This window comes from Archangium minus, from assembly GCF_044360475.1.
Lineage (GTDB): Bacteria > Myxococcota > Myxococcia > Myxococcales > Myxococcaceae > Archangium > Archangium minus.
In genome coordinates this window covers 54,181-111,495 of the sequence record NZ_CP043494.1, presented here as the reverse complement: position 1 = coordinate 111,495, position 57,315 = coordinate 54,181, and the positions used below count along the sequence as shown (strand labels likewise).

The following is a 57,315-nucleotide window of genomic DNA, read 5'->3' as shown; positions in this document are numbered from 1 at the left end:
CAGTTCCTGCCATCCAGCGAGTACTGGCCGAACATGTTCACCTCGCCTGGCGAGACGATGGTCTCGGTGTCCCTGATCTCCATCTTGCCCATGGGGCCGCTCGACTCACCGGTCCAGATGATACCGTCCGTGGACCCAGACACGGCGTGACCGCCCAGGTTGTCAACGATGACGTTCACCCACTTGCTCGATGATGGGTCGAACGTGCGGTACGAGTTGAAGTTGTACTTGTACTTGCCGGACGACACCACGAACTCGGTTTGCAGCCATGCCTTGTCGAGGCCGAGGCTGACGTTGAGGGTAACCGTGCTTGGGCTAGCCGCTCCATCGGCCCCGTAGATCGATCCGCTACAACGCCACGTCCCTGCCAGGGCCTTGGCGGCGTCAGCCAGCGCGGACGCCGCAGTGATGGCGGGCTCGGCCTTGGGTGTCGTGGCTTTCGCGGCGGTGGTGGGCGCCTTCAGAAACTTGCCTCCGCATCCGAAAAACACAGGTGAGCAGGCGATGGCGGCGAGCAAGAAGGCGGACGGACGGATGAACATGCTTGACTCCGGGGGGGATGGTTATGCAACAAGGTTGCATCTACTACCGTCTCTCGCCCTGCGGGAAGGGCGCCGCTTGCGCCCGGGTCGGCGGATCTTTCGGTCCTCTTGGGCGGAACGAACGCGAGGCCCCTCCGCCAGAAGGCCACGAGGGTGCTCACCATCCACACACCGACCAGCGCGAGCCCCTGCCCGTCCGAAGGCCGCCCAGGGCCGCTGACGGCGCATCCGCCCGGGTCCTGCTCAACGCCCTCCGCCAGGCCGGAGTTCTCTTCCAGCCAACGGTGGTAGGCGGGGATGAGCGTGTAGATGCCCCCGTCTCCGCAATCGGCGCCGCTGGGTGAATGGAGCGCGCGGGCACTGATGCCGAGCAGATGCGGCACTCCGTCGACCATCAGGAGCGCGGGTCCACCCGAGTCACCGGAGCAGCTGTCTGGTGAACCGGGAGCACCCGCCGAGAACTCCGTCGCATTCCGCTGCTGGAAGGGTGTCTCAGCGAAGTACAACGTGCCAGAAAAGCGACCCCGTTCGTCTCGCGCGCCGTACCCGGCGATCACCACGGGCGTGCCAGGGAGCAGGAGGACGTCCAGCGCCTCGGGCGGAAGCAGTGGAACCACGGGCACCGTCTGCACGGGAGTCTCGAGCAGCAGGAGCGCGATGTCCTCCGCCCGGTCGAGGTCTCCGGCGTTGAACGTGCCGGGCACTGGGAAGCGCGGGTGCCGGATGACCTTCCGGATACGAAAGAGCTGCGCGGGCGTCGCATCCCTCACATCGAGCGCACCCGCCAACACCTGGAGATTGGCGGGCCCGAGCTCGGCGGCGATCTGCCCGGTGGCACCGTCCTGCAACACGACACAGTGAGCTGCGGTGACGACAGTCGTCGGGGAGATGAGGACCCCCGAGCACTCCTGGACGCCATCGCTGTCCAGCACGGCGACGGTGCCGAAGAGACGGTCGGCCGTCGCGGGTCTTCCGTCCTTGATCGCCTGGGAACGCTGCTGGATGACAAAACTCGTGGAGGGGACGTCCGAGCACCCCGTGCCGCCACCGAGGAGCAGACTCGCAAGAACGATCGAGCACTTCTTCATGGGCCTGTGGATGTCCCCTCTCCCTCTGGGAGAGGGCTAGGGTGAGGGTATTTCCCTAAAGTGCGTCACCGTGCGAAGCGGGGCGAGGAGCACGGAGCTGAATACCCTCACCCCCCGCCCTCTCCCAGAGGGAGAGGGAGCATGCGCAACTCGTTACTGGCACTCAGCGACGTCGGAGCAGGACTGCTTCGACAGCCTGAAGCCATCCACAATCGGGATATGGGCGAAGATCGCCGCGCACTTCGTGGCCGCCCAGATACCCGCCGTCTTGAACTCGTTGCAGTGCCACTTCTCCGAGAAGGACAGGGTACCGCGGCAGCACCACGTCGCCGCCCGCTGGGAGGAGTCCGTGGACTGATCAACCCGCTCGGCGACCGAGAGCCAGTTCGAGCGCAGCTCGGTGAGCCGGGCATCGAGGGTTCCGCTCGAGTGCTGCTTCTCCATCAGGCGGAAGGTGGGCTCATAGGACTCGAAGTAGAGCTCGATCACCTCCGACCCAACCGCGAGCAGCTCCCCGGAAGAGGCCCGCTGATCAATGAGCGCGAGCAGGTTCTGAAGCTCGCTCCGCTGCCGGACAACCTGCGCCTGCGACCAGACCTCGTCCCATTCGGCCGAGAGCGCACCGGAGGCCTGCCGCAGCTCCAGCTCCGCGCCAATGTCCTCCACGGTCCGCAGCAGCAGGGCCGGCGTGACGACCTGCGAGGACTCGGGCGGCGGCGCGATCGTCTCGTGGTTCTGCTCGGGGGTGTCGCTCGTTCCGCAAGCGGCGGTGAACATCGTGAACACAATGGACAGGGCAATGGCGTACTTCTTCATGTTGAACCTCCTGTGACGGGGAAATCTCCGAGCTCGGGCAAAGAGGTAGCACGCGAGGCGTGACTGGAAGATGACTGGGAGTCGCTGGCAATCACAGTCTTGATTCCCTGTTCTTGAAAGCTTGAGAAATCCTTCACGTGTACTGGCTTTGCTCCGAGTGAGCCTCGCCCTGTTTCTTGACTCGCGAGGGTCCGCCCTCACAGTGCGGCGCGTGTCACGGCGAGGATGGAGGGTTGAAGTCAGTGCCGCGGCTGCCCTGTTCCTGGCGGCCTGCGTCTCTGTGAGAGGGCGGCCCGCGGAGGGCCCGCTCAACGAGGCCCAGATCTATCTGCGGGCCTGGGCCGAGGGCGACTATGCCGCCCTGAGGCACGTGGTGGCCGATCCACCGGCCAACCTCGAGGAGCAACACCAGCGCTTCCGAGAGGACCTGCGCATCCTCTCGTCCCGCTTTGAGCTCGGCCGCGTCCATCACGAAGAGGACAGCGCCGTGGTCACCTTCCGCGCCATCCACGTGCTGCGCGGACTGGGCGAGTGGGAGGTGAACAGCGCGCTGCGCTTCGTGCGCCGCGAGGGACTCTGGTGGGTGCGCTGGACGCCAGCGGTGCTGCACCCCGAGGCCCGCGAGGGTGACCGCTTCTCCCGCACGAGGACTCGCTCGGAGCGAGCGGAGATCCTGGATGGAAAGGGCCAGCCCCTCACCCATCTAGGCGAGGTCATCACCATTGGCGTCGAGCCCCGACGCATTCAAAATCGCGCCGCCGTCGCCTCGGCGCTCCAGTCGCAGCTGGGTGTGGATCCAGTGCGGCTGCAGAAGGTGCTGAACGCGCCGGGCGTAGCGCCCGATCACTTCCTGCCCATCATCGACGTGCGACCCGAGCGCTACCAGCTGGTGCGCCCGGCGTTGGCACCCGTGCCTGGCATCTTCTTCCGCCGCAAGAAGAACGTCCGGCTCTCCCCGGCCGAGGGCTTCGCAGCGCACACCTTGGGCCGCGTGGGAGAGGTGACAGCCGAGCTGCTCGCGCAGTTGGGCCCGACCTATCAGCCGGGAGACCTCGTGGGGGTGTCTGGGCTGGAGCTGGCGTATGAGCCGCAGCTCGCGGGAAGCCCCTCGGGCGAGGTGCGCCTCACCCACCCGTCCGGCGAGGCGCGCGTCCTCCATCGCTTCGAGGGGACGCCGGGCACGCCGCTGCGCACCACGCTGCTCCCGGAGGTGCAATCCGCCGCGGAGATGGCGCTCGAGGGAGTGGCTCAGCCCGCGTCGATCGTCGCGGTGGACACCGCCACGGGCGCTATTCTGGCCATCGTCAGCAGACCGCTCGAGCAGCCCTTGCACCGGGCGCTCACCGGCCGCTACCCGCCCGGCTCGACGTTCAAGGTTGTCACGTCGGAAGCACTGCTCGCCAAGGGACTGGGCGCGGATGCCCCGGTGTCATGCCCCCCCGCGGTGGCCGTAGGCGGTAAGCAGTTCCGCAACTTCGAGGGCGAGGCGTTTGGGAATACCCGCCTGCGCACGGTCTTCGCCCACTCGTGCAACACCGCCTTCGTGATGCTGGCCGCCAGCCTTGAACCAGACGCGCTCGGAGCCGCGGCCCGCCGCTTCGGATTCAACGTGGAGTACCAGGTGGGCCTCCCGTCTCCCGGTGCCTCGTTTCCCGAACCCCGGGACGAGACGGAGCGGGCCGCAGCCGCCATCGGACAGGGACGCGTGCTGGCCACGCCGTTGCACATGGCCTCGGTTGCCGCGGCCGCCGAGTCGGGCAGGTGGCGCGCGCCCTACCTCGTGGCCAACATCGAGGAGCATCCGAGCGCCTCGCTCTCGCCTGGCACCCGTTCGCCCCTGCACGCGCTGATGCGCGCTGTCGTCACCGAGGGCTCGGGCCGAGCGGCTGCAAGCATACCGGGGCTCGCTGGCAAGACAGGCACCGCCGAATTCGGGAGCGGCACCCCGCTGCCCACGCATGCCTGGTTCATCGGCTTTCACAAGGGCGTTGGCTTCGCCGTCCTGGTGGAGGGCGGAGGAGTGGGCGGTCGCGTCGCCGTGCCCATCGCCGCGAGGTTCGCCGCGGCCTTGTGACGTATCCTTCTCGCCCATGCGCGCTCTCTTGATCGGGTCTGGCTCGCGTGGCGACTTCCAGCCGATGCTCGCACTCGCGGTGGCGATGCGGCGGGCTGGCCACACGGTGACACTGCTCGGCTCTCCCGTCTTCCAGGCGGAGGCCGAAGCCTTCGGTATCTCCTTCGGGCCGTGCGGTCACGACGTGCGGGAGATCCTCGCCAAGACGCGCGAGCAGACGCGCACCCCACTCGGCTTCGTCAGAACGCTCAACTCGATGCTCGAGAGTGAGTTCGAGCTGCAGCTGACTCACATCGAGCCGCGAGTCCAGGGCGTGGACCTGGTCGTAGGCGGAGGCGCGGTCATGGCAGCGCACCTGCTCGCGGACGCGGCGCGAGTGCCGTACCGCTACATCGGGTACACGCCACAGATCCTCCCCTCCTCGTACCACCCGATGATGATGGTGCCGATCACCCGGTCGCCACGCTGGCTGAATCGGCTCCTCTGGAGGGTCTCGGGGGGTTTCTACAACCGCCAGATGGACAAGCGTTACAACGCACATCGGACGCGGCGTGGCCTCCCCCGTGACGAGGACATCTTCAGCTCCATCTTCCCCCGCGAGAAGACGCTGCTCGCCTGCGATCCGGAGTTGCTCCCAGCGCCGCCCGACCTCGCGGATATCCCTCAGGTGGGCTCCTTCGCGCTGCCCGATGACCGGCCGCTCCCGCCCGACCTCGAGGCGTTCCTGAGCGCTGGGCCCCCGCCCATCTACGTGGGCTTCGGGAGCATGCCGGACGACGATCCCCAAAGAACCACACAGCGGGTCCGAGAGGCCGCGCAGAAGGCCGGTGTGCGGCTCCTGCTGTCCTCGGGGTGGTCGGGCCTCGGTGGCGGCGAGGACCTCGGGCCCTCAGCGCACGGAGTGGGCCCCGTGTCACACGGGCTGCTCTTCCCGCGGCTTGCGGGCTCGGTGCACCACGGAGGGGCCGGAACCACCGCGGCATCGGCGCGCGCGGGCATCCCCCAGCTCCTGGTGCCGCACGCGTTCGATCAATTCATGTTCGCTCGCCAGGTCCACAAGCTCGGCCTGGGCCCGCAGCCGATTCCCAAGGGAGCTCTGACCGTGGATCGGCTCGCCGAGGGACTGCGCGAGCTCGCCAACAACGGACCGATGCGAGAGAAGGCCCGCGCCACTGGGGAGAGCATCCGGAGCCGGGATCCCTTGCGAGCCGCTGTCTCCTGGCTCGAAGGAGCCCTCACCAGACACAAGGGAGCAACGGCCCGCTCGGCATGACCGCTGTGGAGTACGAAGACCGTCCGATAGCGCGCCGTCGTCCGTAGGTCTTCATGCATGGCGACCCACATCTCGACGGTGGGTGCGAACATCTCGGGCAGGATGCGGACGAGACCCGAGCGTTGGGCAAGCGCGACATGACAAGCGCCAATGCCACAACCCGCTCGGATCGCCGCGAGCTGAGCCAGGTCGTTATCCGAGCGGAACGTGAACTGCTCGCGCGTGAGCGGTTGGCCGCCCAGTTGGAGCGTGCGCGTACCCGGAACGCCCACGTCGAATCCAACGAACGCATGCTCATCCAGCTCGGACGTTGATTGCCGCCGAGCAGCAACATGCCGAGCTCGGCAGCGCGCTGGCCCGGTTCCGCCAGGCGGTCGCGGACGGGAAGCTCCTCTGGCACGAAGGGAAGCCCGACCAGAAACCCATACGTCTCACCGATGTCCTGGGGCTGGCCCTGCCCTACGCGATGAAGGCCCGCCACGCCGAGCTCGCCCAGGCGCTCACGCAGGTGGTGGACGGAACCGGCGCTGATCGAGCAGCTGGAGCCTGGGGGAGATGTGACGGTGGAGCTCGGCGGATCGCTTCCGGGGCACGCCACCTACTGTCCCCTCCTCGCGAACCGCGGCACTCATCCCGGGTGCCACCTTCATCCTTATCGACGGTGGCCACTCCCCCTTCAAGGAAGGGGGTACCTGTCTGGCCAACGTGGTGGACCGCTTCGCCCGAGGCGAGCGCACCTTCAAGCTGGACTGCTTCCGCACCGGAGGCGGAAACGGCACCTGATCACGGCGGGTACGGTCTCAGTCAGGTGATGACATGCCCATCGCCGCTCGCCCACGCGTTCGCGCCATGAGGTGAGGCGTGGGCGAGACAGGAGGCGCGCTCGTGAAGGACTGCTCGCCAGAGCGAAAGCGATCCATGTAGTGGACATTGGCCACTCCCACGCGGAAATAGCTCACCGTTTGCAGCAGGCTCTGCGCCTGCGCCGCCATCTCTTCGGCGGTGCCCGACAGCTCCTCGGCCGACGTCGCGTTCCGCTGCGTCACCTCGTTCAGCTCGTTCATCGCCTTGTTGATCTGACCGACGCTCGACGACTGCTCGCTCGAGGTGGCGGCAACGTCCTTCACCAGCTGCGACGTCGTACCGATCGCCGGGACGAGCTCACTCAGCCGTTGGCTCGACTTCTCGGCGATCTTCACGCTGTCCGACGCGACCGTGACGATCTGCTTCGCGGCGCTCTGGCTTCCCTCCGCGAGCTTGCGGACCTCGGACGCAACGACCGCGAACCCCTTTCCTTGCACGCCCGCCCGCGCGGCTTCGATGGCGGCATTCAGCGCGAGGAGGTTCGTCTGATAGGCAATCTCCTCGATGACGGAGATGCGCGAGGCGATCTGCTTCATCGCACCCACCGTCTCGGCCACCGCCCGGCTGCTCTCCTCCGCCTCGACCGCTCCCTTGTACGCGATCGCCTCCACCTGGCGGCTGCTGTCGGCGTTCTTGATGATGGATGCGCTCATGGACTCGAGGCTGGTCGTCATCTCCTCGAAGGTGGCGGCCTGCTCGCTCGTGCTACTCGCGAGAGACTGGGACGTCGTCGATACCTGCGATGCGGCCGATGAGAGCGCCACCGCGCTGTTGCGGACCTCGCCAATCACCTGCGCCAGCCGGTCGCGCATGGAGCGGAACGCATCGGAGAGAATGCCGATCTCATCCTCGGAGCGGTGGTTCAGTTCGACGGTCAGATCGCCGCTTGCGATGCGGGTGGCGACGGAGGAGATCGTCTCGAGCGGCTTCGTGACACGGCGGATCACGATGAGGACGGCGACGCCGAGCGCGAGGAGCGAGAGCGCTCCGAGAGCGAGCGTGAACTCTCTCAGCTCGCGAGCCGGCGCGAGCACCTTGTCGAGGGGGGCGAAGATGGCGAGCGCCCAGGGCGTCACGGTCTCACCGACGCGGAGCGGAACCACCACCTCGATCGTCCCGGTGCCGAGCACCTCCGAGTGGACCCGCCCGGTGAGCGCGCTGACGCTTGAGAGAGCGGTCTTCACCAGATCCTCGGCGGGAGAGGTGCCGAGTTGCTTCCCACGTCGCTCCGCGGACGGGTGCGCAACGAACGTGCCGTTGTTCGAGACAAGCACCGCGTACCCTGTCTCGAAGGGGGTGATCTCCGAGACCTGCTTCTGGATCTGATCGAGTGAGAGATCAACACCGACGACACCGACGACCTTGCCATTGAGAAGGATCGGCACGGACACACTCGTCATCAGGACCGGCTTGCCCGCCACGGTGTAGACGTAGGGATTGATGATCGTCTCTTTTCCGCTCCTGCGCGCGAGGAGGTAGTAGTCACCCGCGCCTTCCTTCTCGTAGTCGGCCAGTGGCTCCAGCGTGATGTGTCCACCGCCACGGTTCCAATACGGGATGTAGCGTCCGGTGGCGTCCGAGCCCGGCGTGTTCACGTATTTTGCGTCGAGTCCGTCGAACGCATTCGGCTCCCATCCCGTCCAGAGGCCAAGGAGCTTGGGGTTCTCCTCGAGAACCTTCTGGAGCGACATGTCGGCGAGCCGGCGATCGGCCAGACCGGCGGCCTTCTGGGCCGCGAACGCCTGCGCGAGCGTCCGGACGGGGATGATCGCGGCATCGAGCTCCGCGTTGATGATCTGCGCATGGCGCTCGGCCATCTGCATGGCGGTCTGACCCGCCTGCTCCTCGGCGACCCGCGAGGACTGGTGGTTGACGACGAGAACGAGAATACCGAGCGTGATGCTGATGACACCACAGAGGGCAACGAGGAGTTTCGCTGCCAGGCTCTTGGTGAATCGCAGGGTGGTGGGAGTTTCTTGGCTCATCCAGCTCAGAAGTAGAGCATGGGGCACGTGGTTGGCTTTGAGTGCGCCGTACAAGACAGCGCTCGGCTGGCTCCTTGCTCTTCTGGGATGCGCCACCAGTAGCGATTCGTCAGCCTATGGCAGCTCCTCGACCATCAGCAGATTCTGACCACGGTTCCAACCGAAGTGGTTGGAGCCACAAGTGACTCCATCTGAGCCCACCGTGGTCGACCAGATGGAGAACACGTGATTGCCGGGCGTCAGGTTCGGAATGATGCACGTCAGGTTCGCCGGGTGATGGTGATCCTGACCAACATTACCCGAAACCCACGCATGCTGGCTATTGGTGCACCCGGTGGGCTGGTAGTCGACATACAATTGGAAGAAGCCCCAGCGCCCGTTACAACCGGCAACCGCACGGAACGTATCCGAGTACGTGACCTTCACCGACTTTCCACCAGTGCTGACGTTGTGGATGATCTGCCGTGCTCCGACACCCGCCCAACCTCCAGAGATTTCCCCGCTCCCAAAGCTCATGTTCGAGTAGGTGCGCCCTGTATTCGAAACCTCCTCGACGAGGAGGAGCGGGTTGCTACGCTCCCAGCCCAGATAGGCCTCACCTGCTGAGTTCGCCGAGAGCGCAACGTCCAGCCTGTGCTGAGCTGCCGAGACGTTCGGGAGGATACAGGTCATGACGAAGGGATTGTGGAGATCACCACCGGTTCCCTGTGCATCGTACTTACCCGTGTAGCAGCTGGTGTTGATACCATCGAGCCGTACCATCACGGTGCCCCAGCCACCATTCTGGTTATACCCCACGCGGAGCGTATCCGCGAGCGTTACCTTGAGCAGAGTGGACGCGGACTGCTTCGTGAACGTGACTTCGCGCCCACTTGCCTTGACGTACGCCGTGCTCGTCGTGGTGGTCGGAGAGCCCGCTTTTGAAAATGCGTAAGGCTGTGTTCCGTCAATCTCTTCGGCGAGGAGCAGCGAACTGCCGGCCGTTCCAGCGCCGACGTAACTGGTTCCTCCGCTCGCGAACGACCACACATCGAACTCGTACAATCCCTTCGGAAGCTGATCAGTGAGGCAGACGTTTGCGAACGGCAGATGATGGTTCTGGTTCCAGCCAGATGTGTTCGAATTGTGTTGCCGAGCATCGCAACCCACCCAGCTACCGTTCATGCGCACTGAGTACCAACCGCTTCCTCCGTTGTAGTTGACACCAACCCGGAAGTTGTCGGAGACAGTGAGCTTGATTCGTGACTGATCGCTGGTCTTGTAGATCGAGACCCGGCGCGACACGGGGACCCACAGGTTGGTGATCTCACCGGAGCCGTAGCTTTCCCGGGGGTTGCTCGCCCACTTCGTCCGGAAGAGCTCGGCGGCGCTGCACACGAACTGGGTCGTCGTGACCTCGGAATCACTCAGCGTCTTGTCGCCATTCAAATCGAGGCCGCTCTTCACGGCCGTACCGCCGTACGCGCAGTTGGGACCCGAGGCTACAGGGTCGAGCCGCACGAGGGAATTCTTGCCATTCTGACCATCGGCACCGGGAAGTCCGTTGCACACGAACGTGGTATTCGTCACTTCGCTCGTGTCGAGAGTTCCGTTGGCGTTCGAGTCGAGACCACTCTTCACGGCCGTGCCGCCCAGGGAACAATTCGCACCAGGCGGTTCGACATCGAGCCTGATGAGCGAACTGGCACCGGTCATTTCCGCCAGGCTGTTGCAGACGTACTGTGTCGTCGTTACCTCGGTGCTCTCCAGCTGTGCGTTGGCGTTCACGTCGATGCCCCCGAGCACGGCCGTTCCACTCCGCGAACAGTTCATACCGGAAGGCTCGGGGAGCAGCTTCACCAGGTACGCACTCCCGCTCTTCCCGTCATCACTGTTGCAGATGTACTGCGTGCTGGAGACCTCGGTGTCGCTCTGGATTCCGTCGGCGTTCGTGTCGAGGCCGGACAGGACAACGGTCCCACCGGAAGCGCACTTCGCACCCGCGGCCTCGGGAATCAGCCTCACGAGCGACATACTGCCGTTCTGATTGCCGCCACCACTGCACACGTAGGAGGTCTGCTCCACCTCGTCGTCGTTCAGGGAGCCGTCCTCGTTATCGTCGAGGCCGGTTTGGATGGCGGTGCCACCCTGCGGGCACCTCGCTCCCGGCGGCTCCGGAACGAGCCGAACAGTCGCATTCTTGCCATTGGTGCCGTTCTGTCCGTCTACGCCTCGAACGTCCGAGGGCGAGGAACAGGCTGCGAACGCAAGAAACAGGCCGGCCACGGCGGACCGGTGCCAAATCCCATGCTGGTACATTCGAGTTTTCCCCCTAATAGCTGACTCGCGGGACAGGTCACAGCGCGATCCTTCGCGTGTCAGCGATTAGAAGAAAACTTCATCTACCCTGTCAGGGTCAAGCCACCTGCCTCGAAGTCTGATCGCCTGTTGGACCGACGCCAGAGGGTGCAGAAGAATGACATTCGTTAAACAGGAGAACAGGCTCGATTTGATTGTTATATACAATCAAATGCAAGTGTTCATTTTGATTTCTGCGATGCGGGGTGAGACGCGGGTGACGACTACCCTCACCCCCCGCCCTCTCCCAGAGGGAGAGGGAGCTACAGGAACATCGAGGGGTCGAACTCGTCCACGCGTACCGGGAGCAGGCGCGGCAGGGGTCTCTGGAATACCTTTGCATTCAGCTCGAGATCGATGATCTCCAGCCCAGCCGGGACAAGCTCGCGGAACCGCTGACTCATGTACTCGCGCAACCCGAGCAGCGCTACCTGTCGTTTCTCCTCGAGCAGCGCGCGCAGCGCGTCCGCGAAGTCGGCCCCGTCGTGGCTCGCGAGCCCCACCGCCGCCCCGCGGCGCTGCGTGCGGATCGCCTCCAGCAGCTTGAGGATGCCCAGGTCCACCACCTTCTGATCGGGCCGGCCATACAGGAGCGCTACGTCACAGCCTGCCGTCTTCAGTGCCCGCACAAAGCCGAGCATCACGTCCGGCAGTTGCTCGCCCTTGGCGTTCAGCACCACCACACAGCGCACCGGAGCCGGGAAGTGGCTCTCACAGAAGGCCACCAGTCGATCAAACTGCATACGGTCCTGGGCCTCGGGCTTTCGACCCACGACATTGGACACGGCCCAGTCGACGTTCTCGGCGTCGATGAGCACATAGGAGGCTGCGGGAGGGCGTGCGGAGAGCATGCCCGGAGAATACCCGGAACATGACCTGGCGCCCCTTCCCATGCGCCGAGCCAAGGCAGGCCTCAGCGGAAAGCTCGGAAGCGCTCACCCTCCTCCGACGGGGGCTCCTGCTGAGGAAGCGGGTGGAGCATCGAGCCTCGCGAGGGCCCCCGGTGCACGGCGGAGGGGTCTCGGCCTGCTGCGCTACCTGGAGCTGCACCTCTCCCAGCTCGTCAAGCAACGTGGTGACCGGATCAATGGCCGCGTAGAGCTCGTGCGAGATGAACGCCTCCAGTTGCTGCGCATCCTCCCGCGAGAGGATGTCCCGCAGCCGCTCCATCTCCGCGTCGGCTTTCTTCATCGTCGGGCTGATGTGCTCGACCAACCGACGCTCCTCGTGGGCACGCCGGTCCCTGAGCAACGGGGCCACAGATCCCGATTGATACCGATTGGTCCGTAGTTCAACACACGGCTTTCCGCGAAGTCAAAAACACCTCTTCTCTCCAAGACCTGGCCGTGAGGCCGCGGCGACGCACGGGCTCGAAATGTCAGGAGTGATTTGACCCGAAGTGAGCGGGCACTCCCTCTCTAGGTGTCATCAGGAGGAAGTTTCCTTGCTTAACACATCCACACTCAGACACCTGGCGTTCGGGGCCGTGTTCCTCACCACCCTGGCGGCCTGCTCTGGAGCATCCGACACCCCGTCGGGCTTCGAGGATCCAACGGCCACCACAGAAGGGCGCGTGAGCTCCACCCGGGTCGTCGGCTATTTCCCTACCTGGAGGGGTGACGTCAATACCATCCAGTACGACAAGCTCACCCACATCAACTACGCCTTCGTCCTGCCCACGGCCCAGGGAGGCCTGACGGGGGTGAGCAGTGGAGACGCCCGTCTGCGCTCGCTCGTCAACGCGGCGCACGCACGGGGCGTCAAGGTGCTCATCGCGGTGGGTGGTTGGATGGACGGCAACGACGCGCCCTTCGAGCAACTGGCTGCCAACGCGAGCACTCGCGCCACCTTCATCAACAACCTGGTGACCTTTGTGGAGCAGGCCGGGCTGGACGGCGTGGACATCGACTGGGAGTGGCCGGATCCGGGGACCTCGGCCCAGAACTTCGGGACGCTGATGCGGGAGCTGGGCACGGCGCTCCATTCCCGCGGCAAGCTGCTCACCGCGGCCGTCGTGGCCATGAACACGGACGGCATTCCCAGCTCGGCCTTCGCCGACGTGGATTTCCTCAACATCATGGCCTACGACTGGGGCTATCCGCACTCGACGTATGACCTTGCCGCCCAGTCGCTGAACTACTGGCTCGGCCGCGGGCTGCCCAAGGACAAGGCGGTGTTGGGTGTTCCCTTCTACGGCCGCTCTCCGTCAGCGGACCGTACCTATGCCGAGTTCGTCGCGCTGGACCCCCAGGCCCCCTACAAGGACCAGGTTGGCGATTTCTATTACAACGGAATCCCCACCATCCAGGCGAAGGCCAGGCTGGCGGCGCAGCAGGGCGGTGGTGTGATGATCTGGGAGATCACCCAGGACACCACGGACTCCACCTCGCTGCTGCGGGCCATCTCCCAGGCGATCGGCGGAGGCAGCGGTAACCAGGCGCCGTCCGCGAGCCTCACCTCGCCCGCGAACGGGGCGTCCTTCAGCGCCGGCAGCACCATCACCCTCACCGCCAATGCCTCGGACGCGGATGGTAACATCGCTCGGGTGGAGTTCTTCGCCGGCAGCACGAAGCTGGGCGAGGACACCTCCGCGCCGTACAGCTTCTCCTGGAGCAACGTGGCGGCCGGTAGCTACACGCTGACGGCTCGGGCCACGGACAACGGCGGCGCGAGCACCACCTCCGCGGCCATCTCCATCTCCGTCACGGGCACCGGTGGCGGCTCCTGCGCCGGAGTGCCCGCCTGGAGCCCCACCCAGGTCTTCGTGAGGGACGACAAGGCCACCTACGGCGGCAAGCTGTGGCGCGCGAAGTGGTGGACCCAGAACGAGATTCCCGGTGCCAGCGAGTGGGGTCCCTGGGAGGCGATCGGCAGCTGCTGAAGTCCGGGCGCTGAAGGGTGGATTCCATCTCGCGCGGCAGTCGAGGAGAATGCGCGCGACGCATGGCGAACACCGAGCAATCCCATGGAATGAGGTGGTGGAGGCACGCCGCACCCGTAGCTGTTTTGCTGTTGTGTATGGTGTTGCTGCGTGCCTTCGCCGTGCAGCCTCAGCTCATCGTCTCGGATTCGATGGTACCGACACTGGCCGTGGGGGATCGGCTGGTGATGGACAAGCTGAGCTATCGCTTCCACCCGCCGTGCGTGGGGGACATCGTGGTGTTCAAGCCCCCACCCGCACTCCTACGCTCGGTGCGAATACCGCCTGCCCACTCCATCAAACGGGTGATCGCCGTGTCCGGGCAGGAGGTGCAGGTGCGCGACGGGCAGGTGCTCGTCGACGGGCAGCCGCTGCGAGAGCCCTACATCTCCGACTCCCCCACCTACACGTGGGGCCCCGCCCGCGTCCCCGAGGACATGCTCTTCGTCCTGGGTGATAACCGCAATGCCAGTGCGGATTCCCATGTCTGGGGTTTCCTTCCACGGACCTACGTCAGCGGAAAGGCCTGGCTGCGCTTCTGGCCAGTGGACCGGCTCGGTACACTGTAGCCTGTGAGAACCTCTCCAGATGTGGCGAGGCCTTCCCCCCAGGTGAATCATATGAAAAGGACGCTCCGGTTATCGGTGGTGCTCGCAGGTCTGCTCCCCATGGCCAGCGGTTGTGGAGAAAGCACGGGCCTGATGGCCCCCGCCTTGGCGCCCCACGCGAAGGCACTCGACGCGGCCTCGTCCCAGTGGACGAGCAATGAGCCCATGAGCATCCCGCGTGGGGGCGGCAACACCACGGTGCTGCTGAGCTCGGGCCTGGTGCTGACGCTGGGCGGCTCGGTCTCGAGGGGGAGCTCCGCGGCGGTCGCGGAGCTGTACAACCCCTACTCGGACACCTGGACCTCCACGGGCTCCCTGAATGAGCCACGCGGGAGCCCCAGCGCCACCCGGCTCGGATCGGACCTGGTGCTGGTGGCCGGCGGACAGAACAGCGTCGGGCCCGACATCCAGACCGCGGAGTTGTACAACCCCGAGACGGGCACCTTCAGCCCTACCGGCTCGATGCTGGTGGGACGCTCCCAACACACCGCCACGCTGCTCGATTCAGGCAAGGTGCTGGTCACGGGCGGGCAGACGCGCCTGGGCTACACCCAGACCGCGGAGGTGTACGATCCCGCCGAGGGCACGTGGTCGTCCGCGGGCACGCTGAGCTCGAGCGGCTCCTTCCAGGCCGCGGTGAAGCTCTACTCCGGTGAGGTGCTGTTGACGGGAAGCACCTCCGGGGTGAACGCGGAGCTCTACAACCCCACCACGAATACCTGGAGGCTGGTGGCCCAGCTGCCGCAGCCCCGCGCGTTCCACACCGCGACGCTGCTCTACTCCGGCAAGGTGCTGGTGGCGGGCGGCAACACCGACGAAGGCGCCTCCGCGTCGACGTACCTGTACGACGCGAACAGCGACCAGTGGACGCCGGCGGCGCCCATGCACCGGGCGCGCAGGTATCACACCGCGACGCTGCTCTACTCCGGCCAGGTGCTGGTGGCGGGCCCGACCGACAGTGAGGGCGCCGAGCTGTACGATCCGGAAACCAATACGTGGACCCTGTTGGGAGGTGCCCTGGTGCCCTACACCCCGTCCGCGACCCTGCTGCACACCGGAGAGGTGCTGCTCACGGGGGACACGACCTCCCGCTACACCCCCGAGCCCACGGAGATCCCGGAGGTCCCGTAGGACCGCGGGATCGACTGCTCACCAAGGCGCTCGTACCACCCGGGGCTGTCGACACGGCGACAGCCGCCACGGCTCGACCGGAGGAAGGGCGGCATGCGTCCCGTCCTCCCGCGAGCCCCACGCTAGGATGCGGGCATGGCCGAGTGCCCCGTCGCCCCTGCTTCATCGTCCACTGCTGCCGCGCTGGAGCCCGCTGATCCGCTCCTCGCCCTCAACGAGGCCTTCCGCGGCGCCTACGCCGCTCGCCGGAAGGCCATCCTCGACAGCATGGGCCCGGTCATCGCCCAGATTGATGACCTGCTCATCCTCCGGCGTGGCGGTCAGCGCTTCGAGGGCCCCGCGCGCACGCGGCGCTACCATGAGCTCAAGGCGATCAACCACCTCCCCCTCGCGCTCCACGTGCTCCTCGCCGACCGGCGCGGTGCGCTCGACGCGCCCCTGCGGAGCCAGCTCACCGAGCTCCAGCAGCTCATCACCACGGCGGCGGCCAGCCTCGATCGCCGGGGATTCACCCCGGAGCAACTCGCGCGTCAGCGCCGCATCCTCGACGCCTCGCTCGCGCTCCTCGAGCAGGTGCTCGCCGGCAACAGCTTCGCGCCCGAGGCGCTTGCCGCCTTCACGCGTGCGCAAACCCCAGACATTCTCCGCAACTCAGAGGATGCGGCGAGGGATCAGATTGAGACCATGCACGCCACCGTCGAGGCCTGGAAGCAGCAGATGACTCCCGAGGAGCGCGCCGAGCTGCGCGCGGTGGTCTCGACCGCGCACATGTCCCGTCCCGGGAACGTGGCCATGCAATACTTCTCCGTCACCCTGGGCGAGACGTGGGAGGGTCGCTTCGACCAGGAGGACCTTCAGCCGGGCAAGCGCGTCCTGGCCGCCGAGGCGTCGTTCGACGAAGCCGCGGCCTTCGAGCTGCTCGCCACCCACGCGCTGGATAGCAGCGTGGGCACTCGCTTCTTCGGCGAGGAGATCCGCTTGGAGCGCGACCTGCTCGCGGATGGGGCGGAGCGGATCCTCGCGGAGATGTTCCACAAGGAGCCCGAGCCGCCGGCGTCGCCCGTGAAGGCGACGTAGGCCGTCCCTACAGCGTGAAGCGGCTCTCCGCGATCTTCTCGCCCTTGCGCTCGAAGACCTGGACGAGCAGCTCGGGCTCGTTCCAGGTGACGCGCGTGAAGTTGCTCTTGCCCGTATAGCCGCCGCTGCGTGTCACCACGAAGTCCGCTTGCCCATCGAGGATGCCCTGCTTCTCGAAGATGCCAAACGGCGGCACGAACATGGGCGCGTTGAACGCCGAGGACACGAGCGACAGCATGTGGAAGTCAGGCCGCGACGTGCTCCGCAGCTCGCTCCAGAAGGACACGTGCACGTCCCCCGAGAGGAACACCACGCGCTTCACTCCCTCGTCGCGCATGAACTCCAGCAGCTTCTGGCGTTGCAGCAGGAAGCCCGCCCACTTGTCCTTGCGCTCCCACTCCATGTAGCCCGACAGCTTCACGTCCGGGAAGAAGGGCACTGACGAGCCCACGAACTTCAATCCCTCTCGATCCTCCAGCAGCCATTGTTTGAAGGCCTCGAGCTGCGCCGCGCCGATGATCTCCGGCGGCGCCGACAGGTAAGAGCGCTCGGTGCGCGTGTCCATCATGAAGAAGCGCGCGGGGCCCATCTGAAAGGTGTACCAGTAGCCGTGCAAGGCATTGGTCCGCTCCGGCTGTCCCTCGCGCCTCAGCGCCGGCCCATGCACCACCTGGTAGGAGCGGTAGGCCATCATCGCCCCGAAGTAGCGGGTCTTGTTGAGAACTCGCTCCTCCTGCGAGAGCTTCGGATCGTACATGCGATCCGCGCTCCAGTTGTCACAGATCTCATGGTCGTCGAGGAGCATGTATGTCGGCACGCGCGACATGAGCGAGCGCAGCCCGGGCTTCCGGAAGCTGGTGCGGTAGTTGTCACAGTAGTCGTGCCAGGTCCGATCCATGCGACCGACATCGCCGTAGATCTGATCCCCCACCATCAGCAGCGCGTCCGTGCGCACGCCCTTGTCCATCTGCGACTGGATGGTGCGGAAGATGCGGTCTCCCCGGTCTCCCCCTTGTGTGTCCGCTCCTTCGGAGTCCGACATCGTCCCGGGATGGCGGCACGAGCCGAACACGAACGACAGCGGCCCGGAGCCCGGACGCTGCGCGGTACGGAAGGAGCCGGTGCTCGCCCGGGAGAGATCGACGCCTTGGGGCGGGAGGAGCTGGAAGGGCTCGGCATCCGCGTGGAAGAAGCCCATGCGGTAGTCATAGGCCTTTCCCGGCTCCAGCCCGCTGAAGTCCACGCTCCCCGTGAAGTCGTCCTCGGGCAGCAGCTTGAAGTAGCGCGCCTGCAGCACCGTCTTGGAGCCGGCCTCGAGGATCTGCGCGACGCCGTGACACCGTCGCGGATACCCCACCGTTCGCTGCGCGTCTCCGCGTCCCCACAGGCGCACCGTCGTGTCCGTGGTGTGTCCCACGATGGGGCCCACCGTCACCGCGCTCGCGATACTCAATGGCATCGTGTGTCCCTTTCCGAATCCCCGTGTCACCCAGCTCCCACACGTCCACTGCAGTCCGGGTGGGCAGGAGCGTCAATCATGCAGGAGGCATCTGTCATCCGTCCGTCGAAACGCTGACGCTCGCTCGCGAGTGGCATTGAATGGCTCGTCGCACCGCGTTAGCTCCCGTCCATGCGCGCGATCGTTACTCCCCGATTCGGTGGACCTGAGTCATTCGAGGTCCGCGACGTCCCCACCCCCACCGCCGGCCCTGGCCAGGTGCTCGTCCGGGTCATCGCCTCCGGCACCAATCCCGTGGACGCCAAGCTGCGTCAGGATGGGACCTGGGCCGGGCTCCAGCCTCCCGTGGTGCTCGGCTATGACGCCTCCGGTGTCATCGAGCAGGTGGGCCCCGGCGTCACCGACTTCAAGTCCGGCGACGAGGTCTTCTACACGCCGGAGATCTTCCACAACCCGCTGGGCACCTACGCCGAGCTCAACGTCGTGAGCACCGGCATCATCGCCCGCAAGCCACAGAACCTCTCGCACGAGGAGGCCGCCGCCATTCCGCTGGCCTGTGGCACCGCGTGGGACGCGCTCGTGCGGCGGTTGCAGGTGCGCGTCGGGGAGACGGTGCTCATCCATGGAGGCTCGGGCGGCGTGGGCTCGTTCGCCGTGCAGATCGCGAAGGCCATGGGCGCCCGGGTGCTCGCCACCGCTGGCGCTGGCAACCAGGAGACGCTGCGTCAGCTCGGCGCCGATCTGGCCATCGACTACCAGCGCGAGGACGTGGCCCAGGTCGTCCTGCGCGAAACGGGCGGTCAGGGCGTGGATGCTGTCTTCGACACGGTGGGAAAGAACGTCATCCCCAGCATCCCCGCGACTCGTCCCTTCGGGCGCGTCGCCACCATCCTCGGGTTCAGTGGCGATGTCTCCGCCTTCTACCCGCGCAACATCACGTTGCACGGTGTCTTCCTCACGCGTGAGCGGCGCCGGCTGGAGGAGATGACGCCCCTCATCGAGCGCAAGCAGGTCCGTCCCCTCATCGAGCGCGTCATGCCGCTCGAGCAGGTCGCCGAGGCCCACCGCCGGCTCGACTCGGGGCACGGGCGCGGGAAGCTGGTGCTCTCCGTGGCCCGGAAGTGAGGCGTCATCCCCAAGTTCTCCACAAGCGGGTACTCAGCGGCCATGTCACGCACCCTCGGGGCCTCCGGGCCCGCCGTGTCTCCTCTAGGCCTCGGGCTCGCGGCGCTCGGCCGCCCCGGGTACATCACCCTCGGCCATGCGGAGGACTTCCGGGGAGAGCGCTCCGTTGAGGCCATGGAGCGCCAAGCCCATGAGGTGCTGGAGGCCGCGTACCACTCAGGCATCCGCTACCTGGATGCCGCCCGCTCCTATGGCCAATCCGAGGCCTTCCTCGCCTCGTGGCTGAAGTCCCGCGGCCTGGGCTCCGGAGACGTCGTCGTCGGCTCCAAGTGGGGCTACACGTACACCGCTGGCTGGCGCGTGGACGCCGAGCGTCACGAGGTGAAGGACCACTCGCGCCCCACCCTCCGCCGACAGTGGAAGGAAAGCCAGACACTGCTCGGGCCCTGGTTGCGGCTGTACCAAATCCACTCCGCCACGTTTGAGAGTGGGGTGCTCGAGGACACGGGCGTCCTGGAGGAGCTCGGGCAGCTGAGGGACTCGGGCGTCCGCGTGGGGTTGACGCTCAGCGGGCCTCGACAGGCAGAGGTGCTGCGACGCGCCCTCGAGCTCCGGGTCGGCGGCTCACCCCTGTTCTCCTGCGTACAGGCCACGTGGAACGTGTTGGAGCGCTCCGTGGGCCCCGCGCTCGCCGAGGCCCATGCCGCCGGTTGGGGTGTCATCATCAAGGAGGCCGTCGCCAACGGGCGGCTCACCGCGCGCAACGAGGATCCGGCCCTGCGCCCCCTGCGCGAGGTGGCCGAGCAGCTGGGCACCACGGTGGACGCGGTGGCCATCGCGGCGGTGCTCGCGCAGCCATGGGTCTCCGTGGTGCTGAGCGGGGCCGCGACGGTGGAGCAGCTCCAGAGCAACCTGCGCGCGCTGGAGGTGAAGCTCGGAGACGAAGCGCACGAGCGGCTGCGCGCGCTCACCGAGACTCCAGAGACTTACTGGGCGAAACGTTCCGCCCTTCCGTGGAACTGAGGGCCTGTCTCTCAGGCTCCGTCAGGTGGGCAGCGGGGCGGTGAGCGTCGCGAACATCAGCTTCAGCATCGCGTCGCGTGCCACCAGCAGCCTCGTCGATCCCACCACCCACTTCACCGTCCGCCGTGAGATCTTCACCGGCTGCCGCTCCAGCACGGCCTCGTTGCCGTGCAGCTTGCGCAGCGTCATCACCGCGAGGAACAGCGGCCAGAGGCAGAACAGCCGGATGCCCTCCTCTTCCCGGGGCAATGCCATTACATACTCGAAAGCCTTGCGCAGCTCCCGGTGCGCCGCCGCCACCAGCTTGTTGTAGGCCTTCATCGCCTCGCGCCGGTTGCTGGGCTCCAACAGCGTCTCTGGCGTCAGGCCGTGCTCGGCCAACAGGGTCCTCGGCAGCCAGCAGCTCCCGCGCTCCAGGTCCTCGCGCACGTCCTTGAGGATGTTCGTCAGCTGCAAGGCATTGCCAAACGCCACCGCCCGCGGCTCCAGCACCGCCGCCCGCTGCGCGATCGTCGGTGAGTACCACTGGAACAGCCGCGTCAGCATCTCCCCCACCGTCCCCGCCACGTAGTAGCAGTACTCCAGCGTCTCCTCGAGGCTTGCCAGCCCCAGGCCTCCTCCCGAGGCGCGGCCCTTGTCCCCCATCCTCCCCATTCCTTCCGCCATCACCGCCACACAGGCCGCCACGTGCTCGCGCACCGGCGCCGCATGCACCGCCAGCGCTTCCAGCACCCGCGGCGTCCCCTCCACCAGCCGCACCTCCGCCTCCGGCGCCTGCGCGCGCAGCACCCGCACCGCCTCCTCCGTGAAGCGCCGCGCGTCCGCCTCCCAGCCCTCGGGCAACGTGCTCAGCCGCGCCAGCTCCGCCAGCAGCGCCGCGCTCGTCGGGCCGTGCGCCTCGTCCTCCAGCGTGTCGGCGATCCGGCACAGCAGGTAGGCCACCGTCACCGCCGTGTCCAACGGGCGCGGCAGCACCGGGATGTTCAACGCGAAGGTCCGCGAGACGGCGGGCAGCACCTCGCGGCAGAAGCCGACGGCGGTGGACTCGTTCTCCAAGGGCGGTCCCTTCCGAGGTCCCTGGCTCCTCGTCTTCACGGCCCCGTACTCCCAGGTGGAACGCAGTCCATCGCTCTCCGCGCGTGTCATCACGAGGCGCGGGATTACCCCAGCCGGCCCCCAGGTGCACGGAATCCCTTCATCCACTCACCGCCGGGGTGTTGCTTTCTGCTCCGTCCCCTCCTCGGGAGCCGGAGTGCGCTCCTCGGAGGCCTGCCCCACGGGCTCCAGGGCGTTCACCACATAACCGTCACTCCCCAGGGTGAAGCGCGCCCGCACCTCCTGGCCGGGCTGCAACACCTGGTGACGGTCCGGGGTGAAGCGGGTGTCCTCCGTCAGCGCGAGCGGGAAGACGGCCCCGCCGTGCCGCAGCCAGAGTTGGTCCCCCTCTACGTCCATCACCTCGCCGAAGAGCTCGCCCCGCCGCTGCTCGCCGGTGCCGGCCCTCCCCGAGCCACCCACCCCCGCCTCCGCATCCTGCTCCGGGACGGGCGTGTCATCCGTGTGCGGCGTCTGGCGGAACTCCTCGATGTTGTCCGGCATATCGTCCGGCCGCTGCTCCATCTCCTGCGCGCCCGCCGGGGCCACCAGCCCGAGCACGGCCAGCCACGCCAACGCCTTGCATGCCATGGGAGCCTCCTGTCGCTGCGTTTCCCTCTATGGAGATGGGGTGCCCGCTCCACCCCCGCCCGGCGTCTCCCCCGTGGAGGGAGCCGGAGAGAGGGCCTCGGCCGAGAGCAGGAGGGCCAGGAGGGCGCCTTCTTCGGCGGCTGCGAGTGACATGAGCTCCTCGGGAATGCGCAGCGTCACCGACGTGGGCGGGCCCCGGGTGACATCACATGTCCGCCAGCCCGAGTACCGGTTACCCGCCATGGGCAGTGAGTAGCTGCAGCCTCCCACCGAGCCGGAGATTCCCGTGGGTGTGAGCGTCAGCTCGGCCGTGTCCCCGCCAAACCAGCCTTGCACCGTCACCCCGGGTTGAGGTGCGCGCGCCACGGCCGTGAGGTCCACGGACTCGCCCGCCGCCCGGCCGGTGATGTCGCCGTCCTCGCTCCATTTCAACTCCACGGGCTGGCCCCTCAGCGTCCCGCTCAGGCCGTTTCCGACGCGGCGAAGCTGGAGGTCAGCGCCAGAGATGGATTCGGACTCGACGCGGATCTCAAGGCTGCGCTCGCCTACCTGGAGCAGGAGGGGCTCTCGGGCAGAGACAGTGACCTGGGCCGCCACGAGCGAGCCGATGCCCAGCACCAGCACCGCCGCCAGCGGAGCGAGGACACCGCGCCTCTGAAACGCGGGCTGTGTCACGCAATACCTGCCTTTCGTCGTCACCCCTCAAGCTAGGGGCGCCGACGCGAGACAGGCACGAGTGCTCCCCCGAGTGCTCCACGGGCGGGCCCATGCCTCCACGGGTGGCCTCACGGCGCCGCGTGCACCGCGTCCTCGTGGTGATCATGCCCGGGTCCTCCGAACGTACCCGGCCAGGGCTCCTTCGCCGGCTCCAGCCCCGGCAGGGTGAAGCGCTGGAAGCGCGCCCTGCTGTCCGCGAAGGGTGGATCGCACTCGCCGCACGTCGTCGCTCCGTCCATCAGCGTGAGCGTGCCTGGCCCCAGCTCGAAGAGCTGCGGCACCGTCCTCGGCGTGTAGCCCAGCTCGCACCGGAAGGCCTCGCTCCCGTCCCCGGTCCTCACTCCCACCAGTGCTGGCCGCGCACCCTCCGCCGCGAAGCCCAGCACCATCGTCCGCCGGACGCCTCCCTCTGGCCATGTGCCCAGCCGAAGCTCCTTCGACGTGAAGCTCGCCCCCGCCGGGAGCTGGTACGTCCACGCCGGCGTGAGCCCTGGCACTGCATACCCCTGGAGCCGCGGAGACGCGGGTGGCACCCCGTCCGGGTTCACCGTCGCGCCCTCGGGGCTCGGTACCAACACCTCACGCGTCGCCACCGCCCGTCCCAGCTTCAGCGGCAGCGTCCCCACCGGCTCGCCGTCTGACGTGCGCAGCGGCTCCGCTCCCCCCTCGGGTATCAGCAGCCCCCGCACCAGTCCCAGCTCTCCTCCTGGGAAGAGCAGCGTCCTCCTCCAGCGCGGCACCCCATCCGACGAGAACGCCATCACCAGCGTGGGCGCCCCAGCGCTCAACGGTGCCCCCGAGTTCACCGTCGGCGAGAACGTCACGTACAGATCTCCCGCCGTGTCTGACGCCAGCCCGAACGGGTGCGGGTGGTTGCACTCGGACAGCAGGGGATCTTCCATCGCCTGCGCCGACACCATGCCCCCCGCCGCATCCAGCACCACCAGGTAGTACAGTCGGCACAGCGTCCGCGAATCCTGGCCCACCGGATAAGCCTCGAAGAGCGCCGCCAGCCTGTCCGGCGCCATCACCGCCAGCCGCGCCAGGAAGATCGTCGAGGAGCGCTCCGCGATGTCTGGCCTCGCCCTGGCCAGATTGAACGTCCAGCGCGGCGCCCCTGTCGCCCGCTCCATCAGCGACACCTGCCCCTGCTGCGGCAGGTCCATGCACAGCAGCCGCTCGTTCCACAACATGCACCGCCGGCCCGTCACCTGCGCATGCACCGGCGAGTCCCCCGCCGCATCCAGCACCGGCTTCTCGAAGAAGCCCGCCAGCGTCACGTCTCCCGTGGGGCCCACCAGCAGATCGTGCAGCTTCCTGTCCTCGGCCGCCGCGTCGTACGTCCAGTCCGGCACCAGCGCTGTCGCCTCGGGCCGCACACACGTCGAGCCCTGGCACCTTCCCTCCCCCTGACACGGTGAGGCCGGCGCGCAGACGAAGCCGTCCGGCGGGTTGCGCTTCACGCACGCCCCCTCCACACACACCTCCGCCAGGTCGCACCCGCGCGCCTCACCACAGAAGGTGCCGTTGGGCGCCGGCCGCAGCTGGCACCCCTGCCGCGGATCGCACCAGCCCTCCTGGCACGCCCCATCCCCCGGGCACGGCGGAGCGGGCACCGCCTGGCACCCGTCCAGCGGGCTGCAGACGTCCGTGGTGCACGCATTGCCGTCGTCGCACACGCGCTCGCGGCCCTTGCAGTGGCCCTGCTGGCACACCGCGTCCAGCACGCACGCATTGCCCGGATCGCATGCCGTACCCTCCTCCAGCACCTCCTCCACGCACTGCTCCCGCACCGCGTCAAAGGTGAAGCGGCGGCAGGCCACCGGCGTGGGGCATGGCGGCACCGGCCTGCCCTCCCCGGATAGCCGGAGTGTCACCGTGCGGCCTCCCTCGTCCGTGCCCACCAGCGTGGCCGAGAAGGCTCCCGGTCCACTGGGAGTGAAGCGCACCTTCACCAAGGGTTCCTCTGAAGGCCCCACCCGCTCCGGCAGCCCCTCCACCCAGAAGGGCTCCTGGGGCGCGTTCCACGTCACCCGGATGGGAGAACGGCCCGTGCTCACCACCCGGAGCTCGCCCTGGCGCGAAACACCCACGTACGTGGCCGGAAAGGCCACCGCCTCTTGCGAGAAGCGCACCTGGCTGGAGGAGCCCACCAGCGGCGGCTGCTCCTCACGGCAGGCCCCCAGCAGGCCCGTGAGCAGCAGCACCATCAGCTGCCACCTCCCTCCCTTTGTTCCGGTTTCGCGCGTCATGCTTGACCCCCGCTCTGGCCTATAGGCCTCGCCCCTCGAAGGGAGGAGGGGTCGCCCCTCGCATCACGGGCGCTCGCGTTCACCAGCCCACCCTCTGCCACCCTGGCGTTTCTACGGTCTTGCGGAGGGGGAGTGGCTCCAACCCCTTGAAAGCACTGGGCACCATCCCGGTACGATTCTCGCAAAGCCCGGAATCATGGCTTCCATCGAATCCGCTATTTCAGAGCAATTGGCGCAGGCCTTCACCGTCTACATCCCGTGCGCGCTCCAATCGCAGATGGACCTGCTCGCAGCGGACACCCGCCACACCCTGCTGGGGGAGCTCTTCCGCCTCGCCGTCCAGGCCTGGCATGAGCGCTGTCTGCTGCCCCGCCACGGCCCCGTCACCCTCGAGTTCCTGCTGGCCGGCTGCGACGTGGGCATCGAGCTGGATGCCCCGGCTGCCCGCCTCACGCTCGTCTCGCTCATGCGTGCCCGGCACTGAGCCGCCCGGGGGCCTTATCCACAGCTCCACCTTGTCCCCAGGCCCCGCTGTTTCTTCACTGGAGTAATAGAGTATTAGATCAATCAGTGATGACAGCAGGGGGTGTGGGCTTGTGGAAAAGTCCGCAACTGCTCGGAATCACTGACGAATCCCGAGTATGCTACATGTGGGGAAGTTGGCGCTTATCCACCGCCACCCACAGGGGTTGGATCATCCCCAGGGTTATCCACAGTGGCACCCGGCTCCATCCACAGGCCGTCCACAGGGGGTGTGGGCTATGGTTCAGCCCATGTCCGCACCGGCCCGGGGGGCGCCCCAGACGTTGAATTCCACCGACCTCGACCTGCACTGGGGCGAGCGCATCGGACGGTATCAGGTGCTCGCCCAGCTGTCGGTGGGAGGCATGGCCGAGGTGTTCCTCGGCTTCACCTCGGGGCCGGGCGGGTTCCGCAAGTATGTCGCCCTCAAACGAATTCTTCCGGACGCGCGCGGCGACGAGCAGTTCGAGCAGATGTTCCTGGATGAGGCCCGCATCACCGCGGCGCTCAACCACCCGAACATCGGCCAGGTGTTCGAGCTGGGCCGGGACGGCGAGGGCCTGTTCCTGGCGATGGAGTTCATCGCGGGGCAGAACCTCAACCAGCTCGCCACGGTGTGCCGCCGCCGGGGCCTGACGCAGCCCCCGGGCCTGAGCCTGTCCGTGGTGCGCGACGTGTGCCTGGCGCTGCACTACGCGCACTGCTTCACCACGCCGGGCGGCAAGCCCTTCCCCGTCATCCACCGGGACGTGTCCCAGAAGAACGTGATGGTGACGTACGACGGGGAGGTGAAGCTGCTGGACTTCGGCATCGCCAAGGCACGCGATGGCGTGGTTCGCACCCAGGTGGGCATGGTGAAGGGCACCACCGGGTACATGTCGCCGGAGCAGGTGCGGGGCGAGCCGCTGGATGGACGCAGTGACTTGTTCGCCGCCGGGGTGATGCTCCACGAGATGCTCAGCGGCGAGCGTCTCTTCGCCGCGGAGACCGAGCGCCAGGAGATGGAGCTGATCCTCTCGGCGCCCATCCCGCCGCCGAAGGTGCAGGGGCTGCCGCCGGAGGTGTCGGCGGTGGTGCTCAAGGCGCTGGCGCGCAACCGGGAGGATCGCTACCCGAATGGCCGGGAGATGGCGCGGGCGATTGAGGCGGCGGCTGGAAAGCTGCTCTTCGACTCCGAGCAGCGCTCGGCCTTCATGCGCGAGCACTTCCAGGAGCGTATGGAGGTGACGCGCCGGCTGCTGGAGAGCGCGGACGCGGTGAAGGAGCCAACGCGGCCGGACACGGGGACGGAGTCGCGTCCAGTGGCGGAGAGGTCGGAGGCGAGGCCTCGGGTACGGCCGGAGCTGCAGCGGCTGGCCCAGGGACAGGGAGCGTGGCGGGGACCGGAGGTGGAAACGGCGGAGACGCCGGCGGCAAGAGTCACGACCACGGGGCGGGTGGTGACTCGGGAGCGGCCCGCGGCAACATCCCCGATGGAGACCCGGCCTACGGCACCTCAGGCGAGCGGAGGCGGAGGGACGGGGAAGTTCTGGGGAGTGATCGCCGTGCTGCTGGTGCTGGGGGGAAGCCTGGGCTTCGGCGCGGTGAAGCTGCTCGCGGCGATCAAAGAGCAGGAGGCCAACGGGACGCCCATTCCGGTGGGAGACATCTCTCCGATGATGCCTATCCAGCGGCCCGACCCGAAGACGAACCCGGAGCCAGGGGTGGGCACCTCCGCGGAGGCGAAGACGCAGCCTTCGGCGCAGGAGGGCGAGGCGGCCCCCACGAACAAGGACGTCCCCCAGGATGCTCGGGCGAACAAGACGGCCCAGAAGGCTCCGGCGAACAAGGACAGTGATGGTGACGATGACCGCGAGCCCGCGCGGAACGTGAAGAAGGGAGCGCTGACACTGCTCGTGCTGCCGGAGGCCGAGGTGTTCCTGAAGGGGCGCTCGTTGGGGAAGACGCCGCTGATCAAGGTGCCGATACCGGCGGGCACGCACCGGCTGATCATCAAGGGCGCGGATGGGAAGCAGCACCTGCTGTCAGTGCCCATCCAGGCGGGCAAGACAGCGCAGTTCAAGCTCGCGCTGAAGGACATCCCCGAGAAGGAATGAGACGGGACGGAGGAGCGGGGCAGCCTTCCCCGCTCCTTGCCTCACACCGGGCGGACTACTGCTTGATGCCGGAGACGGTGTTGGGGTCTGGCGTGGCCGCCGGAGCCGGGTTCTTCAACCAGCACTTGGCATAGGTCCCCTGGACGCCAGGCTTGACGTACGTGTAGGCGAGGCAGCGCGAGTCATTCGCGCACTCCGTGCGGCACAATTCCGGGTCCGCGGCGGGGAGATCCAGGCCCTTGTAATCCGAACCATAGCGATTCATCCCCGGCTCCACGGTGAGGGTGGTGGGTGGGGGCGGCTGCGTATCGTCCTTGACGCCAGAGACGCAGCAGGTACTGGTCCTGGCGACCGGGACCGAGCCCTTCAGCCAGCAACGCGCGCTGGACCCCTGGATGCCAGGCTTGACGTACGTGTAGGCGCGGCAGCGCGAGTCATTCGCGCACTCCATGCGGCACAACTCCGGGTCCGCGTTGGGGAGATCGAAAAACTTGTAGTCGCTTCCAGGGCGGTCGGTTTCGGCCTCCACCGATACCGAGCTGGCGTACGCCACCGTGGCTCCGAGAAGCAGCCCGGCGGCCCCGAGCAGCAATGCCTTCTTCTTCGTGTGTTTCATGATGCTCTTCCCCCTTGTTTGCCTGAATTGGCTTTGAGCATGCCTGGCTTTCTTCCGCGTCCAGGGCGTGCAACGCATAGCACACTCGACAGTCAGGATGTGAAACACAATATGTGGAGATTCAGCGACGATTGACTGGCTTTTCTGACGAGACGGGAACGATACACCCGCAGCGCTCCTTCGCTGGTTGCGCATGGGACAGGTGGAAACCCATCTTGTTGGTCCGATCACACACCGTTCTTGTGTCGTGGAATCGTCCGGGAGAGGATCCACTCCGGAACCTTCCATAGGGGGAAACTCATGAGCAAGCGACCGATCCGAATCATCCAGTGGGGCTGTGGCCTGACGAATCCGTCACCCCGAGGAAGCCGAGGCCGTCTTCCGTGAAGCCAAGGCCGATGTCTGCATCCTGTGCACCCGCAGCACCATGCCCGAGCTGGCGGACGACCTGCGCCTGGCCGCTCGCCACGGCGTCAACGCCATCACCATCGGCGAGGAGGCCTTCTTCCCTTGGACTACCTCGAAGGCGATCACCGAGGAGTTGGACGCCCTGGCCAAGGCCCATGACTGTACCCTCACCGGCTCGGGCTACCAGGACGTGTTCTGGGGCAACCTGATCGCCGTGCTGGCCGGGTCCACCCACCGGATTGATCGCATCCAGGGTCTGACCCAGTACAACGCCGACGACTACGGGAGCGCGCTGGCCCAGAAGCACGGCGTCGGGCTCGACTTGGACACCTTCGCCATGCGCATCGGCGCCAGCAATTCGCCCTCCTATGTATGGAATTCCAATGAGTGGCTGTGCGCTCGGCTGGGCTGGCGCGTGCGCTCCATGCGTCAGCAATTGCTGCCCACCACTCACCACTCACACGGCGCCGCTGCGCTCGGCGAGCCTCGACCGGGAGATCGCCGCTGGGCATGCCACCGGCATGAAGGCGGTGGTGGTGACGGAGACGCACGAGGGTCCAGTGATTGAAACCCACTGCGTGGGCAAGCTCTACGCGCCCGGTGAGGTGGACCTCAACGAGTGGACGCTCCAGGGCGAGCCCTCGACGACGGTGACTGTCCGCAACCCGGCCACGCCCGCACTCACGTGCGCCACCGTGCTCAACCGCCTGCCGCAACTGCTGGCCGCGCCCCCGGGCTTCGTCACCACGGACCGGCTCGACATGGCCAGCTACGTCACCCGGTTGGAGGTGGACGCGTAGCATTCGATCCCTCCAAGTCCATGCACTCCAACTGGAGCAACCCCTCTTCCAGATGCAGCGCGTAGACGAGCGAGCCCGCGGAGAGCATCCGCGTGCGCAGCTGCGGCGGAATGTAGTCCATCGTCTCCAGGCGCTCGCGCAGGCCCAGGAAGGCGTGGCAGCCCGCGGCCTGCAAGTCTCCGCGCGCCATCAATCGGTCGAAGTGCTCCAGACCTCCTCGCGTGTCGTCGGAGTCGTGGATGATGTCGGAGGCCCGTAGGTGCCGGAGCGCCACGCGCCCGGGGTGCCTGCCCAGGGCGAAGTGGTGGTAGAGGACATACTCCGAGGCCGCGTTCCACTTCTCCACCGTCACCTCCTTCATGAAGGCCCGCCAGGCTGGCAACTCATGCGCCTGCTCCGCGAGGGAGAGCAGCTCTTCGAGGATGTCCGCCTGGAAGAGCATGTGGTGCTGCATGCCGCTGAACGGGTGCTGGGGGCTCCAGCCGGGGACGAACCTCCGGGCGAACTCCGCATGCACGTGCTCCACCGTGGATGGGTACTGCCGGGTGCCGAGCAGCCACGTGAACGGGTAACCCAAGGCCAGCAGGGATCGTCCGTCCTCGCTCAGAAAGGGCACGTCCTGAAGGAAGACATAGTCCGAGTCCAGGATGAGCACCTCTGGCAAAAGTCCTGGGATGGCCCGGAAGACATACAACTTGAGAAGCTGTTGGTAGTACCAGGCGCCACTGGGGTAGGGGCAGCCGCGCGCCTCGAGAGTCTGGCTGATGTCCTGCTTCGTGAAGGGAAACCACGACTCGGGGGCGTGGTGCACCGGGATTGCGCCGGGTAGGGGTTCGAGAACGGGTGCTTGCTGGGAGAGGACGTAGATCCTTCGGATGATGGTTCGGGAGTGCCGGGCAATTCCCCGTAGACAGGAAGGAAGCTTGGAGAAGTCCTTGGGGGCAACAGGGACGACAACGTCAATGGGCATGGAGCACTCCGCGGCCGGTAGGACGTGACCGCTCAGGGCTAGTTTAGGGCTCTCGTGCGGTTGTCCCATAGAGACAGACGTGCGCGATTCCCTGAAGGAGGCGCGTCAGGCGGAGACGACCAGCGAAATGTTCATCCTCCCCGTCGCGCGGCTGAGCATTGGGCCCCTTCCCAACCGCCCCGGGTTTGAGCTAGCCCCGTGACGCGCCCCACTTCACAGGGGCCGCGTCCGTCCTTACCCCGGGGGTTCCATGCGCTTCTTCTCGTTGTCCCTGGCCGCGCTGCTCGCGCTCGTGGCCTGCTCCACCACACCGGCCGTCGCGCCCGCATCCGCACCCGGAGTGGCCGCGGCTCCCGCGCCCTCCGGCCCTGTTCCTCCGGTGGCCAGGCGCGTTCCTCATCCCGTCACCCTGCACGGCGACACGCGGCAGGACGACTACTTCTGGTTGCGTGAGAAGGAGAACCCCGAGGTGCGCGCGTACCTCGAGGCCGAGGCCGCCTACACCGCCGCGGTGATGAAGCCCACCGAGGCCCTGCAGCGGAAGCTGTACGAGGAGATGCTCGGCCGCATCCAGCAGACGGACCTGAGCGTGCCCTACCGCAAGGGCGGCTCCCTCTATTACTCGCGCACCGAGGAAGGGAAGCAATACCCCATCCTCTGCCGGAAGAAGGGCACCCTGGAGGCGCCCGAGGAGGTGATGCTGGACCTCAACGTGCTCGCCGAGGGGCAGAAGTTCCTCTCGCTGTCCGAAAGAGAGGTGAGCGATGACGGCCACCTGCTGGCGTACTCGGTGGATACAACGGGCTTTCGCCAGTTCACGCTCCAGGTGAAGGACTTACGCACCGGGAAGACGGGCGTGGAGCGCATGGAGAAGGTGACGTCGGTGGTCTGGGCCGCGGACAACCGCACCCTCTTCTATGTCACCGAGGACGCGGCCAAGCGGCCCTTCAAGCTGTGGCGGCATACGCTCGGCACGCCTTCTTCCGAGGATGTGCTCGTGTACGAGGAGAAGGACGAGCGCTTCACCCTGGGCGTCCAGCGCTCGCGCTCCGGCGAGTACCTCATCGCCTCCTCCGACAGCAGCACCACGAGCGAGGTGCGGGTATGGCCCGCGCGCAACCCCACGGCGGCCCTGACGGTGGTGGCCCCGCGCGAGCAGGACCACGAGTACAGCGTGGACCACCACGGAGAGCAGTTCTACATCCTCACCAACTCGGGGGGCCGCAACTTCCGCGTCGTCACCGCGCCGGTGAAGTCGCCCGGTCGCGCGAACTGGAAGGAGCTCATCCCCCACCGCGAGGCGGTGCTGTTGCAGGGCCTCTCCCTCTTCAAGAACCACCTGATGCTGTACGAGTTCGAGGCCGGGCTGCCGCACCTCTCCATCACCGACCTGAAGACGCGGGCCTCGCACCGCATCTCCTTTCCCGAGCTGGTGTACGTCGTCTACCCGGAGATGAACGAGGAGTGGGACACGAAGCTGCTGCGCATCGCCTACCAGTCACCCGTCACACCGCCCTCCATCTACGACTACGACATGGTGAGCCGGGGGCGGAAGCTGCTCAAGCAGACGCCGGTGCTGGGGGGCTATGACGCCTCGCGCTACCAGACAGAGCGGGTGATGGCGGAGGCGAAGGACGGGGTGAAGGTCCCGGTGAACCTCGTCTATCGCAAGGGCCTGAAGAAGGACGGGAGCGCTCCGCTGCTGCTCATGGGTTACGGGGCCTATGGCTTCCCCGCCTTCCTGGGGTTCAACTCGAATGACGTGTCGCTGCTGGAGCGGGGCGTGGTGCTGGCCACCGCGCAGATTCGTGGCGGCAGCGATCTGGGCAAGGCGTGGCACGACGGTGGCCGCATGCGCAACAAGATGAACACCTTCACGGACTTCATCGCCTCGGCCGAGGGGCTCATCGCCCAGGGCTACACCTCGAAGGAGCGGTTGGCCATCGAGGGCGGGAGCGCGGGTGGCCTGCTGATGGGCGCGGTGATGAACCTTCGCCCGGACCTCTTCAAGGTGGTGATGGCGCACGTGCCCTTCGTGGACGTGCTCAACACCATGTCCGATGCGAGCCTTCCGCTCACCGTGGGCGAGTTCGAGGAGTGGGGCAATCCACAGGTGAAGGAGGACTACGACTACATGCGGCGGTACTGCCCCTATACCAACGTCGCCGCCAGGGACTACCCGACGCTGCTGGTGAAGACGAGCTTCAATGACAGCCAGGTCATGTACTGGGAGCCGGCCAAGTGGGTGGCGAAGCTGCGAGCGCTGAAGACGGACAAGAACCCGTTGCTGTTCCAGATCAACATGAACGCGGGCCACGGCGGCGCGTCCGGGCGGTATGACCGGTTGAAGGAGGTTGCCTTCGATCAGGCCTTCCTCCTCACGCAACTTGGCGTGGCCCAGTAGCAAGGAGGGAGCGGGACAATCCCAGGTCCATCTGTCCCGCCCCAGGCTCCTCCGCGGCCAGCCTGCCTGGTCCATTCGAGGCGTCCGCTCTTGTTCGGTGAGCAGTGGGCCAGGGCGGGGAGTGGGTCACATCTTCCTTCAGGGCACTCCATCCCGTCAGTGACGCTCGTGTTGCGCATGCTCCCTCTCCCTCTGGGAGAGGGCGGGGGGTGAGGGTCGTCACCCTCGTGTTCCTGGCGACACTCCACCGCGCGGGTCGTCATGGCAGAGAAAAATCCATTTTTTCCGTTGGTCCGTAGCTTGGGTGAAACCCACTCGCATCGCGAGTTCACCCCGTGAGGATCGACAATGCTGAAGCTGAATCCGCGAGCCGCCATCGCGGTCCTGATGGTGGCGACCCTGGCCCTCTCGCCTGGGGCTTTTGCCGCCAGCCACCGCGAGGCCCCCATCACCGCCCTGGACCACAAGGCTGACATCACCGACTTCTTCGCTTTTGTCAGCTATGACAATCCAGACAAGGTCACGTTCATCCTGAACGTGGACCCGCTGCTGGAGCCGTCGAACGGGCCCAACTACTTCCCGTTCGACCCCAACATTCTCTACACCATCAAGATCGACAACAACCACGACGCCGTCGAGGATGTCTGGTTCGAGCTCCGCTTTGCCACGGAGATCCGCTTGCCCAATGTCTTCACGGGCTATGTGGGCGCGGGCTCGGGAATCGCCGCTCCGGGTAACTCGCCACCACCGGTCGCTCCCGGCACGCCCATCGTGCCACCGGCCATCACCGCTCTGGACGGGCCCGGTTCGGAGGGACTCAGCTTGCGCCAGAGGTACTCGGTGACCCTGGCACGCCGCGGCCCGGACAACTCCGTCAAGCGCACCCGCCTGGGCGAGCACATGCGCCTGTTCGCGCTGCCGAGCAACGTCGGGCCGCGCACCATGCCGGATTATGCCTCGCTGTCCAGACAGGCCCTCTACCGGGTCGGCCAGGACGTCCGCGTCTTCGCCGGTACCGTGGAAGACCCTTTCTGGATCGATCTCGGCGCGGCCTTCGACTCCCTGAACTTCCGCTCCACCGGCTTCACGCAGCCTGGCGTGCTGACGGACGCCCAGGATGCCGATGACACCCGCAACTTCGCCAGTGATGCCGTCTCCGGCTTCAATGTGAACGCCATCGCCATCGAAGTGCCCATCTCGCTGTTGACCTGCGACGGCAAGAAGCACGCTGCTTCCGAGCCCAAGGCCACGATCGGCGTCTGGGGCACGACCTCACGCCCGCGTGTCACCATCCGCAGAAAGCCCGGGGAACGGGGCGATGAGTCCCTGGCCGGCGGCGGCTGGCGGCAGGTGCAGCGTATGGGCAATCCCCTCATCAACGAGCTCCTCGTGGGCACCGGCTTCAAGGATCGCTTCAGCATCGACCAGCCCAGGAACGACTCTCAGTTCGCGCCCTTCTTCCTCGATCCCTTGCTGGCGCGTGTGCTGAACGCGGTGTATGGGTTTGACATCCCCGCGCCCCCTCGCACGGATCTGCTACCGTTGGTGACCTACGCGCCGCCCATCGCCGCCGCGGGCACTCCCGCGGGTCCGGTCGCGGATCTGCTTCGCCTGAATACAGGCGTCCCCCCCACGCCCGTGGGCAAGCAGAAGCGTCTGGGCCTGCTCGCGGGCGATCCCGCCGGCTTCCCCAACGGACGCCGCCTGGGCGACGACGTCACCGACATCTCCGAACGCGCGGTGGCGGGCGTGCTGAATCCCAAATTCAACAAGGCCCCCAACAACCGCCTCGGTGATGGCGTGAATACCAACGACGCCCCGTACCGGAACACCTTCCCGTACCTCGGCCTCGCCTGGAGTGGTCGCAACCACCGCCACCTGGACCCGGGTGAACCGGGAGGCGGCCCCGTCAACTAGTCAACCGGACCATGGGCGCGCTCACCGTGTGCCCATGGTCCTCCTACCAGGAGGTTTCCCATGAAGACGATTTGGAGTCTGGCGGGGGTCTTGCTGTTCACCTCGCTCGCCCTGGGCCAGGGTCACGCGCAATCCACTCCCGCGGAGGCGCGGATCGCACAGGCTCGCGGCGCCATCGAGAAGCACCCCGATTACTACTCGTCCTACAATGAGCTCGCGTGGGCCCTGGCTCGCCGGGCACGTGAGACGGGCAATCCCTCATACTATGAACAGGCCGAGGAGGCCCTGAGGCACTCCTTCCGCCTCCAGCCCGACAACCTCGAGGGAAAGAAGGTCCAGTGCTGGCTGATGCTGGGCAAGCACGAGTTCGCGCGGGCGCGCGAGCTGGCGCGCGAGCTCAACCGCCACGTGCCCGACGACGTGCTTGTCTATGGCTTCCTCGCGGACGCCAATGCGGAGCTCGGCAACTACGAGGAGGCGGAAGCCGCCGCGCAATGGATGCTCGACCTCCGTCCGGGCAACATTCCCGGGTTGACGCGGGCGGCGTACTTGCGCGAGCTCTACGGCGACGTCGAGGGGGCGCTGGAGTTGATGCGCATGGCTTACGAGCAGACCGACCTGGGCGAGCTCGAGGACCGCGCCTGGCTCCTGACACAGATGGGGCACTTGCATCTCGTCATCCATCAGGACTCGGAGGCCGAGTCCTCACTGACGGAGGCCTTGCGCCTGTTCCCCCGCTATCACTACGCGCTGGGGGTCCTTGGCGAGCTCCGCATGAAGCAGCAGCGCTGGGCGGATGCCGTTGAGTTGTTCGAGCTGCGCTACGCCGCTGCGCCGCATCCAGAGAATCTCTATTCGCTGGGGGAAGCGTTGGAGCGCGCCGGCCGCTCCCGTGAAGCACGAAGGGTCTTCCGCACCTTTGAACGGCAGGCCTTGCGCGAGAGCGGTGGTGAAGACAACGCCAACCGTGAGTTGATCTTCTACTACATCGAGCATGCCCACAAGCCAGCCAAGGCACTGCGTCTGGCCCAACGCGAAGCCACTCGCCGGCAGGACGTCTACACCCTGGACGCGTATGCCTGGGCGCTCCATGCCAATGGCCGCCATCGCGAGGCGCGAGCTCAAGTCGACCGTGTATTGAAGGTCGGCGCCCGTCACTCCCTCTTCCAGTCGCATGCCAAGGCGATCACGGCCAGCCTCGACCCGGTGAAGGTGTCCAGATGATGCGTACTCTTGGAGTGTTGGCGGCCGGCTGGGCCTCTCTCGTGGAGACGGAGATGCGCCACCTGCCCATGCTCGGCCACATGGCCGAGATGCACCTGAGCGCGGGCTCTCGGGACGGTGGTGTCTGTCTACCGGAGCTCGTCATCTCCCTGACGACGATGGGGGACCCCCTGATCCCTCGTCCCGAGGCCTACTCTCCGCGTGGGCCTGCCGGATCGCTCGGGGTGACACTCGCGCCGCTGCGCTACTGCGGCGGGGGTGGGCTCGAGGTGTCATTGTTCGGCCTGGACATGGCCTACGAGACGAGCGAGGGGAGCTCGGGCACTGCCCTGCAGATGGGCCTCCTCGGGGCGAGCTTCGACTTCTGAGACGCCAGCCCCGTGTTCCGTACAGCGGGTTCAGTCCTCGCGGTAGTGGGCCACCCGATAGAGCAGTGCCGCGTAGCCGATGCCCACCGATGCTGCATCCGGGCCCGCGAGGCGGCGAGCCCTTGTGGACAGTTCAAGGGCTGTTATGGGCGGGCAGGCTCGACACTGTGCATCGGACAGTGAATGATCACAGGATAGTGAAGGGCGACTAACTCATAAGGGTGGAGCGTGCCCTGTACCGTTGAGCTCATGATTCCCTCTAAAGAATATTTGATATCCGTTGCGCATGATTACTGGCGTCAAGATAAGGATTATCAACTCCGGCAGGAGAAGAGCCCTGAAGAGAGAAGGCGTGAGGCCCGATGGAACAAAGAGCTCGAAAAGATTGACCGATGGCATGCGCTCCTGCGTGACCTCAGACAAGAGCTTCCCGAATTCACCATCGGAGATGGCACCGCGACACCTGACGCCTGCTTTCGTTGTGTCGCCTACCCGGCCAAGGGCCGCCCGATGCCTCCTCACGACTGGGTCATCGTGGGCTGTATCAGCATCCTGGCGCCCATCTACATTGTTTACAGTGTGCAGTATGGCCGCGTAGGTCATAAGGATCGGCTCAACCCCAGGATCGGCTTCGAACCGTTCCCGCTCGAGATGAAGCTTCCGGCTGATATCCTCTCTAGGAAGATCGAGGAAACATTCGGAGTCAGCAAGCTTCCACGCGAGATCGCGGAAACACCTGTCCCGCTCTTCGTGAAGTGGGTAGAGCCACCAGAGACAACGCTATTTCATGCGCTCTTCACGAACGAGCCAGACAACGTGCCTTGAGCGATGAGATATCGCATCGACAAGTGAGTACTTCCCGCTGACGGTCCTCTAAAGAGGCTCGGAGCGCCGCGGCTGGCCCTGCTTCAGGCCTCCTGGGTAGGAAGGAGGGGAGACTTGCTGATGTGTGTCGCCGGCCCCCGCTGGCGCAGGAGGTACTTGCGAACCACCTGGAACCGCGGCGGGGTGGAGAGGAACACGTCTTGCGGCGCATCGTGCAGGAGGCCCACGTTGAGGACGTGTTGACGGTAATACCACTCGCCTGAGTCCCAGTAGTGGAGCCGCTCGTTGTAGACGGCGCGTCCCCACTCCCCGGCGCGCAGTGAGAACAACTCCTCGCGGTGTTGTCCTCGCGCCATGCTTCCCCAGGCACGGCTTCCCGGTCTGCCCATCCGGCCATAATCGAGTAGGACGAGCGCTCCCGCGTCCACCCGCTCCACCCGTAGGGCGCCGGCCTCGGCGAAGGCCTTCCGGTGCATGTCCCGTTCTTCGCGCGGGAGGAACTGATGCCGCTCGTGGAAGAAGACAGTCTGCACTCGGAACACCTCCTCGTCCGCGCTCTCCAAGGCGGAAGGAGGAAGAAGGAGCGCGCGGGGCGTGGCGTTACGCACTCCCGCCTGTGGGCCCCCGCGCGAGTGCTTCGTCCACTCGGTGCAGAGGTCCTGGAGGAACAGTCCGGTGACCCCCACCCGCGCTTCTCGGATGCTCCTACCTCTCAGTCGTGCCATACCGCGCCTGACGGAAGGTGCACTCCGGGACTGACACCTTGCTCACCACGAGTGGACGTTGCTCGTAGGGCGGCCGTCACTTGCCGCTGCCGTTGAATCCTCCGCTGCTGGAGCCGCCCCCGCTGGAACTCCCGCCGCCCATCGATGACGATCCGGAGGAGCTGAAGCCACTCAAACCAAAGCTCGTTCCGCCTCCGATGCTCCCGAAGCTGCCGCCTGTGGCGGGCGAGCTTACTCCGAAGCCGCCGCTAGACGAACCCGAACCAGAGACCACCGGGCCACTGACACCGAAGTTGCTGAAGCCGCTGCCACCAATGCCCCCGAGCCCGGTGCTGGAGTAGCTGCTGTAGCCCAACTCCCAGCCTCCGATCCTGCCGTAGGTCGTACCCCTCCCAACCGCGCCATGAAGTCCGAATGTGTCGAGGGCCCTGCTTCCGATGGAGCCGATTCCGATGCCGCCATAGGTCCACGACCCGCCGAGGCCGATCGATGAACGGCCCGAACTTCCGAGTGTCCCGATGCCGTTGCTATCGAAGGCCATGCCCATGCCCACAAAGCCGCCGAACCCGAAGCTGTTGAGGCCACTGCTTCCAATCGTCCCAATGCCAAGGCTTGGATAGCTGAGTTGGCCGCCGAAGGGGCCATAGCCACCACCCAAGCCAAAGCCGCCGAACCCACCGATCGGTGTGCCGAATGGCCCGAACCCAAAGCGGCTGCCAGCGGGAGCTACCGGGGGATTGAAGACGGAATTAAACCAACTGTTGCCGGCCACCGGCGTACCGTGTGGACCAAAGCCGAAAGAGCCACCGGGCGTGGGCCGTGGTGTGAAAGCGCCATCGAAGCGGTCGAAAGTGGGGTTCGTAGGAGGCGTGTATCTGTAAGGATGCTGATCTTCGAAAAGATGCTGATTTTCGATAGATTTGTGCCTGTTGAACACTTCCACATTGGGAGCGATCTTACCGTTCAGCTTCTCGTAGACCTCATTCACGGTTCGCGGGTGTGTTCGATTCTTGTCCGCGTAGAAGATGCTGGGATTGGCTTTAGCTGCAGCGGGGAACATTGCCGCGGCGTCAGCGTTTCCCTGGCCTGAGTCGCGTGCGCGTAGAAGGTTGGCCGCCCCCTCGGGTCCCATGAAGTGAGCGATATAGAGCTCGCTAGCGTCCAATGGTCGACCCAGGCGCTGCCTCAGCATGCGCTCGTTGTCCTTCGCGAACTCCGCTCCCATTACTGCGCTGGTCTCAGGATCCTTACGTAGGTCCAGGATTTGTTCCTTCACAGTGGGATCCCGGACCACGTATGTCTTCCCTTGTTTGACGATCTGATCCGCAAAGGATCTAAGCCCATGGGCAGCACCGTGCTGCTTGATCATCCCCAGCCAGGTTTGATCGAGGAATTGGTATAGGCCCGTTGCACTGCTGGTATCGGCTTTGGCGTTGGGGTCGAAGCTGCTTTCCTGTTTCGCCATGGCCATCATGTACCCATAGTCTACTCCGACCCGAGTTGCCGCGTTGCGGATAGCCGACTCCACTTCAGCGGAAGGTTGTGACAACTTCGGATTGGGAGAATATGTTGGTTTTTTGGGAGGAACTGAGGGCCCTCCGGAAGAAACTGGTCGTTCCTTGAGACGAACTGTAAATTCCAGTGTCGCAATCCTGGTTTGCGGATCTTGCAGCGCGGACGTCTGGGAACCACGAGAGGCGCGCGCGGGGGTGAAGCTGCTGGTTCCGGAGTAGCCTTGTGCTTTCGGCGCCTTAGCGGCGGCGACTTTCGCAGTACCTGTTGTCGGATTCTTCGCGCTGTTGCTCGTGGGAGCGGAGGAACCGCCTTTCCCAGAAACGCGTGACGTGGACCCGCGACTGGAGTTGGAACCTTTGACCGAATTGACGCCCATGGAGTCTCCTGTGCTGATGCACCATGAAAGTTCGAGAGCCAGCGTGCCACGCGATCTCAACAAATTACACGAGCGGAGGATACATTAAAAGGAAGGCGAGAGATGGCAGGTCCTGTTGCGGTAGCGACGATTTCGTAAATGAACATTCGATGGCGAGAGCAACTGGGATGCGATGGTTACAACTTGCCCCTTGTGTCAGAATCGTGACGAATGGAGTTACCTTCAGGAGGACCACTTTCCAAGGGACGTAGGAGAGAGCATCCACCGGGCTTGAAGATTGCGCTGAAGGTTAAGGGAGAGCGGGCGAGTGCATGGGAGCAGGCGCTAGGACTATCGCCCCCGAGCAGAGCAGCCAGACATGACATCGCTGCTGGCTTGGTGCTCATCTGAGGAGTCCCGGGGACACGGAACGCTCGAAAGCTCGCCTGCTGCAGGAGTGCGACGCGTCCGATCGTGCACATCCTCGGGTCGAGTCATCCCAGGTCCGCACGCGGCCTGGATTGCACCACAGGCCAAGGGCCGGAGGAGGATGTGATGAAAGGGCCGCTGTCTCCACGCGTCCACGGGTTCATCGACTACGCGGGTATCTTGCTGCTGTTCCTCGCGCCAACGCTGTTCGGGTTCTCGGGTACCCCGGCGACGATCCTGTACGTCGTGGCCGTGCTGTACCTGGCCATGGTGCTGTTGACGGCGTATCCGCTCGGTGTCGCGAAGGTGATCCCTTTCCCCGTGCATGGGCTTATCGAAGCGGCATTGTCGCTTCTGTTCATCGTGGCGCCGTTCCTCCTGCGCTTCTCGGATGTGGCCGCCGCGAGGAACTTCTACATCATCGGGGGAATCGCGCTCGGTGGGGTGTTCCTGCTGACAAACTACCAGGCCGCTGAAGCACCCCGGTCGCTCGCTGGCGAGCGCAAGCGCCGCTACGTCTGATCTCCGCGCACCGCCCGGTTCCACCAGGACTCAGGCGGTGCGTCGGGTTGTACCGAATATCAGGTCAGGCCACCGGGTAGCCCTTGGCCTTCCGCGCGAGTCCGCCGTGCGCATCGAGCATCCGCTCGCGCCAGGCGAAGACAGGGTCCTCGGCTTGCAAGAGCGCGAAGGGGCTGATGCAGCGCGCCCACTGGAAGACGCTGAAGACGATGTAATCCACGTACCGCGGGGACGCACCGCCCAGGAAGGGCCCTTGCGCGAGCGCCGTCCGCACGGGGGCGAACAGGGCGCGCAGCTCGGGCAGGCGGGCCTCGCGGTCGGCCACCAGCTGCTCAAGCGGAGCGCCGTAGCGCGCCTCGCGGGTGGCCCGGAAGTAGGCCCGGTCCTTCTCGTGCAAATGCCCGTAGATATCGAGCACCATCATCCGCCCCACCGCGGGGTTGAGCACACGATCCGTCCATGCATTGACGAAGTGAGCCATCACGCGTCCCTCGGGTCCTCCGAAGAGGCTCGGCGTGTTCGGGTAGCGCTCCTCGAGCTCGAGCGCGATGGCCCAGGAGTCGCTCACCGTGCGGTCCCCCTCCACGAGCACCGGCACCAGCCCCTGCCCCGAGAAGGCGATGGCCTCCTTGTCGGAGAAGCGCCAAGGCACGGTCTCGAAGTCGAGTCCCTTGTGCACCAGCGCCAGCTTGGTGCGCCAGCAATAGGGGCTAAAGCGCCGATCCTCCTCGGCGCCGGCGAGGTCATAGAGAACGCGGCGCATGACGTGTGCTCACTTCTTGCTGGCGGGATCCATCCCCGGAGCCAAGCCCTCCACCAGCAGCATGTCCGTCTGGGTGCTCGCCTGACGCATGGCCTTGGCGGGGGCGTACTCGGGAGAGTTCCACCACTCGCGGGCCCGCTCCACGGTGGGGAACTCGAGCACGGCGATCCGCGTCGGGGTCCACGTGCCCTCGAGCGTCTCTGTCGCGCCCCCTCGCACCAGGTAGCGGCCGCCGTAGGCGGCGATCGTCGGCGGAGCGAGCTGCTTGTACCGCTCGTAGGTCTCCGCGTCCTTCACCGTGATGTCGACCAACACATAGGCAGGCATTCGTTTCCTCTCGCCAGGTCAGGAGCCCGTATTCCGGGTGGCGGATGCCGTCAAGGTGCTCGCGGCGAGCCGCAGCAGCTCGTCGTCGGAGAGCTGCTCGGTGGAGAGCGCGGAGGGCTCGGCCTTGACGCGATCCACCTTGCCATCGCGGGCGATGTGGAACTCGCCGGTGCCCTGACCGGGAATCTTCGCCGGGTCCACCCGAGCCTCGCTGAGCATGGGCTTCATCTTATCCAGCGAGACCTTCTCCTTCACGCGGCCGATGAACCAGGAGCGGATGGTATCGCGGCACTTGTAGTCGAAGTCGCCGGGGCTCTGCGTGGCCAGCATCAACCCCAGGCCGGCCGAGCGCGCGCGCTTGAGGAGGTTCTCCATCGGCTGCTTGGTGGACGGCTGGCGCATGGCGGGCAGGTACATGTCCGCCTCGTCGAACATCAGCATGGCCTGCAGCGAGGTGGCGGGATTGCGATTGAGCCAGCGCGTCACCTCGATGAGGAGCTGCGACACCCAGAAGAGGACGCTGTTGTTGTCGCCGAGGAACTTGGTGCTGATGATGCTCAGGCGAGTCTTGCCGGACGTCGCGTAGGCACCGCGGCCGAGCAGCAGATCCATATCGAGCTTCTCGGCCTCGCCGCTCATGAGGTGCTTCGCGTCGATGCGCAGCCGATCCAAATCATCCGCGAGCTTGTCGAAGAGCTTCGTGTCCAAGCGGCCCGCGGCATTTACCAGACGCGGATCCTTGTTGCCAATGAAGCGAACGAGGTTCTCCAGGGTGACGCTCTCGCGCGTCAGTTGGACGTACTGGTCAATGGCTTGCGCGAGCAGTGTCCGGCAGGACTTGTCGCGAGGGTTCTGCCGGTAGTCCAGCATGCCCGCAAGCGCCTCGGCGGCATGGCGCGTGGCCTGCTGCCGATCGAAGTCCGAGAGCGCGTCGAGCCCGTCCGGGACGATGGGGATGGTCAGCGGGCGGCCGTAGGGATGGCCCGGGGTGAAGAGGGCCACGTCGATCCGCTCGCGCAGCAAGTCCCTTCGCTCGGCACGACGGGGATTATCGATGGGCCGCGTCCAGAAGGACTCGGAGGCGTAGCCGGCGAGGTCTCCCTTGCGATCCACGAGGATGGTCGGAACGCCCTGGAGGAGCAGCTGCTCCAACACATTGAGCGCGAGCGTCGTCTTGCCGCTGCCGGAGCCACCGAGGAACGCGGAGTGCCGGGTGAACTCGTCTGGAGCGAAGAGGACGGGCTCCTTCAGCAGGCTGTCCGTCTCGCCGATACGGATGGGCTCACGCTTGCGCGGGGGCTGCGCCACGACCTTCTTCTCAGCCGGAGGAGTCACGGTCGTGGCGGATGGTGCCTGGGGAGGTGGCTCGGGCGGGGTCACGACAGGGAAGGCCCCGGACTGAGGTGAGGCGCCTGTGGGAACAGGCGGAGGTGTCTCGGCTCGGGCGGGATTGGGAGGCGCACTCACCCCGGAGCGCAGGTGCTCCAGGTCGAGAATCTCTCGCAGTGACTTGAGCTGGGTGAGGGGCCGGGCGGAGCGCAGCCACGCGGCGAAGTCGGGGCGAGCCTCGTGCCGCTTGCGGAACTCGCGCAGCGCGAGCAGGGTGCGGCTGTCACTGTCCTCGAGCACCGCGCGGCGCCCACCCTTGCTGATGAGCTTGCCGAGGTTGATGGCGGCCTTGCCCTTCGGGTTGCTCGGGAAGTCGCTGGTGCGCACGACGATGGGTGTCCGCACGGCCTTGCCGGCCAGCTTCCAGGTCTGTTCGATCTGGTCCGCGAGTGCTCCGGCTTGAGGACCTTTGTTGCACAGGGCCACGTGCAGCTTCGCTTCGCCAGGCGAGACGTCCACATGGATGGTCTCACCCAAGCGCCGCGCCTCGAAGCGATGCCCCGTGTCCACCTCGTCCGCGCAGGCCTTGAGCGCCCAGACGAGCAGCTCGGCGAGCTCGGCATCCTCCTCGGGAGGCGACGTGTTGTACGTGGAGCGGAAGTCGTTCCACGGTTGGTCCAGCTCCGGCGCGGGGCCTGGGCCCACAATTACCTTCCCACTCTCCAGTGGGAAGCGATCGGGCAGCGCACCGTCGCGGATGGCCTGCTCGCGCCAACGGCGGCACGCGTCGAGCACGTCGCGCGTGTTCTTGCCAGACAGCTTCTCGAAGCCCTCGTGGGGGAAGGGATAGGTGGGCTCCGCCGGATCGAAGGGCGCGTCCTCCATTGCGTAGAGGTGCTCCAGCCGGCGCTCGGTGATGAGCCGCGCCTCCTCGGCTGTGCGCAGGTGCTGCAGCTTGATGAGGTCGGGATCGCGCTCGATGCGATCCAGGAGGGATTGGGTGAGCTGGCCGCGCAGACCCGTCCAGAAGGTGTGCAGGCAGCTGATGACGATGACCGACGAGGGCGCGCGCTCGGCGAGGTCGCAGAGCATGTGCATGGCCCGACGGAAGGCCTGCGCGTTCGTGGCCTCGATGTCGAAGCCCTCGAGCTGGTCTACGCACAGTACAAGCGAGTGATTGAGCGCCGCCGCGAGCCGGCCCAGGTGCTCCACCATCTCCTGGGGGTGGTTGTCATAGGTGCGCGGCACCAGCCCGCCGAGCACCTTGCGATCATTGTCAGACAGGTCCTCGCAGCGCAGGTACTTGAGCACGCGGCTGCGGATGCGCGTGTCGTCGCGCTGCAGGAAGAGGAGCGCGCGCAGCAGATCCAAGTCGAGCTTCTTGAAGTGGGGCTGCTTCTGCAGATCGTCGGCGGCGATCTCCACGAGGTTGGGGATTTCCTCGGGGTCCTGCTCGGGATCGGCCAGCAGGGCGGCCACCTGACCGCAGTGGGAGAGCAGCACGTCGGAGAGCTTCTGCAGTCCGGAGCGGGGCTCGGTGGGCTCGTGGTAGGGCTGATCGAGCGAGTCGATGAGGTTGGAGAGGACGTAGCGCCCGTAGTTGGAGGTGGACGTCGTCATCTGCATGTAACCCACGAAGCCGAGCGAGCGCTCGTGGGCCATGGCGCGGAAGGCGCGCAGCAGGTGCGTCTTGCCGCAGCCCGATTCACCGAGCATCAGCAGGATGCGCCCCGAGTCCACCCCGGGCGGCGTGGTGGCGCGCAGCAGCAGGCGCTCGAAGGTGGCGCGCGCCTCCTGGTGCACCGTCTCCACGTCGAAGGGATCCTCCCGCCAGACCTCGTGACGGTGCTGGATGGAGTGGAAGACCTCGGTGCGATCGGAGAGGAAGGTGGCGAGGCGAAGATCGGTCTGGGTCATCGGCGGTCCCCCGGTTGCCGGACGAGAAGTGGAGCGCTACAGGGCGATGAAGTGGAAGGTGGAGCCGAGGTGGGAGATCTCCGAGGCAGCGACATCCGCGGGATCCATCAGCTCGACCATGTCCGCGCGGCTCAAGGACAGGAGGCGCTTCTGGTTGGCCTCGACGAGCCGGTTCTTGAAGGACTGCTCGTCCAGGCCCTCACTCCGCAGGGCGCGCCAGACGTGCGAGATGAAGACCCGGTCATCTCCGAAGCGCCCCGTCGTCGCGCCACGGGCGGCGTCCAGCACGCGCTCGGCGAAGGCGGGAAGGCCGTCCTCGGTGGAACGGGGTGCCGGTGCGGGGGGCTCGGAGGCGGTGGAGCGGGGCGCGGGCACAGGCTCCGCGGCGGGGATGAACCAGGACTGCAGGGCCGCGAGGCGGAGGCTCTCCGCGTCCGTGCGCCGTGCGCCCACACTCCTGGCCGCTAGTTGCTCCATGGCCTGTGAGGGCTTCACCTCGCGCGAGGACTGGAGCACCTGGCTGAGCAGGAAGGACTGCACGGCGGCCAGGGTGAAGGGCTTGTCCGTCTCCACGCCGAGCTGCTTCCAGCACAGCTCGTCCCGCACCTCATTGAGCTTCCGGGTGCCGACTTTCTTGAGGCCCAGCTGCTTCTGGACGAGCACCGCGCGCAGGTTGTCTGCCTTGTCCAGCCGGCTCGCGTTGGAGGCGGGCAGCCCCAGCGCACGCGCCGTGAGGTACGTAAGCCGGAGCTTCTTCCAGGTGAGGCCCTTGGGCAGGCGCTCCTCCCCGAGGAACTTCAGGGCTCGCGCGCGTCCCGTCTTCGTGAGGGACACGCCCTTGCGCGCCGTCTGCTGGATGAGCCCGCCCGACTCGAGCGCCGCCAGCGACTCGTCGAGCCGGGTGTTCCACTCACCGCTGCTCCAACGGTGAGCAGCAAAGGACTTCAGCGCGCTGGACAGCCCACTGCGAGGTCCCTTCCCCTCCGCGCGCGTCAAGAGCCACACCAACGCGAGCTCGCCCACGCGAGACACCTCATGCCCCTCCATCTGCATCCTCCCTATGTGGCGGTGGCCCCCCTGGGGCATCACGCCGGAGCGAGACGACTTCCAAGATAGTGTCGCGAATTTCCTCGAGCCGCGCCACCACGTCATTGGCGAGGAAGCGGAGCACCAGGTAGCCGTGCCGTTGAAGCCCCAAGTCCTTGCGCCGGTCGCGGCGGTAGGCCTCGGGATCCTGGAAGTGGTAGTAGCCGTCGACTTCGATGGCGACGCGCAGCCGGCGACAGAGGAAGTCCACCTCCACAGGCCGGTTGTTGATGCGGAACTCGGCGCGCTTGTTGTTTTCGAAGAGGCCCTGGGTGGCGGGGAGCGAGTCGAGCAGTGCGAGCAGGAAGCGCTCAGCGGAGCTGCGCGCCCGGTCCGCGGCCTCGGGCTGTTGGGAGGCGGCTTCCAGCTCGCGGGCTGCCTCTCCGTAACGGGTCAGCACCTCGTCCGTGACACCATCAGCGGCCAGCCGGGCCAGCGGGCCGGAGAGCGTCTCCGTGGCTTTGACGCCGAGTGTCTCCAGCCGCCGCTTCAGCTCCTCGGGGGAAGGCGTGTCGAGCTCCAGCAGGCCTTCACGTACCAGGGCCAGGGCCTGGCTCTCGCCCCCGTGCAGGTAGGCGTCGACGGTAGGCCGATCCACCTGGAGGGCCACGATGAGCGAGGGCACGGCATCACAGAGCCTGGCCGCCACCCGTGCAGCGCTCGTCAGCCAGGCGGCGCCGGAACCGGAGAGCATGAGGGTTGGAGCTGCTCCCGATGGGATGAGCGCATGCAGTGCCACGAGTGCGCGGAGGGGATCTCCCTCACAGGCGGCGAGTATCACGTCAGGGAGGATCCCGGACTTGTGGACAACTTGTGGAGGTTGGAGCAGGCACCTGCACGTGGCGGAGACATCTCCTCCGGGAATGGAGGGGAAGAGCTCTTGGAGGAGCACGTCGCGCTCATGCTCCGTCCTTCCCTCGAGCAGGGAGCGAGACTCGCCGGGAGCGAGGCCCGCGGCGGCACCGAGGTAGTCCGCCGCATCCGCTTGGAGGTTCCTGACACGAGCGAGTGTCTCCACCCAATCGCGGACCACCGTGACCTCGTGGGTGCCAGGAGAGACACAGAGGGGCTGGTGGCGCGAGTCGAGCCAGCGGCGCCAGAGGGACATGGCGCTGCCAGGAGGACCGGCGAAGACGGTGAGCTTGGGGATGCCCTGCTCGCGCCGACGCTGATGCCGTTCCAGCTCTTGGAGGACCGAGGCATCGCTCCGGATGTGGGGTCTGGAAGAGGGCACGGACCCAAGCGTCCTTGAAATCGAGGCGTGGCATCAAGGGCCCCTCCCCCGCTGCTGTGTCCGGGAGTGGTCATCTTCCCTGAGGGACAGTTGCTCACACCGAGAGCTCGCCTGGCTCCTGGGGCAACATCCGGCCGGGGGGCCACATGTCTCGACACACGATGCTCATGACGTTGATGGGTGGGCTGGTCCTGGGGACCGGTTGCCCTGATGTCTACGGGAAGGGTGGCAAGCTCGACCGGGCGATGGAGAAGGACATCAATGACAATCACGACGAGCGAAAGCGTGAATGGAGGAATCAAGGCATGGAGGACGATGAGGAGGAGAGCTGTCCTGAGGGCAAGGTGAAGGTCCGCGACTGCATCTCATTGCCATGCAAGGTGGAGTGCAAGTGAGGTGGGGCACGATCATCGGTGGAATTGTAGGGGTCGTGCTGCCCGTGCCCCTGATGCTGCTCATTGAAGCGATGCACCGGGAGCAACCGCTGACGCTTTCCCCGAGTGAGTTGATGGCACTCCAGACTTTCGGGCATGACTGCTGGAGACAAGAGGACTGCGAACCTCCGCTTGGGTGCTTGTACTTCGCGGGTGCTCGCACAGGTTTCTGTGGTGGCGGCATGTGCCAGGCGGACTTCCAGTGCGGTCAGGATTGGATGTGCCAGACGGTGCGGACGCTAGGAAATGGAGCGCCGGTACAAACCTGTGTGCCTCCTGGTCTGAGGAAGGAAGGGGAGGCGTGTGTGCAGTCCCTGGGGATGGATGAAGAGACGTGCGCACTGGGGTTGCGCTGCAACGAGGGATGGTGCGGTCGTCCCTGCCAACCAGATGAGTCCACGAGTTGTCCAGAGGGCTTCTTCTGTCGGGAGGGCGTGGACGGACCATCGTGTCTTCCCACGTGTGAGGCTCGGGGTTGCCCCGAAGGCCAGCAGTGCACCACCCTGGGCGAGGGCATCTCGGTCTGTGCAGTGGTGCGCGGGGAGAATTGCCAGAAGGTCCCCTGCCCCGACGACAGCCTCTGCTCTGTCTGGCCGCCTCGTTACAAGGAGTCACGCCTGGTGCTGAAGATGGCCTGCACCCGTATTTCCTGCGGGGAGGGCGAACCCACCTGCCCCCCAGGTACCTCCTGCATTCAGGGCGTGTGTCAGCGGCGTCACCCGTAGCCCTGTGTGCACTCAGCGGAGCTCGCGGAGGAAGCCCAGTTCGAGGTAACGGGGTATTTTCTCATGCTCCCGGAGTACTCGAACTCTCAGTTCGGGATCCTCGTTCCAGCGCTCTCGTGTAGTCCGGAAATAATTGACTGGCCTTACCATCTTCTTCACGGACGGCCAGTAGCGTTCCAGGGTCATGAGGCACCGGCGAGCTGCGAAAAGCTTGGTGACCGCGATAACGCTGCCGACGTTCTCCAAGCCGAATGCGCGATTGATGATGGGCAGCGCAAATTCGACATTCTCCCCCGTGTTGGTCGATTTCTCCTCAGTGAGGATGTTCTCGTTGGGAACGCCGCGCGCTGCAAGCAGCCGCCGCATGACCTCTGCTTCCGGCTCGATGAGCCTTCCAGTGAGCCCTCCCGTCGCGATGATCCTTCGGGCCATGCCGCTCCGCCACAGCTCCGCGGCAGCGTCGGCCAGTGGCTCACAGTGATGGGGCGTGCCGAAGACGAACACCAGCTCCGCCGGCTCGAGCGGCGTGATCGGCATCACGTAGTCCGCGATTTTGCGAATTTCGTCTGGAGACAAATCGGTCCGCAAGGGGGCGCCTCTCGTAAGCAGCCGAGCGACACTACCAATGGAACATGAACACAGGGCAGGGATGTGTTCGGCTGGTCACCTGCAACCCGTTCTGATAAGTTGTGTCGCGCTATGTGGAGCCTCCTACTTCGGCGGTCTACCCTGCTTCTCTCCCTCGTGGCATCCGTGGCCGTGGCCAGGGACCGCGAACCCCGCGTGAGGAACGTCTACATTCGGGACAGTCCAAAGGACGAAGTGGAGCGGGTCTACGTCACCAGGCAGGTGGTTACTGTGCTCCGGTTCGAGCAGCCTTGTGACCCAAAACGAACGAAGATGCTGGGCTGGGAAGGCCGCTTCGAACCCGTGGAATGTGCCGGAAAGAGGGTGCTTGTAGAGCCGCTCCAAAACCTCGAGCCCGAGGATCGCTTCCTCTTGTTGGTAACGCTCGCGGACGGAAAGGAGCTGCCCTTCACCGTCACGGCCATCAGGGAAAAGGAGCGGGAGCGGCCTGACCAACAGGTGAACGTGTTCCTCGACCCTGAGACCCGAGATGCACTCCGGGCACAGCTAGAAGATACCCGCACCCGAGAGCAGCTTTTCATGGAAGCAACCAGGCGTCATTGGCAGGAAGACACGGAAGACCACGCGCTCGCCAGACTCCTGAAGAAAGGCGCTTGGAAGCTCACGCCGTTCCGTCCGCGTAAGCACTGGTACTTCAAGAACAAGGGAACGGACATTGAAGCCACCGTACTCACCGGCAAGGCCAAAGCGGCGGTCTTGTTCCGTGTGACGAATCACGATCCGTCCAGGTCCTGGAGTCTGGCGGAGGTTCGCCTGTTGACCACGCGGCCAGGGGAGAAGCCTCCCTTGTTGTTCAGTGAGGCGAAACCCTTTGCTCTACAAGCTGACCGGGACGAGATTCCCCCAGGCGCATCCGGTTTTGTTGCCGTCGTCGTGGACGGTAGTGCCTTCACTTCGCAAGAAGGTCCCTCCGACCTGACCGTGGAACTCTACCGCCATGACGGTCTGATGGAGACCCATGTTCTTCTAGATCGTCGTCTTGTCCGTGAGTAAGAGCACCCGTCATGCCTTCGAACAGAGCACGATTCCCACTCGCGTTTGTGGTCCTGCTTCTCGTGACTTCGGGCTGCCCTTCTGGGGGCGTATTCTTGCGACCAGACGGCAGCCCCGGACCGGAGAAGTGCCCGGAAGAAGCCCTCAAGGCGATGCGGATTCTAAGACTCCGGGTGGGTGATGCGGCTTCCGTGGAACTGGATGTGAATCAGACCGACACCAGCCCCATTACGCTGTACGACGGACCTGTCGAGAGCATGTTGAACACGGAACTCGGACCATTATTGGAGTCACCCACCCGGCTTTACGGACGGGTGTGGACGAGTGGCCCGCAGGTCGTCGTCCGGTATTACGAAGCGAAGCCTCCGGACGGAGATGTCATCCCTATCTGCGCGGTGGCGAGGCTCGGAAATGGCCAACTCAGGAAGCTGCCCGGATCGAAGCCTGGAATGGCCACGCTCGAATTCTCAGGAGCAGGGGTCTACATCGTAGACTCATTCCGGTGAGTGAAGAACACCTCTCTTTCCATCGTCCTTGGGTTCCTACTGCCTATGGCCAACGCTGCTGGCGAGACGATGATTGTGAATTCCCGCTTGGACCCGTAGTCCGCCACCTCATGGCCCGGTGTGCTCAGCGTTTTCGCGCGGAGAGAAGCCCTTCGACGAGAGCGGCGATGGCGCTTCGGTAGTCCGCAGCGGACGCTCCCGAGTCGATGGCCAGCGCCGCGCGGTCGAACGCAGCTGACAAGAGTCCCGTCAGCGCGTCGACTGGCCCCTCGGCGATCGCGCCTTCACCCATCGCCGCGGCCAGTCCCTCTCTCAGCGTGCGGCCTGCGTGACGGAGGTCTATCGCGTCCATCTCCGTGCGGCCGAGCACCGCTGGACCGTCAAGGAGCAGCAGTCGCGTGCGACCCGGCACTGCCATTGCCGCGAGATAGGCGTCCGCTCCGGCGAGCAGCGCTCGGCGGACCGAGAGCGCCGGCGGTGTGGCACGCTCGATCTCCTCCGCGACGGCCTGCGCCTCGTGCTCGACTACGGCCCGGAAGAGCGCCTGCTTGTCCTCGAAGTGGTGATACAGCGCTCCCCGGGTCACGCCTGCTGCGGTGGCGATCTCGGGCGTGCTGGTCTCGGCATAGGACCGCTCCGTGAAGAGCTTGCGTGCGGCTGCGATCAGGTCGCCACGCGTCACCTCCGTCCGCTCACGGTTCGAACGCCTGCCTGTCCTGCTGCTTGCCCTGCGTTGCATACATTCAGCCTGTATGTTAGTGGACCAGAAACATACAGATTGTATGTCGGACTGAGAAGGAGCGAAAGAGATGAGGACGAGCTCTTACTACCCCGTGTTGCTGGCCCCCGACGTGGCCCAGGCCGCGCGCTTCTACGTCACGCACTTCCGCTTCAAGCCGTTGTTCGAGAGCGACTGGTACGTCCACCTACAGTCAGCCGAGGACCCGAGCGTCAATCTCGGCATCGTCCGCAACGATCACGAGACGATCCCCCCAGAGGGGCGCGGGAGGATCTCCAGCCTGCTCCTCAACTTCGAGGTGGACGATCCGGACGAGGTCTACGCGCGCGTCCAGGCGGCGAACCTGCCGATCCTCCGCACGCTGCGCGACGAGCCGTTCGGGCAGCGCCACTTCATCACCGTGGATCCAAATGGAGTCATGATCGACGTGATCAAGCCCATCCCGCCGACGGCTGAGTTCGCCGCGCAGTACGCCAACGAGGCGCTGCCGCGCTGACGACTCGACGGGGTCCCCACTCCGAGCATTCTTGCAGGGCGTGTGTCAACCGCGTCACCCCGGGTCCCACCCCTCCTGCTCCGCGTGCTTTTTCTCTCGCGCGCCTGCCTCGCCGCGTCTACTCAGGGGAGGTATTTTCTCCCCCTACCCCCAGGAGGCTTCCGCTCCCATGGCCGCGCTCACCTTTGGCTTCCTCATGGATCCGCTCGAGACGGTCCGGGTGGACCACGACTCCACCTTCGCCCTCATGCTCGAGGCCCAGCGTCGCGGCCATCAGGTGCGCTACTTCGAGCAGCCCTGGCTGCGCTTCAGCGGCTCCTGTGCCGAGTCGCGCATGCGCACCGTCACCGTGCGTCGCGAGCCTGGCCGCCACTTCGACATCCTCGACGAGCAGGTCCGCCCCATCTCGAGCCTCGACGTCCTGTTCCTGCGCAAGGACCCGCCCGTCGACGCTGACTTCATCCAGGCCACCCAGCTCGTCGAGCTGTGCAACGGCAAGGCCCCCGTCTTCATCAACAACCCCACTGGCATCCGCGACGCCAACGAGAAGCTCTTCGGCCTGCGCTTCCCCGAGCTCATGCCCGAGACGCTCATCGCCCGCGACCTCGCCGTGCTCGCCCAGTTCGTTGCCCGCCACCCCCAGGGCACCATCCTCAAGCCCGTCGAGGGCTTCGGCGGCCAGGGCATCGTCTTCCTCCAGCCCGGTGACCGGAACACCCGCTCGCTGCTCGAGGTCCTCACGCTGGGTGGGCGCAAGGCCATCGTCGCCCAGGCCTACCTCCCCGAGAGCCGTCAGGGTGACAAGCGCATCATCCTCGTCGACGGCGAGCCCCAGGGCGCCGTGCTTCGCGTCCCCGCGCAGGATGACCATCGCGGCAACATGGCCGCGGGTGGCACTCCCGTGAAGACGCAGCTCACCGCGCGCGAGCGGGAGATCTGTGCCCAGCTCAAGCCCTCGCTCCAGGAGCGCGGCCTGTACCTCGTGGGCATTGACGTCATCGGCGACTGGCTCACCGAGGTGAACGTCACCAGCCCCACCGGCCTCGCGGAGATCGACAAGCTGGATAACACGAACGTCGAGGCGAAGGTGATCGACGTTGCCGAGCGGCTCGTGGGCGAGCGGCGGTAAAGGATGGCGACGTACAACATCTCCTTGGCGGATCTCCGGCAGGACATCGCCGGAGTCATCCCGGCCGGGCTCGTCCTGAGCTGGAACGAGCAGGACAAGACCTCCGCCCGGCACGAGCAGTTGCTGGCTCCGTTCCGGACGCGGGGCACCCTCGTGTCCACGGACTCGGCGGGACTGTCCACGTTGAGCCAGCGGTACACCCTGGCCCAGGTGTTGAAGCTCGTCTCCGAGCCCAAGGAGGTGCTCCACTCCTACGGGACCGCGATTGGCGGTGAGGCCATTGGCATCTGGGCGGCGGACAACTCGCAGATGTTCTTCGCCGAGGCGATCGCGCCGTCACGGGTTGTCATGCAGATGCTCGCGGCGCAGGCCCGGGTGAAGGCCCTGCGGGTCCAGGTCGGCATCGGTATCCACGCGTGTGAATGCTACAAGGTCGGTGGTGGGCTCTTCGGCGCGGGAGCTGACTTCATTGAGGAGATCGCGGAGGACGCGACCTCGGGAGGAGAGATCGTCCTGTCCGAGGCGATCCTCGAGCACCTCACGGGTCCGGTCCGTGACGCGGCTCGGGTGCGTGAGGATCTCCACGAGGCAGGCTCGCTGTGGTCGCTGATGGGCTACCCGGGACACGTGGACGCCGTCGAGGGAGACAATCCCCACTACCCGACGCCTTTTGACGCGGCGTTCTTCCAGCGGCTGCGCTTGGCTTCCTTGGAGGAGCTCGGGAACGAGGCGTTTCCCGAGTACCGGAAGAACCGAACCGTGGCGTTCGTGAAGGTCTCTCACGGGGCGCACGAGTTCCTGTTGGATTCGTTCACGGACATGTCGCTCATCCACCTCGCGGTCCGTCGCATCGCGTCGTCCCATGGGGCGGATGTCGTGAAGTCCAACGGCTCTCTGGCGATCGTGCTCTTCGAGGAGGGCCGTGAGGCGTTCGCGTTCGCGCGCGACATCATCGAGGAGAATCGCGCCCTGGGCTTCAACGCACACGTCGGGCTGGCCCATGGTGAGGTGTATCTCTTCCCACTCGCCAACGGTGAGCGGGAGATCGCCGGCCATCCCGTCAATGTCGCCTCCAAGCTCGCGGAGGACTCGGGCCTGGAGGGAGTCCTCGTCGAGAGCTCCGTCGGGCTCGGAGCGCTCGCGCAGCAGGGCGAGCCCTTTCGTCTGACCCTGTCGAAGGTCGAGCTGACCGGGCATCGCTTTCCTGTCTGAAGGCCGCCGAGTGAGGGAAGCTCCCGAGCCCCACCATATTCCATGCGCTGGGGTACCTGGGAACCCCGCCGATCGGTGAGCGAGAGCCCCTACCTGCTGGGCTTCTCAGACGTGAGCACCTTCACCCGCGCCTTCCACCGCTGAACGGGTCGGCCCCAGCCGGTGGAGCGCGTCCGAGCACGCGCCCTGTCCCCGAGCCATGCCCCGCTCCTCGGGACGTGGCCGTCAGGAAGTGTAGCTGCGCCAGGATGGACCCGGCCTCAGTTCATGGCGTGTACAGTTCTGTGGTGGTGAGTCCACCGCTAGAGGCAGTATAGCCCCCGGTGACGAGGATCGTTCCCGAACTCAGCAGCGTCGCTGTATGAGCGTAGCGAGCCGAGGCCATCGAACTGGCGGCGGTCCAAGTATTGGTGGCTGGGTTGTACAACTCCGCCGTGTCGAGTGCTCCAGACCCGTCAAAGCCTCCGGCGACGAGGAGCATTCCCGAACTCAGCAGCGTCGCCGTCGGAGCGTAGCGAGCCGAGGTCATGGAACTGGCAACGGTCCAAGTATTGGTGGCCGGGTCGTACAACTCCGCCGTGTTGAGTGGTCTGGACCCGTGGTTGAAGTCATCACTCCCTCCTGTGACGAGGACCTTCCCCGAACTCAGCAACGTCGCTGTGTGATCATAGCGGGCCGAAGCCATGGAACCGGCGGAGGTCCAGGTGTTGGTTGCTGGGTCGTACAGTTCCGCCGTGGCAAGTACGCTAGACGCAGAACCACCGCCGATGACGAGAACCTTCCCCGAAGGCATCAATGTCGCTGTGTGGTGATAGCGGGCTGAGGCCATGGAACCGGCGGAGGTCCAGGTATTGCCGGCTGGGTTGTACAACTCTGCCGTGTCAGAACCACCACCAGTGACGAGAACATAGCCTGACGCCAGTAGTGTGGATGTGTGATTGGATCGAGCCGAAACCATGGAACGGGCGATCTCCCAGGTATTACTGGAGGGGTCGTACAGCTCCGTCGTGGCGAGCGGGTTCAACCCGTCAGACCCGCCGGTGACGAGAACCTTCCCCGAACGCAACAGCGTCATCCTGTGGTCGTATCGAGCCGAGCCCATGGGAGTGGTTGTTTTCCAAGTATTGGTAGGGGGGTCGTACACCTCCGCCGTGGCGAGCGGTCGAGAGTTACCGAGATAACCACCGGTGACGAGAACCTCGCCCGAGGTCAGCAATGTTGCCGTGTGGTTATAACGGCGATCGACCATGGAGCCCGTTGAGGCCCAAGTGTTCGTCCCCGATTCGTACACCTCCGAGTTACTGGCCTCTGGGTCAACATGGCCACCCGCAACCAATACCTTGCCCGAGGGCAACAGCGTGGCCGTGTGGTAGACATGATAGTTTATCATACTAGTGGTGGACGACCAGGTGCCGGACTCCGGGTCGTACAACTCCGCAGTATCGATAGCCTGATTATTACTTCCCCACCCACCGACTACCAGAACCCGGCCTGAGGGCAGCAGCGTGGCCGTATGATTGTAGCGACCGCCGACCATGCCGCCGGTGGAACTCCAAGTGCCAGTCGCTGGATCGTATAGCTCAGCTTCGGTGTAGCTGCCATTACTGGTCATACCTCCCGCTACTAGAACGCGGCCCGAGGGAAGCAGTGTGGCCGTATAGTAATGATGGCTAAAGATCATGCTTCCAGTCGCTGTCCAGGTACCTGACTCAGGGTCGTAAATCTCCGCCGTTGTAAGGAGCCCACTGTCGCCAAACCCGCCCATCACCAATACTTTGCCCGAGGGAAGCAGCATCGCCGTGTGGCTGGTGATGTATCTAACAGTCATGTTGCCCGTGGGTGTCCAACTGCCCGTCGTTGGGTCGTACAACTCCGCTGTGGCGCCGCGTTTACTAGTGCCGCCCACCACCAGAACCTTGCCCGATGATAGCAGTGTGGCCGTATGCTCCACCCGTGCGGTGGTCATGCTTCCAGTTGGTGTCCAGGTGTCAGTGGCTGGGTCATACAATTGCGCAGTGGAGAGTTGTCCACTAGCGCCCATGCCACCTGCCACTAACACCTTGCCTGAGGGCAGCAGCGTCGCCGTGTGATTGACACGAACCTCAGTCGAACTGACAGTGGGCATCCACGTGCTCGTCATTGGGTCGTACACCTCCGGGTTGATGCTCCCTGATGCAACAGAGGGAAAGCCACCCACCACCAGGACCTTGCCAGAGGTCAACAACGTGGCTGTGTGGTTGTAACGACCCATCACCATACTGGTGATGGGTGTCCACTTCGCACAGTCTGGGATGCCGAAGGCGGAGAAGTGTGTGGAAACCGAGAGGTTGAATGCATTGGTCACCGTGGCCGTAAAGGACACAGGAATTCCCGACGTCACGCACGGTGGGGCTGTCCAGACGAGTTGACTTGTGGTGGCGCTATCTTCAGGGGCTTCGAAGGTTCCGATGCTGGCCGACCAAGAGAACCGGAGAGCACCACCTTGAGGATCTCGAGCGGAAACGCGGAAAGTCAGGCGCCCTCCTGCCAGGACATAGGATGAAGGCTGGGGCCCATCGATGATTTCTGGCGGCTGAGCCCATCCGTCACTGCCCCCGTCGGTGAGGCCCGTGTCACCGCCATCCGTGGTGGATTGCGAGCCACATCGCGTTGGGTTGCGCTGGCAAAAGTCGCTCTTTTCGCGGTTGAAGTCGATACAGCCAGAGAGGAGGACCAGTAACCCTCCCACCAGTCCCATGCAACGCACAGGCGTACTCACGGCCACCTCCCATACACGAATGCGGACGTCCCATTCGTGCTCAAGCCAAGTTCCACCTTCTGCGGCTCCGCGGGCTCACCGAGCAGATACATGCCCGTTGCAAGGCCCAGCCCTACCACCCCCGCGCCAGCCAATCCCATACCCACTGCCTGATAGGTACTTCCACGAGAGGCGCTGCGCTCTACGTCCTGCAGGGTCACGAGGCTCGAGTCGTCGCCACGCAGCTTGGACTGCTCGTTCCTGGCCAGTGCGTAGAACCCGCCTCCACCTGCCAACAGCACTCCGCCGAGAGCTGCCGGCAACCAGGCCCGGCTACGCATGCCGCCACTTCTGGCGACTTTCGTTA

49 protein-coding genes (2 of these 49 cut by a window edge) are annotated in these 57,315 nt (G+C 65.7%); 25 read left to right on the top strand and 24 right to left on the bottom strand.

The genetic code is table 11. The annotated features are described in order from the left end of the window. The 3 genes from F0U60_RS00530 to F0U60_RS00520 form a co-directional block, all read right to left on the bottom strand. Positions 1-542, bottom strand: partial view of a DUF1579 family protein gene (locus tag F0U60_RS00530; protein WP_395812783.1) — the 5' portion only. Its footprint begins 34 nt before the window's first position; the window shows 542 of its 576 coding nt (coding positions 1-542); its start codon is at positions 540-542; its stop codon lies beyond the left edge, outside the window. Further along, positions 461-1,630 (bottom strand): S1 family peptidase, encoded by a 1,170-nt coding sequence (locus F0U60_RS00525; protein ID WP_395812781.1) that lies wholly within the window; start codon positions 1,628-1,630, stop codon positions 461-463. The genes F0U60_RS00530 and F0U60_RS00525 overlap by 82 nt, the downstream gene beginning before the upstream one ends. A 153-nt stretch (positions 1,631-1,783) precedes the next feature. Then, positions 1,784-2,446, bottom strand: a complete 663-nt coding sequence (locus F0U60_RS00520; RefSeq protein WP_395812779.1) for a hypothetical protein — start codon at positions 2,444-2,446, stop codon at positions 1,784-1,786. Positions 2,447-2,648: 202 nt separating this feature from the next. On the opposite strand from F0U60_RS00520, the gene F0U60_RS00515 reads away from it, so the two are divergent. From F0U60_RS00515 to F0U60_RS00505, 3 genes are all read left to right on the top strand, one after another. Continuing rightward, positions 2,649-4,520, top strand: a complete 1,872-nt coding sequence (locus F0U60_RS00515) for a penicillin-binding transpeptidase domain-containing protein (RefSeq protein WP_395812777.1) — start codon at positions 2,649-2,651, stop codon at positions 4,518-4,520. A 16-nt stretch (positions 4,521-4,536) separates the two neighbouring features. Further along, positions 4,537-5,793, top strand: a complete 1,257-nt coding sequence (locus F0U60_RS00510; protein WP_395812775.1) for a glycosyltransferase — start codon at positions 4,537-4,539, stop codon at positions 5,791-5,793. 137 nt (positions 5,794-5,930) lie between these two features. Next, positions 5,931-6,107, top strand: coding sequence for a hypothetical protein (locus F0U60_RS00505; protein WP_395812773.1), 177 nt, complete (start codon positions 5,931-5,933; stop codon positions 6,105-6,107). Positions 6,108-6,593: 486 nt separating this feature from the next. On the opposite strand, the gene F0U60_RS00500 is transcribed toward F0U60_RS00505, so the two are convergent. From F0U60_RS00500 to F0U60_RS00490, 3 genes are all read right to left on the bottom strand, one after another. Next, the gene (locus F0U60_RS00500; protein WP_395812771.1) at positions 6,594-8,642 is read right to left on the bottom strand and encodes a methyl-accepting chemotaxis protein; all 2,049 of its coding nucleotides are present in this window, start codon (positions 8,640-8,642) and stop codon (positions 6,594-6,596) included. A gap of 114 nt (positions 8,643-8,756) precedes the next feature. Next, positions 8,757-10,940 carry a hypothetical protein gene (locus F0U60_RS00495; protein ID WP_395812769.1) on the bottom strand — a complete coding sequence of 728 codons (2,184 nt, stop codon included), beginning with the start codon at positions 10,938-10,940 and terminating at the stop codon, positions 8,757-8,759. 302 nt (positions 10,941-11,242) lie between these two features. Continuing rightward, positions 11,243-11,830, bottom strand: a complete 588-nt coding sequence (locus tag F0U60_RS00490) for an NYN domain-containing protein (RefSeq protein ID WP_395812767.1) — start codon at positions 11,828-11,830, stop codon at positions 11,243-11,245. A 593-nt stretch (positions 11,831-12,423) separates the two neighbouring features. On the opposite strand from F0U60_RS00490, the gene F0U60_RS00485 reads away from it, so the two are divergent. The 4 genes from F0U60_RS00485 (at position 12,424) to F0U60_RS00470 (ending at position 16,715) form a co-directional block, all read left to right on the top strand. Further along, on the top strand, positions 12,424-13,860 hold the full coding sequence (locus F0U60_RS00485; RefSeq protein WP_395812765.1) for a glycosyl hydrolase family 18 protein: 1,437 nt from the start codon (positions 12,424-12,426) through the stop codon (positions 13,858-13,860). A 62-nt stretch (positions 13,861-13,922) separates the two neighbouring features. After that, positions 13,923-14,468 carry a signal peptidase I gene (gene lepB, locus F0U60_RS00480; RefSeq protein WP_395812763.1) on the top strand — a complete coding sequence of 182 codons (546 nt, stop codon included), beginning with the start codon at positions 13,923-13,925 and terminating at the stop codon, positions 14,466-14,468. A gap of 51 nt (positions 14,469-14,519) precedes the next feature. Beyond that, complete coding sequence (locus F0U60_RS00475; RefSeq protein ID WP_395812761.1) at positions 14,520-15,638, top strand: Kelch repeat-containing protein; 1,119 nt, start codon at positions 14,520-14,522, stop codon at positions 15,636-15,638. Positions 15,639-15,773: 135 nt separating this feature from the next. Beyond that, complete coding sequence (locus F0U60_RS00470; RefSeq protein WP_395812759.1) at positions 15,774-16,715, top strand: hypothetical protein; 942 nt, start codon at positions 15,774-15,776, stop codon at positions 16,713-16,715. A 7-nt stretch (positions 16,716-16,722) separates the two neighbouring features. Here F0U60_RS00470 and F0U60_RS00465 read toward each other — a convergent pair whose 3' ends face one another. Next, the gene (locus tag F0U60_RS00465; RefSeq protein WP_395812757.1) at positions 16,723-18,174 is read right to left on the bottom strand and encodes an alkaline phosphatase D family protein; all 1,452 of its coding nucleotides are present in this window, start codon (positions 18,172-18,174) and stop codon (positions 16,723-16,725) included. Between the two features lie 171 nt (positions 18,175-18,345). Here F0U60_RS00465 and F0U60_RS00460 point away from each other — a divergent pair, with 171 nt between their 5' ends. Both F0U60_RS00460 and F0U60_RS00455 read left to right on the top strand, forming a co-directional pair. Beyond that, positions 18,346-19,299: a zinc-dependent alcohol dehydrogenase family protein gene (locus F0U60_RS00460; RefSeq protein ID WP_395812755.1), complete on the top strand. Its 954-nt coding sequence runs from the start codon at positions 18,346-18,348 to the stop codon at positions 19,297-19,299. 42 nt (positions 19,300-19,341) lie between these two features. Continuing rightward, positions 19,342-20,322, top strand: a complete 981-nt coding sequence (locus F0U60_RS00455) for an aldo/keto reductase (protein WP_395812753.1) — start codon at positions 19,342-19,344, stop codon at positions 20,320-20,322. 21 nt (positions 20,323-20,343) lie between these two features. On the opposite strand, the gene F0U60_RS00450 is transcribed toward F0U60_RS00455, so the two are convergent. The 4 genes from F0U60_RS00450 to F0U60_RS00435 all read right to left on the bottom strand — a co-directional run bounded on the left by F0U60_RS00450 (position 20,344) and on the right by F0U60_RS00435 (position 24,935). After that, the gene (locus F0U60_RS00450; protein ID WP_395812751.1) at positions 20,344-21,417 is read right to left on the bottom strand and encodes a phytoene/squalene synthase family protein; all 1,074 of its coding nucleotides are present in this window, start codon (positions 21,415-21,417) and stop codon (positions 20,344-20,346) included. Between the two features lie 108 nt (positions 21,418-21,525). Then, the gene (locus F0U60_RS00445) at positions 21,526-22,008 is read right to left on the bottom strand and encodes a hypothetical protein (protein ID WP_395812749.1); all 483 of its coding nucleotides are present in this window, start codon (positions 22,006-22,008) and stop codon (positions 21,526-21,528) included. Positions 22,009-22,035: 27 nt separating this feature from the next. Further along, complete coding sequence (locus F0U60_RS00440; RefSeq protein ID WP_395812747.1) at positions 22,036-22,683, bottom strand: hypothetical protein; 648 nt, start codon at positions 22,681-22,683, stop codon at positions 22,036-22,038. A gap of 110 nt (positions 22,684-22,793) precedes the next feature. Further along, on the bottom strand, positions 22,794-24,935 hold the full coding sequence (locus tag F0U60_RS00435; protein WP_395812745.1) for a tenascin-X: 2,142 nt from the start codon (positions 24,933-24,935) through the stop codon (positions 22,794-22,796). A gap of 238 nt (positions 24,936-25,173) precedes the next feature. On the opposite strand from F0U60_RS00435, the gene F0U60_RS00430 reads away from it, so the two are divergent. Further along, positions 25,174-25,461 carry a hypothetical protein gene (locus F0U60_RS00430; protein ID WP_395812743.1) on the top strand — a complete coding sequence of 96 codons (288 nt, stop codon included), beginning with the start codon at positions 25,174-25,176 and terminating at the stop codon, positions 25,459-25,461. A gap of 289 nt (positions 25,462-25,750) precedes the next feature. Next, positions 25,751-27,595 (top strand): protein kinase, encoded by a 1,845-nt coding sequence (locus tag F0U60_RS00425; protein WP_395812741.1) that lies wholly within the window; start codon positions 25,751-25,753, stop codon positions 27,593-27,595. 55 nt (positions 27,596-27,650) lie between these two features. Here the strand turns inward: F0U60_RS00425 and F0U60_RS00420 are convergent, their stop codons facing one another. Continuing rightward, the gene (locus F0U60_RS00420; RefSeq protein ID WP_395812739.1) at positions 27,651-28,211 is read right to left on the bottom strand and encodes a PAN domain-containing protein; all 561 of its coding nucleotides are present in this window, start codon (positions 28,209-28,211) and stop codon (positions 27,651-27,653) included. Between the two features lie 427 nt (positions 28,212-28,638). Between F0U60_RS00420 and F0U60_RS00415 the strand changes: the two genes are divergently transcribed. Beyond that, positions 28,639-29,187 (top strand): hypothetical protein, encoded by a 549-nt coding sequence (locus F0U60_RS00415; protein ID WP_395812737.1) that lies wholly within the window; start codon positions 28,639-28,641, stop codon positions 29,185-29,187. Next, complete coding sequence (locus F0U60_RS00410; RefSeq protein ID WP_395812735.1) at positions 29,180-29,419, top strand: hypothetical protein; 240 nt, start codon at positions 29,180-29,182, stop codon at positions 29,417-29,419. Before F0U60_RS00415 ends, F0U60_RS00410 begins: the two co-directional genes overlap by 8 nt. Here the strand turns inward: F0U60_RS00410 and F0U60_RS00405 are convergent. Beyond that, positions 29,394-30,389 carry a hypothetical protein gene (locus tag F0U60_RS00405; protein ID WP_395812733.1) on the bottom strand — a complete coding sequence of 332 codons (996 nt, stop codon included), beginning with the start codon at positions 30,387-30,389 and terminating at the stop codon, positions 29,394-29,396. The two genes, F0U60_RS00410 and F0U60_RS00405, sit on opposite strands and share 26 nt — an antisense overlap. Before the next feature lie 250 nt (positions 30,390-30,639). Between F0U60_RS00405 and F0U60_RS00400 the strand changes: the two genes are divergently transcribed. The 5 genes from F0U60_RS00400 (at position 30,640) to F0U60_RS00380 (ending at position 37,127) form a co-directional block, all read left to right on the top strand. Further along, positions 30,640-32,793 carry a S9 family peptidase gene (locus F0U60_RS00400; RefSeq protein WP_395812731.1) on the top strand — a complete coding sequence of 718 codons (2,154 nt, stop codon included), beginning with the start codon at positions 30,640-30,642 and terminating at the stop codon, positions 32,791-32,793. Positions 32,794-33,141: 348 nt separating this feature from the next. Then, a complete protein-coding gene (locus F0U60_RS00395) occupies positions 33,142-34,710 on the top strand; it encodes a DUF4331 domain-containing protein (protein ID WP_395812729.1) in 1,569 nt (522 codons plus the stop codon). A gap of 60 nt (positions 34,711-34,770) precedes the next feature. Continuing rightward, a complete protein-coding gene (locus F0U60_RS00390) occupies positions 34,771-35,934 on the top strand; it encodes a tetratricopeptide repeat protein (protein WP_395812727.1) in 1,164 nt (387 codons plus the stop codon). Beyond that, positions 35,931-36,302 (top strand): hypothetical protein, encoded by a 372-nt coding sequence (locus F0U60_RS00385; RefSeq protein ID WP_395812725.1) that lies wholly within the window; start codon positions 35,931-35,933, stop codon positions 36,300-36,302. Before F0U60_RS00390 ends, F0U60_RS00385 begins: the two co-directional genes overlap by 4 nt. A gap of 249 nt (positions 36,303-36,551) precedes the next feature. Beyond that, the gene (locus F0U60_RS00380; protein WP_395812723.1) at positions 36,552-37,127 is read left to right on the top strand and encodes a hypothetical protein; all 576 of its coding nucleotides are present in this window, start codon (positions 36,552-36,554) and stop codon (positions 37,125-37,127) included. 83 nt (positions 37,128-37,210) lie between these two features. On the opposite strand, the gene F0U60_RS00375 is transcribed toward F0U60_RS00380, so the two are convergent. After that, entirely contained in the window at positions 37,211-37,852 is a 642-nt protein-coding gene (locus F0U60_RS00375) for a hypothetical protein (protein ID WP_395812721.1), read from the bottom strand. A gap of 76 nt (positions 37,853-37,928) precedes the next feature. Beyond that, complete coding sequence (locus F0U60_RS00370; protein ID WP_395812719.1) at positions 37,929-39,743, bottom strand: transglycosylase SLT domain-containing protein; 1,815 nt, start codon at positions 39,741-39,743, stop codon at positions 37,929-37,931. Between the two features lie 534 nt (positions 39,744-40,277). Between F0U60_RS00370 and F0U60_RS00365 the strand changes: the two genes are divergently transcribed. Continuing rightward, a complete protein-coding gene (locus F0U60_RS00365) occupies positions 40,278-40,673 on the top strand; it encodes a hypothetical protein (RefSeq protein WP_395812717.1) in 396 nt (131 codons plus the stop codon). Positions 40,674-40,737: 64 nt separating this feature from the next. On the opposite strand, the gene F0U60_RS00360 is transcribed toward F0U60_RS00365, so the two are convergent. From F0U60_RS00360 to F0U60_RS00340, 5 genes are read right to left on the bottom strand one after another with little or no spacing between them, the layout of a single operon-like run. Continuing rightward, positions 40,738-41,436, bottom strand: coding sequence for a glutathione S-transferase family protein (locus F0U60_RS00360; RefSeq protein ID WP_395812715.1), 699 nt, complete (start codon positions 41,434-41,436; stop codon positions 40,738-40,740). Between the two features lie 9 nt (positions 41,437-41,445). Further along, complete coding sequence (locus F0U60_RS00355) at positions 41,446-41,763, bottom strand: DUF1330 domain-containing protein (RefSeq protein WP_395812713.1); 318 nt, start codon at positions 41,761-41,763, stop codon at positions 41,446-41,448. 18 nt (positions 41,764-41,781) lie between these two features. Continuing rightward, complete coding sequence (locus tag F0U60_RS00350) at positions 41,782-45,009, bottom strand: helicase HerA domain-containing protein (protein ID WP_395812711.1); 3,228 nt, start codon at positions 45,007-45,009, stop codon at positions 41,782-41,784. Between the two features lie 36 nt (positions 45,010-45,045). Next, a complete protein-coding gene (locus F0U60_RS00345) occupies positions 45,046-46,056 on the bottom strand; it encodes a hypothetical protein (RefSeq protein ID WP_395812709.1) in 1,011 nt (336 codons plus the stop codon). Further along, positions 46,043-47,329, bottom strand: a complete 1,287-nt coding sequence (locus F0U60_RS00340) for a DUF559 domain-containing protein (protein WP_395812707.1) — start codon at positions 47,327-47,329, stop codon at positions 46,043-46,045. The genes F0U60_RS00345 and F0U60_RS00340 overlap by 14 nt, the downstream gene beginning before the upstream one ends. 146 nt (positions 47,330-47,475) lie before the next feature. Between F0U60_RS00340 and F0U60_RS00335 the strand changes: the two genes are divergently transcribed. Next, a complete protein-coding gene (locus tag F0U60_RS00335; RefSeq protein WP_395812705.1) occupies positions 47,476-47,724 on the top strand; it encodes a hypothetical protein in 249 nt (82 codons plus the stop codon). A gap of 776 nt (positions 47,725-48,500) precedes the next feature. Here F0U60_RS00335 and F0U60_RS00330 read toward each other — a convergent pair. Continuing rightward, a complete protein-coding gene (locus tag F0U60_RS00330; RefSeq protein WP_395812703.1) occupies positions 48,501-49,076 on the bottom strand; it encodes a YdcF family protein in 576 nt (191 codons plus the stop codon). A 111-nt stretch (positions 49,077-49,187) separates the two neighbouring features. Here F0U60_RS00330 and F0U60_RS00325 point away from each other — a divergent pair, with 111 nt between their 5' ends. Together F0U60_RS00325 and F0U60_RS00320 are read left to right on the top strand one after the other, a co-directional pair. Then, complete coding sequence (locus F0U60_RS00325) at positions 49,188-50,129, top strand: DUF2381 family protein (protein WP_395812701.1); 942 nt, start codon at positions 49,188-49,190, stop codon at positions 50,127-50,129. Positions 50,130-50,140: 11 nt separating this feature from the next. Further along, positions 50,141-50,635: a serine/threonine protein kinase gene (locus tag F0U60_RS00320; protein ID WP_395812699.1), complete on the top strand. Its 495-nt coding sequence runs from the start codon at positions 50,141-50,143 to the stop codon at positions 50,633-50,635. A gap of 124 nt (positions 50,636-50,759) precedes the next feature. Here F0U60_RS00320 and F0U60_RS00315 read toward each other — a convergent pair whose 3' ends face one another. Then, the gene (locus tag F0U60_RS00315) at positions 50,760-51,317 is read right to left on the bottom strand and encodes a TetR family transcriptional regulator (protein ID WP_395812697.1); all 558 of its coding nucleotides are present in this window, start codon (positions 51,315-51,317) and stop codon (positions 50,760-50,762) included. Positions 51,318-51,444: 127 nt separating this feature from the next. Here F0U60_RS00315 and F0U60_RS00310 point away from each other — a divergent pair, with 127 nt between their 5' ends. From F0U60_RS00310 to F0U60_RS00300, 3 genes are all read left to right on the top strand, one after another. Next, positions 51,445-51,870, top strand: coding sequence for a VOC family protein (locus F0U60_RS00310; RefSeq protein ID WP_395812695.1), 426 nt, complete (start codon positions 51,445-51,447; stop codon positions 51,868-51,870). Positions 51,871-52,039: 169 nt separating this feature from the next. Next, positions 52,040-52,999: a glutathione synthase gene (gene gshB, locus F0U60_RS00305; protein WP_395812693.1), complete on the top strand. Its 960-nt coding sequence runs from the start codon at positions 52,040-52,042 to the stop codon at positions 52,997-52,999. Between the two features lie 3 nt (positions 53,000-53,002). Beyond that, a complete protein-coding gene (locus F0U60_RS00300; RefSeq protein WP_395812691.1) occupies positions 53,003-54,211 on the top strand; it encodes a hypothetical protein in 1,209 nt (402 codons plus the stop codon). A gap of 265 nt (positions 54,212-54,476) precedes the next feature. On the opposite strand, the gene F0U60_RS00295 is transcribed toward F0U60_RS00300, so the two are convergent. Both F0U60_RS00295 and F0U60_RS00290 read right to left on the bottom strand, forming a co-directional pair. Beyond that, positions 54,477-56,969 (bottom strand): kelch repeat-containing protein, encoded by a 2,493-nt coding sequence (locus F0U60_RS00295; protein WP_395812689.1) that lies wholly within the window; start codon positions 56,967-56,969, stop codon positions 54,477-54,479. Then, positions 56,966-57,315, bottom strand: partial view of a hypothetical protein gene (locus F0U60_RS00290; protein ID WP_395812687.1) — the 3' portion only. 838 nt of this gene lie beyond the right edge of the window; only the last 350 of its 1,188 coding nucleotides appear in the window; the start codon falls outside the window, past its right edge; it ends in the stop codon at positions 56,966-56,968. The genes F0U60_RS00295 and F0U60_RS00290 overlap by 4 nt, the downstream gene beginning before the upstream one ends.

Bases quoted from the DNA above. Each gene is read 5' to 3' on its own strand.
- F0U60_RS00345 (WP_395812709.1), bottom strand. From the start codon at position 46,056: ATGGAGGGGCATGAGGTGTCTCGCGTGGGCGAGCTCGCGTTGGTGTGG.
- F0U60_RS00470 (WP_395812759.1), top strand. From the start codon at position 15,774: ATGGCCGAGTGCCCCGTCGCCCCTGCTTCATCGTCCACTGCTGCCGCG.
- F0U60_RS00495 (WP_395812769.1), bottom strand. From the start codon at position 10,940: ATGTACCAGCATGGGATTTGGCACCGGTCCGCCGTGGCCGGCCTGTTT.
- F0U60_RS00475 (WP_395812761.1), top strand. From the start codon at position 14,520: ATGAAAAGGACGCTCCGGTTATCGGTGGTGCTCGCAGGTCTGCTCCCC.
- F0U60_RS00430 (WP_395812743.1), top strand. From the start codon at position 25,174: ATGGCTTCCATCGAATCCGCTATTTCAGAGCAATTGGCGCAGGCCTTC.
- F0U60_RS00400 (WP_395812731.1), top strand. From the start codon at position 30,640: ATGCGCTTCTTCTCGTTGTCCCTGGCCGCGCTGCTCGCGCTCGTGGCC.
- F0U60_RS00420 (WP_395812739.1), bottom strand. From the start codon at position 28,211: ATGAAACACACGAAGAAGAAGGCATTGCTGCTCGGGGCCGCCGGGCTG.
- F0U60_RS00325 (WP_395812701.1), top strand. From the start codon at position 49,188: ATGTGGAGCCTCCTACTTCGGCGGTCTACCCTGCTTCTCTCCCTCGTG.
- F0U60_RS00490 (WP_395812767.1), bottom strand. From the start codon at position 11,830: ATGCTCTCCGCACGCCCTCCCGCAGCCTCCTATGTGCTCATCGACGCC.
- F0U60_RS00375 (WP_395812721.1), bottom strand. From the start codon at position 37,852: ATGGCACGACTGAGAGGTAGGAGCATCCGAGAAGCGCGGGTGGGGGTC.
- F0U60_RS00300 (WP_395812691.1), top strand. From the start codon at position 53,003: ATGGCGACGTACAACATCTCCTTGGCGGATCTCCGGCAGGACATCGCC.
- F0U60_RS00380 (WP_395812723.1), top strand. From the start codon at position 36,552: ATGATTCCCTCTAAAGAATATTTGATATCCGTTGCGCATGATTACTGG.
- F0U60_RS00460 (WP_395812755.1), top strand. From the start codon at position 18,346: ATGCGCGCGATCGTTACTCCCCGATTCGGTGGACCTGAGTCATTCGAG.
- F0U60_RS00455 (WP_395812753.1), top strand. From the start codon at position 19,342: ATGTCACGCACCCTCGGGGCCTCCGGGCCCGCCGTGTCTCCTCTAGGC.
- F0U60_RS00435 (WP_395812745.1), bottom strand. From the start codon at position 24,935: ATGGTGCTGCTGCTCACGGGCCTGCTGGGGGCCTGCCGTGAGGAGCAG.
- F0U60_RS00310 (WP_395812695.1), top strand. From the start codon at position 51,445: ATGAGGACGAGCTCTTACTACCCCGTGTTGCTGGCCCCCGACGTGGCC.
- F0U60_RS00350 (WP_395812711.1), bottom strand. From the start codon at position 45,009: ATGACCCAGACCGATCTTCGCCTCGCCACCTTCCTCTCCGATCGCACC.
- F0U60_RS00415 (WP_395812737.1), top strand. From the start codon at position 28,639: ATGCCCGAGCTGGCGGACGACCTGCGCCTGGCCGCTCGCCACGGCGTC.
- F0U60_RS00425 (WP_395812741.1), top strand. From the start codon at position 25,751: ATGTCCGCACCGGCCCGGGGGGCGCCCCAGACGTTGAATTCCACCGAC.
- F0U60_RS00390 (WP_395812727.1), top strand. From the start codon at position 34,771: ATGAAGACGATTTGGAGTCTGGCGGGGGTCTTGCTGTTCACCTCGCTC.
- lepB (WP_395812763.1), top strand. From the start codon at position 13,923: ATGGCGAACACCGAGCAATCCCATGGAATGAGGTGGTGGAGGCACGCC.
- F0U60_RS00385 (WP_395812725.1), top strand. From the start codon at position 35,931: ATGATGCGTACTCTTGGAGTGTTGGCGGCCGGCTGGGCCTCTCTCGTG.
- F0U60_RS00355 (WP_395812713.1), bottom strand. From the start codon at position 41,763: ATGCCTGCCTATGTGTTGGTCGACATCACGGTGAAGGACGCGGAGACC.
- F0U60_RS00520 (WP_395812779.1), bottom strand. From the start codon at position 2,446: ATGAAGAAGTACGCCATTGCCCTGTCCATTGTGTTCACGATGTTCACC.
- F0U60_RS00505 (WP_395812773.1), top strand. From the start codon at position 5,931: ATGACAAGCGCCAATGCCACAACCCGCTCGGATCGCCGCGAGCTGAGC.
- F0U60_RS00445 (WP_395812749.1), bottom strand. From the start codon at position 22,008: ATGGCATGCAAGGCGTTGGCGTGGCTGGCCGTGCTCGGGCTGGTGGCC.
- F0U60_RS00465 (WP_395812757.1), bottom strand. From the start codon at position 18,174: ATGCCATTGAGTATCGCGAGCGCGGTGACGGTGGGCCCCATCGTGGGA.
- F0U60_RS00335 (WP_395812705.1), top strand. From the start codon at position 47,476: ATGTCTCGACACACGATGCTCATGACGTTGATGGGTGGGCTGGTCCTG.
- F0U60_RS00320 (WP_395812699.1), top strand. From the start codon at position 50,141: ATGCCTTCGAACAGAGCACGATTCCCACTCGCGTTTGTGGTCCTGCTT.
- F0U60_RS00395 (WP_395812729.1), top strand. From the start codon at position 33,142: ATGCTGAAGCTGAATCCGCGAGCCGCCATCGCGGTCCTGATGGTGGCG.
- F0U60_RS00500 (WP_395812771.1), bottom strand. From the start codon at position 8,642: ATGAGCCAAGAAACTCCCACCACCCTGCGATTCACCAAGAGCCTGGCA.
- gshB (WP_395812693.1), top strand. From the start codon at position 52,040: ATGGCCGCGCTCACCTTTGGCTTCCTCATGGATCCGCTCGAGACGGTC.
- F0U60_RS00370 (WP_395812719.1), bottom strand. From the start codon at position 39,743: ATGGGCGTCAATTCGGTCAAAGGTTCCAACTCCAGTCGCGGGTCCACG.
- F0U60_RS00525 (WP_395812781.1), bottom strand. From the start codon at position 1,630: ATGAAGAAGTGCTCGATCGTTCTTGCGAGTCTGCTCCTCGGTGGCGGC.
- F0U60_RS00405 (WP_395812733.1), bottom strand. From the start codon at position 30,389: ATGCCCATTGACGTTGTCGTCCCTGTTGCCCCCAAGGACTTCTCCAAG.
- F0U60_RS00510 (WP_395812775.1), top strand. From the start codon at position 4,537: ATGCGCGCTCTCTTGATCGGGTCTGGCTCGCGTGGCGACTTCCAGCCG.
- F0U60_RS00365 (WP_395812717.1), top strand. From the start codon at position 40,278: ATGAAAGGGCCGCTGTCTCCACGCGTCCACGGGTTCATCGACTACGCG.
- F0U60_RS00360 (WP_395812715.1), bottom strand. From the start codon at position 41,436: ATGCGCCGCGTTCTCTATGACCTCGCCGGCGCCGAGGAGGATCGGCGC.